The sequence below is a fragment of the Streptomyces sp. VTCC 41912 genome, assembly GCF_045799175.1.
Lineage (GTDB): Bacteria > Actinomycetota > Actinomycetes > Streptomycetales > Streptomycetaceae > Streptomyces > Streptomyces albulus_C.
The window spans coordinates 1-50804 of sequence record NZ_JBJMAB010000050.1 but is presented as its reverse complement, the minus strand read 5'-3'; the positions used below and the strand labels follow the sequence as shown (position 1 = coordinate 50804).

Below are 50804 nucleotides of genomic sequence, written 5' to 3'. Positions count from 1 at the left end.
CAACGACCACTCGACAAACTCCCCCAACGCCACCTCACACTCCGCAACCCGCTCCGCGAACACCCGCGACTCATCCAGCAGTTGCGCCCCCATACCAACCCACTGCGACCCCTGACCCGGGAACACGAACACCGTCCGCCCCGCGACATCGGCCACGCCCTCGACGAGGGAGTGTGCGGAGTGGCCGGCGGCCAGTGCCTGGGTTCCGGTGAGGAGTTGGGTGCGGTCCGGGGCTACGACCACGGCCCGGCGTTCGAGGAGGGCGCGGGCGGAGAGCAGGGTGTGTCCGACGTCCTGGGGGCGGAGTTCGGGGTCGGTCTCGACCCGGGAGGCCAGGGCCGTGGCCTGGTCGCGCAGGGCCCGTTCGGTGTGGCCTGAGACGATCCAGGGCAGCGCGGCGGCCGGCTCGCCCGGCGCGGTGTCCGGCACGGTGTCGGAGGCCGGGGCGGGCTCGGGGGCCTGTTCCAGGAGGGCGTGGGCGTTGGTGCCGCTGATGCCGAACGAGGAGACCGCGGCCCGGCGCGGCCGGCCGGTCACCGGCCACTCCCGCGCCTCGGTCAACAACCGCACCGTCCCGGCGGACCAGTCCACGTGCGACGACGGCTCATCCGCGTGCAGGGTCCGCGGAAGCCGGCCGTGCCGCAGCGCCATCACCATCTTGATCACGCCGGCGACGCCGGCGGCGGCCTGGGCGTGGCCGATGTTGGACTTCAGGGACCCCAACCACAGCGGCTGGTCGGCGGTGTGTGCCTGGCCGTAGGTGGCGAGCAGTGCCTGGGCCTCGATGGGGTCGCCGAGCCGGGTACCGGTGCCGTGCGCCTCGACGGCGTCGATGTCGGCGGCGGTCAGGCCGGTGCGGGCGAGGGCCTGTTGGATGACGCGTTCCTGGGACGGGCCGTTGGGGGCGGACAGGCCGTTGGAGGCGCCGTCCTGGTTGACCGCCGAGCCGCGCAGCACGGCGAGGACCGGGTGGCCGTTGCGCTGGGCGTCGGAGAGCCGCTCGGCGACGAGGACGCCGACGCCCTCGGCCCAGCCGGTGCCGTCGGCGGCGTCGGAGAACGCCTTGCAGCGGCCGTCCGGTGCCAGGCCGCCCTGGGCGCTGAACTCGACGAAGAGGGAGGGTTCGGTGAGCAGCGTCACGCCGCCGATCAGGGCGATGCCGGATTCGCCGGAGCGCAGTGACTGGGTCGCCAGGTGCAGGGCGACGAGTGAGGAGGAGCAGGCGGTGTCGACGGTGACGGCGGGGCCTTCGAGGCCGAGGGTGTAGGCGAGGCGGCCGGAGAGCACGCTGGCGGCGGTGCCGGTCAGTGCGTGGCCGTGGAGTTCGGTGGCGGTGCCGGCCGAGGGGGCGCCCCAGTGGTAGGACCCGACGAACACCCCGGAGCGGGTGCCGCGCAGCGCGGTGGGGGCGATGCCGGAGCGTTCCAGGGCCTCCCAGGACACTTCGAGGAGGAGGCGTTGTTGGGGGTCCATGGCGGTCGCCTCGCGCGGCGAGATGCCGAAGAACGCGGGGTCGAATTCGGCGGCGTCGTAGAGGAATCCGCCTTCGTGGGTGCTGCTGCTGCCGTCGCCATTCCCGGTGAGGGCCGCCAGGTCCCAGCCGCGGTCGGTGGGGAAACCGGAAACGGCGTCGGACTCGGCCCGGACCAGGTCCCAGAGGGATTCCGGTGAATTCACGCCGCCGGGCAGCCGGCACCCCATTCCGACGATGGCAATGGGTTCGTTGTCCTTGGATTCCAGTTCTCCAATGCGGCGGCGGGCGCGTCGGAGATCGGAGGTGACTCGCCGCAGATAGTCGACGATTTTCTCCTGCTGGTCCGGCTGGCCTTGCGGGGATTCCGACATCGGTCCGTCCTCATCATCGGGTAGCGAACGAAAGCAACAATTCCGCTATGTGGTTTCGAACTCTTCATCGATGATGTCGAGCAGTCTGTCGACCGACACCGTGTCGATGTCCTCGTCCGAGGAGGGCACCTCTGTGGGCGCGTTCTGGCGGAGTGCGGCGGCGAGGGCGTCCAACCGGTCGGCGACGGCCCGGCGTTCGGGGTCGTCCGGCGGCAGGCTGGTGAGGATCGCCTCGAACCTGGTCAGTTCCTCGCCGTGGTCGCCGTGGTCGCCGTGGTCGCCGTGGTCGCCGTGGTCGCCGTGGCCGCCGCGCTGCCGGGGGACGGCTGCGGCGAGGAGTTCCGCCAGCCGGCGGGCCGCGCGTTCGGGGGTGGGGAAGTTGAAGACCAGGGTGGCCGGGAGCCGCAGTCCGGTGTGGCCGGCGAGCCGGTCGGCGAGTTCGACGCCGGCGAGCGAGTCGAAGCCGAGTTCCTTGAAGACGCTGCGGGCGCCGACCGCGTCCGGTCCGGGGTGGCCGAGGACCGCGGCGGCCTGGGTCCGCACCAGGTCCAGGAGGTGGCGGTCCCGGTCGGCCGGCGGAAGCGACGCGAGGCCGTTGGCGGCCGAGCCGGGCTCGCCCGGGTCCGCCGCCGGCTCGGCGGCCGTTGCGGGGCGGGCCGCGACGGGCCGGGGCGGGCGGGCACCGGCGGGTCCGTCGTGGCGCGGGCGCCGCGGGGCCCGGGGCGCGGCGCGTTCGTCGTCGGTCAGGGGGCGGACGGTGAGGGCGTCGACGGTGACGACGGGTGCGCCCTGGGCGTCGGACGCGGTCAGGGACAGCGCGCCGGTCGGGGTGGGTGCGAGGTGGACGCGGAGCGCGGTGGCTCCGACGGCGTGCAGTCGGACGCCGTGCCAGGCGAGGGGCAGGGCGCCGTCCGCCGTCATGGCGGCGTGCCGGGCGGCGTCGAGCAGGGCCGGGTGCAGTCCGAAGTCGGCGGCACCGGCGGCACCGGGCGGGAGCGTCACGTCGGCGAAGACCTCCGTGCCGCGGCGCCAGGCTGCTCGCAGGCCGCGGAAGGCCGGACCGTAGTCGAAGCCGCGGTCGGCGAGGCGTTCGTAGTGGTCGGTGAGGTCGAGGGGTTCGGCGTCGGTCGGCGGCCAGTTGGGGCCCGTGAGTGCGGTGGGGTCGGCGTGCGCCACCGCGGGCGCGGGGCCGGTGGTGGTGCGCGGCGGGCCGCCGAGGACGCCGGTGGCGCACCGCTGCCAGGGGGCGGCCGGGCGGTCCGCCGGGCGGGCGTGGACGGTGACGGTGCGGTGTCCCGTGCTGTCGCCGGGGCCGACGCGGACCTGGACGTGCAGGGCGTCCCCGTCGGGCAGGGGCGGTGCGGCGGTGACGGCGAGTTCGTGCAGGACGTCGCAGCCCGCCTCGTCGCCGGCGCGGACGGCCAGTTCCACCAGCGCGGTGGTCGGCAGCACGAGCCGTCCGGCGACCGCGTGGTCGGCGAGCCAGGGGTGGGTGTGCAGCGCGAGGGTGCCGGAGCAGACGGTGCCGTCGCCGTCGGCGAGTTCGACGGCGGAGGCGAGCAGCGGGTGGCCGAGGGCGCCGGCTCCGGGCGCGGCCGGGCGCGGCGGGGTGGGCCAGTGCCGGACGTGCTGGAAGGCGTAGGTGGGCAGGTCGACGTGGCGGGCGCCGGTGCCGGCGTAGTAGGCGGACCAGTCGACGGGGACGCCGAGGGTGTGCAGGCGGCCGAGGGCGCCGGCGAACGCCGCCTCCTCCGGCCGGTTCTTGGCCAGGACCGGGACCACGTCGACGGGGCTGCCCGGCCCCAGGGTGTCGCGGGCGAGGGCGGACAGCACGCTGCCGGGGCCGAGTTCGACCAGGAGGTCGGTGCCGGCCGCGCCCAGGGTGGCGATGCCGTCGGCGAAGCGGACGGTGTCGCGGACGTGCCGCACCCAGTAGTCGGGGGTGGTGACCTCGCTGCCGGCGAGGTCACCGGTGAGGTTGGAGACGAGGGGCATCGACGGCTGGTGGAGGGCGAGGCGGTCGACGACGTCCCGGAAGGCGTCGAGCATGGGGTCCATCAGCGGCGAGTGGAAGGCGTGCGAGACGGCGAGCCGGCCGGTGCGGCGGCCCTCGCGGGCGAAGTGGGCGGTGAGGCGCAGTACGGCGTCCTCGGTGCCGGAGACGACGACCGCGGTGGGCCCGTTGACGGCGGCCAGGGCGGTGTGCCGGTCGAGCAGCGGGGCCACTTCGTCCTCGGTGGCCTCCAGCGCGGCCATCGCGCCACCGACCGGCAGCGCCTGCATCAGCGTGGCGCGGGCGGCCACCAGGCGGCAGGCGTCCGTCAGCGTCAGTACGCCGGCGACGTGTGCCGCGGCGATCTCCCCGACGGAGTGGCCGCCGACGGCGTCGGGGCGCAGGCCGAGTGCGGTGAGCAGGCGGTGCAGGGCGACCTCGATGGCGAACAGGGCGGGTTGGGTCCACCCGGTGCGGTCCAGGAGTGCCGGGTCGGTGCCCCACATCACCGTGCGCACGGGCCGCTCCAGGTGCGGGTCCAGGGCGCGTGCGACGTCGTCCAGGGCCTCGGCGAACAGCGGCAAGCGGGCGGCGAGTTCGCGTCCCATGGCGAGGCGCTGGCTGCCCTGGCCGGAGAAGAGGACGGCGGTGCGGCGCTCGCGGGCCTCGCCGCGGGCGTGTTCGACGGCGCCCCCGTCGGTCGGCAGCAGGACCGCCCGGTGGCGCAGCGCGGCGCGTCCGGTGGCGAGGGAGTGTCCGACGTCCACGGGGTCCGGGGCGGGCCGCGAGCGGAGGTGGTCGCGCAGGCGGGTGAGTTGGGCGTCGAGGGCTTCGGGGGTGGTGGCGGAGACCGGCCAGGGGACGGTGGTGGGGCGGGGGCCGGGCCGCGGGGCGGGGGCTTCGGCGGGCGGGGGCTCCTCCAGGATCAGGTGGGCGTTGGTGCCGCTGATGCCGAAGGAGGAGACGCCGGCGCGGCGCGGCTGCGCGCCCCGTGGCCAGGCGGCTGGCTCGGTGAGGAGGGTGACGGCGCCCCGGGTCCAATCGACCTGTCGGGTGGGGGTGGTGAGGTGGCGGATGGCCGGCATCAGGTCGTGGTGCAGGGCCAGGACGGTGGCGATGAATCCCCCGACGCCGGCGGCGGCCTGGGCGTGGCCGAGGTGCGACTTCAGGGAGGCCAGGCGCAGCGGCCGGTCCGCGGCGCGGTGCTGTCCGTAGGTGGCGAGCAGGGCCCGGGCCTCGATCGGGTCGCCGAGGCGGGTGCCGGTGCCGTGCGCCTCGACGAGGTCGATGTCGGCGGGGGTGAGTCGGGCGTCGGCGAGGGCGGCGCGGATGACGCGTTCCTGGGCGGGTCCGCTGGGGGCGGTCAGGCCGTCGGAGGCGCCGTCCTGGTTGACGGCCGAGCCGCGCAGCACGGCGAGGACGGGATTGCCGGCGGCCCTCGCGGTGGACAGGTGCTCCAGGACGACGATGCCGACGCCCTCCGCCCAGGCGGTGCCGTCCGCGTCGTCGGAGAAGGGCTTGCAGCGGCCGTCGGGGGCGAGGCCGCCCTGGCGGGTGTGGCCGATGAAGGCGAGCGGGGTGGACATCACGCTGACGCCGCCGGCCAGGGCGGTGCTGCACTCCCCCGCGCGCAGGGCGCGCAGCGCCGCGTGCAGGGCGACCAGTGAGGAGGAGGACGTGGTGTCGACGGTGATGGCCGGGCCTTCGAGGCCGAGGAGGTGGGCCAGCCGGCCGGAGACGACGCCGGGGGCCAGGCCGGTGAGGGCGTGTCCGGCCAGGTCGTCGGGCGAGGCGTGGGTGACGGCGGCGTAGTCCTGGCCGCTGGCGCCGACGAAGACGCCGGTGCGGCTGCCGCGCAGGGCGTGCGGGTCGATGCCGGCGCGTTCCAGGGCCTCCCAGGCGGTTTCCAGGACCAGGCGCTGCTGCGGGTCGGTGGAGATCGCCTCGCGGGGTGACATGCCGAAGAAGGCGGCGTCGAAGTCTGCGGCCCCGGTGAGGAATCCGCCGGTGCGCGTGGCGCTGCGGCCGGGGCCGTCGCCGGCCAGGGCTGCCAGGTCCCAGCCGCGGTCGTCCGGGAAGGCCGTGGTCGCGTCGCGGTCGCCGCGGAGCAGCTCCCACAGGTCGTCCGGGCCGCTCACCCCGCCCGGATAGCGGCAGGCCATTCCGACGACCACCACCGGGTCCTCGTCGGTTCCGATCGTCATGTGGTGCTCACCCCTACGAAGAAAGTTGGCCTCGGCTCACCTCTGCGTGCCGGATCGTACGGGCGCAAACGCTGTACTTTTCCCTAAGGAATGGGCGGCGGCCGGTACGGGCATTGGCCGGCCGGGGCAAAAAGTGCCGCCGCGGCGCGAAGACTAGTGAATCCCCCGGTCCGTGGCATGAGACCAAGTAGGCGACCCGTTTTCTCCGCGGCGCGTTCCGGGTGCCGATCGCTGATCGTTTCCGGCAGCGCGTGCCCCGGGCGGCGGCGTCGGCGAATGCCGTCACTCGGCGACCGGGCCGTGGGGACGCGTGGCGTGCGGGCCCGGCGGCCCGTCACTTTCCGAAGGGTGTTGTCATGGGCGCGAATCGGCGGCCGATCCTGTTCGTGAGTTACGCCGAAAGCGGTCTGCTGAATCCGCTGTTGGTGCTGGCCGGGGAATTGTCGCGGCGCGGGGTGGCGGACCTGTGGTTCGCGACGGACGAGAAGGCGCGGGACGAGGTGGCGTCCGTGGTGGACGGCAGCCCCGTGCGTTTCGCGTCGCTGGGCGACACCGTTTCGCGGATGTCGGCGGTCACGTGGGACGACGCGACCTATGCCGAGGTGACGCAGCGGTCGCGGTTCAAGGCGCACGCGGCGGTGATCCGGCATTCGTTCGCGCCGGAATCGCGGATCGCGAAGTACCGCCGCCTGGAGGAGGTCGTCGACGAGGTCCGGCCGGCGCTGATGGTCATCGAGAGCATGTGTCAGTTCGGGTACGAACTGGCGATCACCAAGGGCATTCCGTTCGTGCTCGGGGTGCCGTTCGTGCCGAGCAACGTGCTGACGTCGCATGTGCCGTTCGCCAAGTCCTACACCCCGTCGGGCTTCCCGGTGCCGCATTCGGGGCTGCCGGCGGAGATGACGTTGGCCCAGCGGATCGAGAACCAGGCGTTCCGGGTGCGGACGCTCGGGATGTTCCTGACGCCGCAGGTCCGCAAGGTCGTCGAGGAGGACGACCGGATCCGCACCGAGCTGGGCATCGCGCCGCAGGCGCGGCAGATGATGGCGCGGATCGACCACGCGGAGCAGGTGTTGTGCTACTCCGTACCGGAGTTGGACTACCCGTTCCCGATGCATCCGAAGATGCGGCTGGTGGGCACGATGGTGCCGCCGCTGCCCCAGGCACCGGACGACGGCGGTCTCGGCGACTGGCTGTCGGCGCAGAAGTCCGTGGTGTACATGGGTTTCGGCACGATCACCCGGCTCACCCGCGTGCAGGTGGCGGCGTTGGTCGAGGTCGCCCGGCGGTTGGGCGGCGCCGGCCACCAGGTGTTGTGGAAACTCCCGCGCGAGCAGCAGGAGTTGCTGCCACCGGCCGAGCAGCTGCCGGACAACCTGCGGATCGAGGGGTGGGTTCCGTCGCAGCTGGACGTGTTGGCCCATCCGAACGTGAAGGTGTTCTTCACGCACGCCGGCGGCAACGGCTACCACGAGGGCCTGTACTTCGGGAAGCCGCTGGTGGTGCGGCCGTTGTGGGTGGACTGCGACGACCAGGCGGTACGGGGCCAGGACTTCGGGGTGAGCCTGACGCTGGACCGGCCGGAGACGGTCGACCCCGAAGACGTCCTGGACAAGATCACCCGCGTGCTCGACCAGCCCTCCTTCACCGAGCGCGCCGAGCACTTCGCCGGGCTGCTCCGGGCCGCCGGCGGCCGGGCCGCGGCGGCGGACCTGCTGCTCGCCCTCCCCGTCCTGGCAACCGACTGACCGAGGAGCACTTCACTCATGCCCTTTACCCATCCGGTGTCCATGCCGTGGCTCCAAGGCCGCGAGCTCGACTACGTGACGGAGGCCGTCAGCGGCGGCTGGATCTCCTCACAAGGCCCCTTCGTGAAGCAGTTCGAGGCGGCGTTCGCCGCGTACAACGACGTGCCGTACGGCGTCGCCTGTTCCTCGGGCACCACGGCGCTGACGCTGGCGCTGCGGGCGCTCGGGGTCGGTCCCGGGGACGAGGTGATCGTCCCGGAGTTCACGATGATCGCGTCGGCGTGGGCGGTCACCTACACCGGGGCGACGCCGGTGTTCGTGGACTGCGGCGACGATCTGAACATCGATGTGTCCCGCATCGAGGAGAAGATCACCCCGCGCACCAAGGTGCTCATGCCGGTGCACATCTACGGCCGGCAGTGCGCCATGGACGCCGTGCTGGACCTGGCGCACGAGTACAACCTGCGGGTGGTGGAGGACTCCGCCGAGGCGCACGGCGTGCGGCCGCGGGGCGACATCGCGTGCTTCTCGCTCTTCGCCAACAAGATCATCTCGGCTGGTGAGGGCGGGGTGTGCCTGACCCGCGACCCGCACCTGGCCGAGCAGATGGCGCACCTGCGCGCCATGGCGTTCACCAAGGACCACAGCTTCCTGCACAAGAAGCTGGCCTACAACTACCGCATGACCAACATGCAGGCCGCGGTGGCCCTCGCCCAGACCGAGCAGTTGGACGTGATCCTGGGCCTGCGCCGGGACATCGAGAAGCGCTACGACGAGGCGCTGCGCGACGTTCCCGGGATCACGCTGATGCCGCCGCGCGACGTGCTGTGGATGTACGACGTACGGGCCGAGCGGTCCGAGGAGCTGCGCGCGCACCTGGCCGACGAGGGCGTCGAGACCCGGGTGTTCTTCAAGCCGATGAGCCGTCAGCCCGGCTACTACTCCCCCGACTGGCCGGAGTTGAACGCGGCCCGGCTCAGTGCGGACGGCTTCTACCTGCCGACGCACACCGGGCTGACCGCGCAGGACCAGGAGTTCATCACCGGCCGGATCCGCGCGTTCTACGGAGCGGCATGAGCACCGGAGCGGAGGCGCCGACGCCCGCGCCGCAGTGCCCGGTGGCCTTTCCGCTGCGGCAGCCGGGGCGGCCGTTCCCGCCGCCGGAGTACGCCCAGTACCGCGCCGAGCCTGGCCCCGTCCGGACCGAACTCCCTAGCGGGACGGTCTGGTTGGTGACCCGGCACGAGGACGTCCGGGCGGTGTTGACCGATCCGCGGATCAGCGCCGACCCGTCGCGGCCCGGCTTCCCCAGGGCTTCCCGGACCGGCGGCGCGCCGTCGCAGTACGAGGTGCCGGGGTGGTTCGTGGCGATGGACCCGCCCGAGCACGGGCGGTTCCGCAAGACGCTGATCCCCGAGTTCACCGTCCGCAAGGTGCGGGAGCTGCGGCCGGCGATCCAGCAGATCGTCGACGAGCGGATCGACGCGATGCTGGCCGCGGGCACCTCCGCGGACCTCGTCGAGTCCTTCGCGCTGCCGGTGCCGTCCCTGGTGATCTCCAGTCTGCTGGGGGTGCCCAGGGCCGACCGCGACTTCTTCGAGGACCGGACCCGGGTCCTGGTCCGGCTCAGCTCGACCGACGAGGAGCGCGACAAGGCGACCCGGGCACTGCTGCGGTACCTGGGCCGGTTGATCCAGATCAAGCAGCGGCGTCCGGGCGACGACCTGATCAGTCGACTGATCGCCGCGGGCACGCTGTCCCGGCAGGAACTGTCCGGGGTGTCGATGCTGCTGCTGATCGCGGGGCACGAGACGACGGCGAACAACATCGGCCTGGGCGTGGTGCAGCTGCTCGCCAACCCGCAGTGGATCGGCGACGACCGGATCGTCGAGGAGTTGCTGCGCTACTACTCGGTGGCGGATCTGGTGGCGTTCCGGGTGGCCGTCGAGGACGTGGAGGTCGGCGGCCGGCTGATCCGCGCCGGCGAGGGCATCGTCCCGCTGCTCGCCGCGGCCAACCACGACGACACGGTGTTCGCCGCGCCCCGGGAGTTCGCCCCGGAACGTTCGGCGCGCTCGCACGTGGCGTTCGGCTACGGCGTCCACCAGTGCCTGGGGCAGAACCTGGTACGCGTCGAGATGGAGATCGCCTACCGCACGCTGTTCGCGCGGATGCCCTCCCTCGCGCTCGCGGTGCCCGTCGAGGAGCTGTCGCTGAAGTACGACGGGGTGCTGTTCGGCCTGCACGAGCTGCCCGTCACCTGGAAGTGAGCGCGGCCGGGACGCCCGGCCGCCAGGACCCGATCCCCGGAGGAACCTCGTGCGCATCACCGTGGACACCGGCCGTTGCGTCGGTGCCGGCCAGTGCGTCCTGACCGCACCGGACCTGTTCGACCAGGACGACGACGGTCTGGTGACCGTCCTCGACCCGACGGCGGGCGCTTCGGCCGGCGCCGCCCGCGAGGCGGCGGCGCTGTGCCCGTCCGGGGCGATCAGCGTCGCGGCGGACTGAGCCCGCTCCCCCTGCGCGCGGGCCCCCGACCGAGCGGGTCGGGGGCCCGCACTCCTGCCTGCGCGGGAGCGGGCGGGCAGACCGTCACCAGGTGACGGACAGCTGCCTCAGCCCGGCGGACAACTGGCCCGACGAGTAGCCCAGTTCCTCGATCGGGCGGGCCGGTCGCAGGCCGGGGAGCCGGGTGAAGAGCAGGGTGTAGGCGGTGCGCAGTTGGACCCGGGCCAGCGGTGCGCCGATGCAGTGCCACATGCCGTGGCCGAACGTCAGGTGCGGGTTGGGCGCCCGCCGGATGTCGAACAGCTCGGGCTCGTCGAAGACCGTGCGGTCGAAGTTCACCAGCGTGAAGTCCAGCAGCACCAGGTCGCCGGTCCTGATGGTCACGTCGCCGACCGGCACGTCGGCGGTGGCGTACCGCGGGAGCACCGAACCGCCGGCCTTCGCGGACCGCAGGATCTCCTCGACGCCGCTGCGCATCAGCTGCTCGTCGGCGAGCGCCGCGGCGAGCTGGTCCGGGTACTGGGTGAACAGCACCGTGCCGAGGTCGATGTGGCTGGCGACGCTGTCCAGGCCGGCGAAGAGCAGTCCGGCGACGATCGGCCCGATGCGGTCGTCGGACGGCACCTTCCGGGACAGCCGGGAGATGACGTCGTCCTCGGGTGCGGTGCGCTTGCGGCGGGCCAGTCCGGACAGCAGGCCGAACAGCTCGTCCTGGGCTTCCTGGGCCCGGGGCGGGTCGTCGATCTCGCCGAGCCTGGCGAGCGCGGCGATCAACTGGCCCTGCTCCGCGGCGGGGACGCCGATGAGGGTGCACAGCACCGACAGGGAGAACGGCATGGAGAAGTGGTCGTGCAGGTCGGCGGGCGGGCCCTGGGCGGTGAGGTGCGCGAGCGCCTGTTCGGCGAGGGCCTCGACCTTCGGCGCCAGGTCCAGGACCCGGCGGGCGGAGAACTGCGGGGTGAGCAGCGCACGCATCTCGGCGTGCACGGCGCGCGCCCCGTCGACGTCGTCGGTGACGAGGAGGTCCAGGAGCGGGTTGCGCACGTAGCGCGGTGCGTTGGCCGGGTCGGTGTGGGCGCGCTCCAACCGCTCGTCGTGCAGCAGCTGTTTGAGTTCGGAGTGCCGGGTGACGAGCCAGCCCTCGTCGCCGGCCGGGGTGCGGACCTTGCAGACGGGGGCCCGGGATTGCAGGTCGCGCAGCAGGGGGCTCAGACGCAGGACGGTGCGCGCCTCCGCCGCGAGGGAGGGCGGCGCGGTGGGTGTGCTCATGGAGGGCTCCTCTGGGGGTGGTGCCGTGGGGGGGCGGGCGTCCGGCCGGCTGCGCGGGGCCGGGGGCGCGGGGCGGGGGTGTCACCGGCCCCGCGCCGTCTCGGCGGGATGTGCGCAGGCTGGGCCGACCACTCGTCTCGGTCGTCTCTCTCACACCACGGATTGCTCCAGTTCCGCCAGCCAGTCCTCGACGGCCCGCGCGGTCAGCGCGGAGTGCTCCTTGGCGAGGGACAGGTGGTCGGCGTCGATGTCGCGGACCGCGTCGGCGGGGACGGACGAGGTGTCCAGCCGGAAGCCGGCGAGGTCCCGGGCGGCGCGGACGAGCAGGGTGGGGGCGGTGGGGGCGGGCGCTTCGATGTCGGTCATGGCCATGAACCAGTGCGCCATCGCCGACATCCGGGCGCTGTTCAGCGTCACCGAGGGCGAGTCGATGTCGGCCAGGTAGAACCGCGTGGTGCGGTCCAGGTCGTTGCCCTCGCCGGGTTCGTAGCGGATGGATGCGGTGTCGAGGAGGACGATCCCTTCGGGCCGTACGCCCCAGACGTCCTCCAGGACGCCGGCGGCGAGGTAGGCCAGCGATCCGCCGGTGGAGTGGCCGACCATGACGAACGGTTCGCCGTCGCTGGCCAGCAGGACGCTCTCGGCGACGATGCGGGCCGCGGCCTCGCTGGTGGCGGGGAGCAACTCGCCGGGGGCGAAGCCCATCAGGGGCAGCGCGGAGACGTGCCGCGTGCCGCGGAAGTGGGCGGCGATGCGGGCGTACTGGTGGACGCCGCCGGTGGCGCCCGGAGCGCTGACGAAGACGAGCCGGGGCCGGCCCGGGCCGTCGGCGAGTGTCACCGGTTCGGAGAGCGCGTCCAGTTCGGCGGGGGTGTCGAACATCGGTCGGGTGTTGGCGACGGCCTTCAGCATCCGCATCGCCTCGACCAGCTTGCCGCCGCGCACCGCGTGGTGGAAGAGGCCCTCCAGGGTGTCGTCGGAACGCGGTGCCGGCCGGGTGTCCGCGGCGGCCGGGCCGGTGGTGCCCGGCGCGGGGGCGGCGCCCAGCTCCTGCTGGAGCCAACGCGCCAGTTTCACCGGCGTCTCGGTGTCGAAGACGACCGAGGAGGGCAGCCGCAGGCCGAGGACCTCGCCGAGCTGGTTGCGCAGGCTGACCGCGACCAGGGAGTCGAAACCCAGCTCCAGGAAGCCGCGTTCGGCGTCGACGGCGGTGGGGTCGGGGTGGCCGAGCAGTCCCGCGGTGTGGCCGACGACCAGGTCGGTGAGGAGCTGTTGGCGGCCGGTCTCGTCGAGGTGGCGGAGGCGTTCGCGCACCGTGACCGGGGAGCGGTCGGCGGCGGCCGCGGTGCGGCGGGACCGCGGCACCAGATCGCGCCAGAGCGCCGGCAGGGCCTGCTGCTCCCGCAGGCCGGCGACGTTGATGCGGCTGGGCACCACGGTCGGCTCGGGGCGGGCGACGGCGGCGTCGAACAGGGCCAGACCGTCCTCGACGGTCAGCGGTGGCAGGCCGCCGCGCGCCATGCGTGCCAGGTCGGCGTCGCTGACCGAGGCCGTCATGCCGCTGCCCCGGCCCCACGGCCCCCAGGCGAGGGAGAGCGCGGACAGTTGCCGGTCGGCGCGGTGCCGGGCGAGGGCGTCGAGGTAGGCGTTGGCGGCGGCGTAGTTGCCCTGGCCGGGGCTGCCGAGGACGCCGGAGACCGACGAGTAGAGCACGAAGCCGGCCAGGTCGAGGTCGCGGGTGGCGTCGTGCAGGTGCCAGGCGGCGTCGGCCTTGGGCCGTAGCACGGCGGCCAGTTGGTCGGGGGTGAGCGAACCGATCAGGGCGTCGTCCAGGATGCCGGCGGTGTGGACGACGGCGGTCAGCGGATGCGCGCCGGGCACCGAGGCGAGGAGCGCGTCGAGAGCGGGGCGGTCGGCGACGTCGCAGGCGGCGATCCGCACGTCGGCGCCCCGTTCGGTGAGCTCCGCCAGCAGCGCGCGGGCGCCGGGTGCGTCGGGTCCGCGACGGCCGGCGAGCAGCAGGTGGCGGGCGCCGTGGACGGTGACCAGGTGGCGGGCGAGGGCGGCGCCGAGGCCGCCGGTGCCGCCGGTGAGCAGGACGGTGCCGTCCGGGTCCCAGGCGGGGGCGGGTGTGGTGCCGGCGGCCGGTTCCGGCAGTCGGGCCAGGCGGGCGGCGCGGACCGCGTGGTCGCGGACGACGAGTTGCTGCTCGTCGAGGGTGAGGACGTGCGGCAGCATCCCGACGGACCGGAACGCGTCGTCGAGGTCGAGCAGCAGCAGGCTGCCGGGGTTCTCGGTCTGGGCGGAGCGCACCAGGCCCCAGGCGGCGGCGCCGGCCGGGTCGGTGACGGTCTCGCCGGCCGTCGCGACGGCGCCGCGGGTGACGAAGACCAGTCGGGCGGCGGCGAGCCGCGGTTCGGCCAGCCACTCCTGGAGCACTTCCAGCACCCGGGCGGTGACGGCGTGTACGCCGGCCGGGCCGGCGTCCGGGCCGCCGACGATGGGGACGAGGAAGACGTCGGGGGCCAGGCCGCCGTCGCCGACGGCGCCGCCGAGCGAGGCGGCGTAGGCGCTGACGGTCTCGTCGGCGCGGTGCAGGGCGTAGCCGAGGTCCAGTTCGTCGTTGCCGACGACGGCCCAACGGGTGCCGGTGGCGCGGGCGCCCGGGTCGACCGGCACCCAGTCCAGGTGGAACAGGCCGCCCTGGCGGGTGTCGCCGGCGGGTGCGGGCTGTGGGCGGTCCTGCGGGGCGCCGAGGGTGATGCGGTCGGCGGTCAGCACCGTACCGCCCGCGGCGTCGAAGGCGGCGAGGGCCACGGTGTCGGGCCCGGTCGCGGTGAGGCGCAGGCGCAGCGCGGTGGCTCCGGTGGCGTGCAGGGTGAGCCCGTCGAAGCCGGTCGGTGCGCGCGGGCCGCCGTCCTGCGGCGACGCGGCGTCGAGTGCCCCGGCGGCGCGGACCGCGGCGGCCAAGAGCGCGGGGTGGATGCCGTAGGCCCGGTCGGCGGCGGTGCCGGCGGTCAGTGCCACCTCGGCGAAGACCTCGCCGTCGCGCCGCCAGAGCCCGGTCAGGTCCGCGGAGCCGCGGTCGGCGGCGGGGTCGAGGGCGGTGACGGGCACCGGGCGGGCGTCGCGCGGTGGCCACTCGGTGCTGTCAGGGCCGGCCTGATCGGTGGTGCCGTCGGGGGTGAGCAGGCCGGTCGCGCAGGTGGTCCATGGTGCGTCCTCGGCGGCCGCGGGTCGGGCGTGGACCGCGACCGGCCGGTGCCCCTCGGCGTCGGCGGCACCGACCCGGACCTGGAGGGCGACGGCGTCGTCCGCGCCGAGGACGAGCGGCGTCGGCAGGTCGAGCCGCGCCAGGTGCGGGGTGCCGGTCAGATCGCCGGCGCGGACGGCGAGTTCGACGAGGGCGGCGCCGGGGACGGTGATCCGGCCGTCGGTGCGGTGGTCGCCGAGCCAGGGGTGGGTGGCGGGCGCGAGCCGGCCGGTCAGGACGGTCTCGTCGGCGTCGGCGAGGGCGACGGCCGCGCCCAGCAGGGGGTGGGCGGCGGCGGTCAGGCCCAGTGCGGCCGGGTCACCGGTGCGGGCCCGGAGGGTCGGCCAGTAGCGGTCGCGCTGGAAGGCGTACGTGGGCAGGGCGACGGGTTCGGCGTCGGGCGTGCGGGTGCCGGCGAACACCGCGTCCCAGTCGACGTCCGTGCCGTGCGCCCACAGGGTGCCCAGGGCGGCCAGCACGGTGGTTTCCTCCGGGCGTTCCTTGCGCAGCGCGGGCACCACGACGGGGCCCGGCTCGGGGAGGTTCTCCCGGACCAGGGCGGACAGCACGCCGTCCGGGCCGAGTTCGAGGAAGGTCCGTACGCCGCGGTCGGCGAGGGCGCGCACGCCGTCGCCGAAGCGGACGGCCTGCCGGACGTGGCGGACCCAGTAGTGCGGGTCGGCGAGTTCCTCGGCGGTGGCGGGCAGGCCGGTGAGGTTGGAGACGACGGGGAGGGCGGGTCGGGCGAAGGTGAGCGGGGCGACGGCCTCCTGGAAGGCGTCGAGCATGGGGTCCATCAGCGGCGAGTGGAAGGCGTGGCTGACGGGGAGGCGGGTGGTGCGGCGCCCCAGGTCGTCGAAGTGCCGGCGGACGGCGGCGGCTGCGTCCTCGGCGCCGGAGACGACGACGGACCGGGGCGCGTTGACCGCGGCGATCGCCAGGTCGTCGGTGAGCAGGGGACGCACCTCGTCCTCGGTGGCCTCCAGCGCCACCATGGCGCCGCCCGGTGCCAGTGCGGACATGGCGGTGGCCCGGGCCGCCACGAGGGTGCAGGCGTCGGCGAGGGAGAGCACGCCGGCGACGTGCGCCGCGGTGATCTCGCCGATCGAGTGTCCGGTGACGTGGTCGGGGCGGACGCCCCAGGAGGCCAGCAGGCGGTACAGCGCGACCTCGACGGCGAACAGCGCCGGTTGGGCGTGCCGGGTGTCGTCCAGGCGGGTGCGGTCCGTGCCCCAGACGACGTCGCGCAGCGAGCTGCCGAGTCGGGCGTCGAGCAGTGCCACGGTCTCGTCGAAGGCGGCGGCGAACACCGGGTGGCGGGCGTGCAGTTCGCGTCCCATGCCCAGGCGCTGGGAGCCCTGGCCGGAGAACAGCACGGCCAGTCCGCCACGGCCGGCGGTGGGGACGGCCCCGCGCGCCACCTCGGTGACGGTGTCGCCGTCGTGGACGAGCAGGGCCCGGTGCGCGAACGCGGTGCGGGTGGTGGCGAGCGCGTGGCCGATGTCGGCGGCGCTGCGGCCGGGTGCGGTGGTCAGGGCGCGCACTGTGGCCAGTTGGGCGTCGAGGGCACCGACGGTGCGAGCCGCGACCGGCCAGGGCACGGCGCGCGGGCCGGCGGCGGCCCCGGCGGACTGCTCGGCGGCCGGACCGGGCGCCGCGTCGGCAACCGCCTCGTCGGCCGACTCGTCTGCCGTCGGGGCCTGTTCGAGGATGACGTGGGCGTTGGTGCCGCTGATGCCGAACGACGAGACGCCGGCCCGGCGCACCCGCTCGTCCTCGGGCCAGGCGACGGGCTCGGTGAGCAGCCGCACGGCTCCGGTGTCCCAGTCGACGTGCGAGGACGGCGCGTCAACGTGCAGGGTCTGCGGGAGGACGCCGTGCCGCAGGGCCAGCACCATCTTGATGACGCCGGCGACGCCGGCGGCCGCCTGGGTGTGGCCCAGGTTGGACTTCACGGAGCCGAGCCACAGCGGGCGGTCGGCGGGCCGGTCCTGCCCGTAGGTGGCGAGCAGGGCGCCGGCTTCGATGGGGTCGCCGAGCCGGGTCCCGGTGCCGTGCGCCTCGACCGCGTCCACGTCGGCGGGGGCCAGGCCGGCGCCGGCCAGTGCCTGGCGGATCACCCGCTGCTGGGCTGGGCCGTTGGGGGCGGACAGGCCGTTGGAGGCGCCGTCCTGGTTGACCGCCGAGCCGCGCAGCACGGCGAGCACCGGGTGGCCGTTGCGCCGGGCGTCGGAGAGCCGTTCGACGAGGAGCAGCCCGACGCCCTCGGACCAGCCGGTGCCGTCGGCCGCCTCGGCGAACGCCTTGCAGTGGCCGTCGGGCGCCAGGCCCCCCTGGAGGCTGAAGCCGGCGAAGCTCGACGGGGTGGCCATCACCGTCACGCCGCCGGCCAGCGCGAGGGCGCATTCGCCGGCGCGCACCGCCTGGGCGGCGAGGTGGAGGGTCACCAGGGACGACGAGCAGGCGGTGTCGAGGGTGACGGCCGGGCCTTCGAGGCCGAGCGCGAAGGACAGGCGGCCGGAGAGGACGCTGGCGGCCAGGCCGTTGCCCGCGTAGCCGCCCAGGTCGTCCTCGGCGGCGAGGAGCAGGTGTGCGTAGTCCTGGCCGTTGGTGCCGACGAACACGCCGGTGCGGGTGGAGCGCAGCCCGGCCGGGTCGATGCCGGCGCGTTCGACGGCCTCCCAGGCGGTCTCCAGCAGGAGCCGCTGCTGCGGGTCCATGGCGAGCGCCTCGCGCGGGGAGACGTCGAAGAAGCCCGGGTCGAAGGCGGCCGCGTCGGGCAGGAACCCGCCGCGCTGGGTGGCGCTGCGGCCGGGCCCGTCGCCGGCCAGGGCGGCCAGGTCCCAGCCGCGGTCGGCGGGGAACGGTCCGATGCCGTCCCGGCCGGCGAGGAGCAGCTCCCACAGGTCCTCGGGGGAGCGCACACCGCCGGGGAACCGGCAGGCCATGCCGACGATCGCCACGGGCTCGTGGCGTCCCGACGTCGCCTCCTGGAGGCGTTGGCGGGTCTGGTGGAGGTCCTTCGTGACCCACTTCAGATAGTCGACGAGCTTCTTTTCGTCCGGCATCGTCCGTGAAACCTTCCTCAGATGTGGTGCGCGCGTGCGACGGGGGTCGAGCGGGTCAGGAGTCCGCCTGCCGGCCGAGTTCGTGGTCGATGAAGGCGAGGACCTCGTCGGCGCTCGCCGCTTCGATGCGGTCGTCGACGGTCGGCCCGCCGTCGTCCTGCCGGGTGCCGTCCCATTGGGCCAGCAGGTGCCGCAGCCGGCCGACGACGCCCCGGCGGGTGGCGTCGTCCACGGCGTCCGGCGTCAACTCGGCGGTGATCCGGTCGAGTTCGGCCAGCGGGGACCGCTCCGGGTCGGCGGTGGCGGTGGCGGCGCCGGGCAGCGTCGAGTGGAGGTGCCGGGCGACCGCGAGCGGCGTGGGGTGGTCGAAGACGAGCGCGGCCGGCAGCCGGGTCCCGGTGGCCGCGGCCAGCCGGGTCCGCAGTTCGACCGCCATCAGCGAGTCGAAGCCCATCCGGTGGAAGTCCCGTTCGGCCGGAACGGCGTCCGGCCCGGCGTGCCCGAGCACCGCGGCCGTCTCGGTGCGGACCAGGTCGAGCAGTGCCCGCTCCCGCTGGGCGGGGTCCAGGGCGGCCAGCCGTCGGGCCGGTCCCCCGCCGTGCCCGGCCGCGGCCGCCGTGCGGCGCCGGCCGCGCACCAGGGCCCGCAGCAGCGCGGGGACCTGGCCGTCGCCCGGTGCGGCGGGGCCCTGGGCGAGGCGGGTCGCCACGGTGAGCCCGGCGCCCCGGGCGCCGGCGGCGTCGAAGAGGGCGAGGCCCTGGGCGGGGGTGAGCGGCGGCATTCCGGAGCGTTCCAGGCGGGCCAGGTCGGCGGCGCCGAGGGTGCTGGTCATGCCGGCGTCCGGTCCCCACGGCCCCCACGCCAGCGAGAGGCCGGGCAGGCCCCGGGCGGCGCGGTGGGCGGCGAGCGCGTCGAGGAAGGCGTTGGCGGCGGCGTAGTTGCCCTGGCCGGGGCCGCCGGTGATGCCCGCGACCGAGGAGTACAGGACGAAGCCGGCCAGGTCGAGGCCGCGGGTGGCTTGGTGCAGGTGCCAGGCGGCGTCGGCCTTCGCGCGCAGCACGCGGTCCAGCCGTTGGGGTGTCAGCGCGCCCACGGTGGCGTCGTCCAGCACGCCGGCGGTGTGCACGACGGCGGTCAGCGGGTGCTCCGGCGGCAGCTGGGCGAGGAGCGCGTCCAGGGCCGTGCGGTCGGATGCGTCGCAGGCGGCGACGGTGACCTCGGCGCCGAGCCCGGCCAGTTCGTCGCGCAGTGCGGTCGCGCCGGGTGCGTCCGGGCCGCGGCGACCGGCGAGCAGGAGGTGCTTGACGCCGTGTCCGGTGACCAGGTGGCGGGCCAGGACACCGGCCAGTCCGCCGGTGCCGCCGGTGAGCAGGACGGTGCCGTCGCGGTCCCAGGCCCGCACCGGGTGCGGGGCGGGGGCGTCCGGCCCGTCGACGGCCCGGGTCAGTCGGGCGACGGTCAGTGCACCGCCGCGCACCGCGACCTGCGTCTCGCCGGCGTCGAGGAGGGCCGTCAGGGCGTCCGGTGCGGCGGCGCGGAGGGCTCCCGCGGGGTCGGCGGGGTCGAGGTCGAGAAGCAGGAAGCTGCCCGGGTGTTCGGACTGCGCCGAGCGGACGAGTCCCCAGACCGGGGCCGCCGCCAGGTCGGCCACGTCCTCCGCCCCGGCTGCCACGGCGCCGCGGGTGACGATGACCAGGCGCGCGTCCGCGGTGCGGGCGTCGGCGGTCCAGCGCTGGAGCAGTTCCAGCACCGCCGTGGTGGTGGTGCGCACCGCGGCGGGCAGGTCGCCGTCCCCGGGCGGCGTGCCGAGCAGCGGCGCGAGGACGAGCGGGGGCGGCGGCGCACCGCCGTCCAACAGTGCGGCCAGGGACGCGAAGCGCCCGGGCCCGTCGCCGACGGTCCACAACTCCGCTGCCACCTCGGCGAGTTCGTCACCGAGCACGGCGTACGGGAGGTGCTCGCCGCCGGTGTGCGCAGCCTGGGGCACCGGCACCCAGCCCACGTCGAGCAGGGTCGCGCCGCCCTCGGCCGTCCCGGCCTCCGACTGCTCGACGGTGGGCGTGCCCAGGGTGAGCCCGGTGACGGAGAGGACCGGTGCGCCCTGCGGGTCGGTGGCCTCCAAGGTCCAGGTGTCCGCGCCGTTGGGGGTGAGGCGGACCCGCAGGGCGGTGGCGGACGCGGCGTGCAGGGCGAGGCCCCGCCAGCCGAGGGCGTCCCGGGTGGGGTCGCCGTCCAGCATGCCGCCGGCGCGGACCGCGGTGTCCAGGAGCGCCGGGTGCAGCGCGAACGTCCGCTCCGCCGGGCCGGGTTCGGGCAGCTCGATCTCGACGCAGAGTGCGTCGCCCCGCTGCCAGGCCGCCGTGAGCGCGGCCGGGCCGGTGGTGGCGGGCGGGGCGTCGAGCGGCACGGCGTGCTCCGGTGGCCAGACGGTGTCCGGCGTCGGGGGCTGCGGGGTGTCGGGGGTGAGGACCGCGGTGGCGTGCAGCGTCCAGGGGGTGTCGGGGGCGTCGTCGGGTCGGGCGTGCACGGACAGTGCGCGCCGGCCGGTGTCGTCGGGGGCGGCCACCCGGACCTGGATGTGCTGGGCCGCCGCGCCGGTGAGGACGAGCGGTGCGGCGACGGTCAGTTCCGCCACCGTCGGGCAGTCGGCCCGGTCTCCGGCGTGGACGGCGAGTTCGGCGAGGACCGCGGCCGGCAGGACGGTGCGGCCGTCCTCCTCGTAGGCCGCGAGCCACGGCTGGTCGGTGGTCGACACCCGGCCGGCGAGCAGGACCTCCGCGGATCCGGCGACCGTGGTCGCGGCCCCGAGCAGCGGGTGCCGCCCGGCTTCCAGGCCGAGCCCGCCGGCGTCGCCGGGCGCCCGTGCGGCGGGCGAGGGCCAGTACCGCTCGCGTTGGAAGGCGTAGGTGGGCAGGGTGATCCGCCGCCCGCCGGTGCCGGCCAGGACCGCGGTCCAGTCGAGGTCCACGCCGGCCACGTGGAGTCGGGCGGCGGCGGTGAGGGCGGTGTGCTCCTCGGGGCGGCCCTTGCGCAGGACGGGCACCACTGCGGCGTCCGTGTCGGGCAGGCAGGCCGCGGCCAGGGCGGACAGCACGCCGTCGGGGCCGATCTCCAGGAACGCGGTGGCGCCGCGCCCGGCCAGGGTCCGGACGCCGTCGGCGAACCGCACGGTCGCCCGGACGTGCCCGACCCAGTAGTCGGCCGCGCACAGCACCTCCGCCGCGGCCACCTCGCCCGTCACGTTGGACACCACGGGCAGGCGCGGCGGGTGGTACTCCAGGCCCTCGGCGACGGTCCGGAAGGCGTCCAGCATCGGATCCATCAGCGGCGAGTGGAAGGCATGGCTGACCGTCAGCCGACGGGTCCGCCGCCCCCGCTCCACCAACTGGTCCACGACCCGCGCCACGGCCGCCTCCGCCCCGGAGACCACCACCGACAGCGGCCCGTTGACCGCGGCGATCGCGGTGCCCTCGACGAGCAGCGACGCCACCTCCGCCTCGGCCGCCGCCACCGCGACCATCACGCCGCCCGCGGGCAACGCCTCCATCAAGCGGGCCCGCGCCACCACCAACCGGCACGCGTCCGGCAACGAGAACACCCCGGCCGCATGGGCCGCCGCGATCTCGCCGATCGAATGCCCGGCCACGTACTCCGGCCCGATCCCCCACGAGGCCACCAGCCTGAACAGCGCCACCTCCACCGCGAACAGCGCCGGCTGCGTGAAGCGCGTGCGGTCCAACAGCTCCGACGCCTCGCCCCACATCACCTCCCGCAGGGACACGTCCGCACCGTCAGCGGCGCCCAGCTCCGCGTCCAGCAGCGCCACGACCTCGTCGAAGGCCGCCGCGAACACCGGGAAGGCGGCGTGCAGTTCCCGCCCCATCCCCGGCCGCTGAGCGCCCTGCCCCGAGAAGAGGAACGCGGTGCCGCGTTCCCGGGCCTCGGCGCGGGCGACCTCGGCGACGCCGTCGGGCGCGGCCAGCAGGACCGCCCGGTGGTCGAAGGTGGCGCGGCTGGTGACGAGCGAGTGGGCGACGTCGGCGGGCGGCAGGCCCGGGTGCCCGGCGGCGAACGCCCGCAGCCGCGCGAGCTGCGCGTCGAGCGCGGTGGCCGAGCGGGCCGAGACGACCCACGGGAGGACGGCGGGCGTCCGGGTGGGGTGGTCGGCGGGGGCCGCGGGGGCGGGCTCGGCCGGCGGCTGCTCCAGGATGACGTGGGCGTTGGTGCCGCTGATGCCGAACGAGGAGACCCCGGCCCGGCGCGGACGATCGGCGTGCGGCCAGGCGGTGCGCTCGGTGAGCAGCCGCACCGCGCCCGCCGACCAGTCGACCCGGGTGGAGGGCTCGGTGACGTGCAGGGTGCGCGGCAGCGTGCCGTGTCGGAGGGCCAGCACCATCTTCATCAGGCCGGCGGCGCCGGCGGCGGCCTGGGTGTGGCCGAGGTTGGACTTCACCGACCCCAGGAGCAGCGGGCGGTCCGGGTCGCGGTCCTGACCGTAGGTGGCCAGGAGCGCCTGGGCCTCGATGGGATCGCCCAGGGTGGTGCCGGTGCCGTGCGCCTCGACGGCGTCCACGTCGGCCGGGGACAGGCCGGCGCCGGCCAGGGCCTGGCGGATCACCCGCTGCTGGGACGGACCGTTGGGCGCCGTCAGGCCGTTCGACGCGCCGTCCTGATTGACGGCCGAGCCGCGCACCACCGCCAGGATCTCGTGACCGTTGCGGACCGCGTCCGAGCGGCGTTCGACGACGAGGACGCCGACGCCCTCGGACCAGCCGGTGCCGTCGGCCGTGTCGGAGAACGCCTTGCAGTGGCCGTCGGGTGCCAGACCGCCCTGGCGGGTGAAGCCGGCGAAGCTGGTGGCGGTCGTCATGACGGTGACGCCGCCGGCCAGGGCCAGGGTGCACTCGCCGGCGCGCAGCGACTGGACGGCCCAGTGCAGGGCGACCAGCGACGAGGAACAGGCGGTGTCGACGGTGACCGCGGGGCCCTCGAAGCCGAAGGCGTAGGCGAGCCGGCCGGAGAGGACGCTGGCCGCCAGTCCGGTGCCGGCGTGTCCCTCGACGTCCTCCTGGGCGCGCAGCACGAGCCCGGCGTAGTCCTGGCCGTTGGTGCCGACGAAGACGCCGGTGCGGGTGCCCCGCAGCCGGGCCGGGTCGGTGCCGGTGCGTTCGACGGCTTCCCAGGCGGTTTCCAGCAGGAGCCGCTGTTGGGGGTCCATCGCGAGGGCCTCGCGCGGGGAGATGTCGAAGAAGCCGGCGTCGAAGTCCGCGGCGTCGTGGAGGAATCCGCCCACCCGGGTGGCGCTGTGGCCGTGGCCGTCGCCGGCGAGCAGGTCGAGGTCCCAGCCGCGGTCGGTGGGGAACGCGTCGATGCCGTCGCGGCCCTCGGTGAGGAGCTGCCAGAGGTCCTCGGGCGAGGTGACGCCGCCGGGGAAGCGGCACGCCATGCCGACGACGACGATCGGGTCGTCGTCCGGCGCCATGACGGGTGCGGGCGGTGCCGTGGCGGCGGCTTCGGGCCGGGCGCCGGTGAGTTCGGTCAGCAGGTGGTCGGTGAGCGCCCGCGGTGTGGGGTGGTCGAAGACGAGGCTGGGCGGCAGGGCCAGACCGGTGGTCGCCGCCAGGGTGCGGCTCAGCTCCACCGCGGTCAGCGAGTCGAAGCCGAGGTCGCGGAAGGGCTTGTCGGCCCGGATGGCGTCGGTGCCGGTGTGCCCGAGGACCGCGGCGGCCGTGGTGCGGACGACGCGCAGGAGGGTGGCCGGGCGGTCGGCGGCGGCCGTGCCGGCCAGTTGGTCGCGCAGGTCGGCGGCGGCGCCGGCGTGTCGGCGGTGCGCCTCCTGGACCGCGCGGGCCGCGGTGCGGGCCGCCGGCAGTCGGCTCAGGAGCGGGCTGGGGCGCAGGGCCAGCAGGGATTCCAGCAGGCGGGGTTGTTGGAGGTCGGCGAGGACGAGGGTGGGCTGCGGTTCGGTCACGGCACGGGCCAGGGCAGGGACGGCGACGTCCGGTTCGAGCAGGCCGACCGGGTCGGCGCCGGGGCGGGCGTGCCGGGCGGCCATGCCGTCGCCGGCCCAGGCGCCCCAGGCGAGCGAGGTGGCGGGCAGGCCCTGGGCGCGGCGGCGTTCGGCGAGTGCGTCGAGGACCGCGTTGGCGGCGGCGTAGCCGGCCTGGCCGGGGTTGCCGACCGCACCGGCGACGGACGAGAACAGGGCGAAGACCGCCAGGTCGGCGTCGCGGGTCAGCTCGTCGAGGAGGATGGCGGAGGCGACCTTGGCGCGGAAGACCGGGGCGAGCCGGTCCGGGGTGAGGCCGGTCAGCGCGCCGTCGTCGAGCACGCCGGCGGTGTGCACGACGGCGGTCAGCGGGCAGTCCCGCGGGACGTCGGCGAGGACCCGGGTCAGTTGTTGCCGGTCGGCGGCGTCGCAGGCCACGAGGGTGATGCGGGCGCCGAGGGCGGTGAGTTCGGCGGTCAGCTCGGCGGCGCCGGGCGCGTCGGGGCCGCGGCGGCCGAGCAGCAGCAGGTGGTCGGCGCCGCGGGCGGCGAGCCAGCGGGCCACGTGCCGGCCGAGCGCCCCGGTGCCGCCGGTGATCAGGACGGTGCCGGTCGGCTGCCAGGCGGTGTCGGGGGCGTCCTCGGGGGCGGGTGCCGGGGTGAGGCGGCGGCCGTGGGCGCCGGTGGCGCGCAGCGCGATCTGGTCCTCGTCGCCGGCACCGGCGAAGACGGCGGGCAGGCGCTGTGCGGTGCGCTCGTCGAGTTCCGCGGGCAGGTCGAGCAACCCGCCCCAGTGCCGCGGGAGTTCGAGGGCCGCGACCCGGCCGAGGCCCCAGACGGCGGCCTGGGCGGGGGCGGTCGGCCGGTCGTCCGGGAGGGCGGCGACGGCACCGCGGGTGACGACCCACAGCGGGGCCGGGCAGGCGGTGTCGGCGACGGCCTGCACCAGGGCGGCGGTGGCGGTCGTGCCGGCCGGCAGCGCGTCGTCGCCGGCGGTCTCGTCGAGCGCGAGGAGGGAGACCACCGCGGTCGGGGCGGTGTCGTGCGCCGCCGCGGTGAGGAGGGCGCCGAGCGCGGCCCGGTCGGTGCCGTCGGTCGGCACGTCCACCCGGTGGGTGTCCGGGCCGAGGGCGGCGACGACCGCGGTGCTCCACGGGTCGTCGGCGAGGGCGGCGGGCACCAGCACCAGGGCGCTGCCGGGGTGCCGGGTGGTGTCGAGGGACAGCGGCTCCCAACTCTCCCGGTAGCGCAGGGCGTTGGCGGCGGCGTCGGCGCGGTGCCGGGTGCGCCAGGCGGACAGCGCGGGCAGGACGGCGCCGAGTTGAGCGTCGTCGACGGCCAGGCGGGCGGCCAGCTCGTGCACGTCCGCGCGTTCCACCGCGGCCCAGAACTGCGCGTCCGCGGCGTCGGCGGTGCCGTGCTCGGCGGCCAGCTCCGGCCAGAACCGCTCGCGCTGGAACGGGTAGGTCGGCAGGTCGGTGCCGTGCGCCCCGGTGCCGGCCAGCGCGGCGCCCCAGTCGACGTCGACGCCGGCCACGTGCAGCCGGGCCAGGCCGGTGAGCAGGGCGGTCGGCTCGTCCCGGTCCTTGCGCAGGGCGGGCACCACCACGGCGTCCGCGGCAGGCGACGCGGCCGCGGCCAACGCGGACAGCACCCCGTCCGGGCCGACCTCCAAGAACGCGGTCACCCCCCGTTCGACGAGGGTCCGCACGCCGTCGTGGAACCGCACGCCTGCCCGGACGTGCCGCACCCAGTACTCGGCCTGGGACAACTCCCCCGCCGCGGCCACCGCACCGGTCACGGTGGACACCACCGGAATCCGCGGCTCCGCGAAGGCGAGCCGCTCCACCACCGACCGGAAGGCATCCGACATCGGGTCCATCAGCGGCGAGTGGAACGCATGGCTGACCGACAGGCGACGGGCCCGGTGACCGCGCTCCACCAGTCGGTCGACCACCCCCGCAACGGCCGCCTGGGCCCCGGAGAGCACCACCGACTCCGGCCCGTTGACCGCGGCGATCGCCACGCCCTCGGCCAACAGCGGCAGCACGTCCTGCTCGGCGGCCGCCACCGCCACCATCGCGCCGCCCGCCGGCAACGCGTCCATCAGCCGGGCCCGCGCCACCACCAGACGACAGGCATCCGCCAACGACAACACGCCGGCCGCCTGCGCGGCCGCGATCTCCCCCACCGAATGCCCCGCGACGTACTCCGGCCTGATCCCCCAGGACGACACCAGCCCGAACAGCGCCACCTCCACCGCGAACAACGCCGGCTGGGTGAAGAGCGTCCGGTCCAACAACCCGGCGTCATCCCCCCACATCACCGCGCGCAGTGACCCGCCCGTGCCCGGACCGGCGGCCAACTCCGCGTCCAACAACGCGACGACCTCGTCGAAGGCCGCCGCGAACGCCGGGAACGCGGCGTGCAGTTCCCGCCCCATCCCCAGCCGCTGGGCCCCCTGGCCCGAGAACAACAACGCGGTGCGGTGCGGGGTCGCGGTGCCCCGGGCGACCTCGGTCAGTTCGGCGCCGTCGCTCGTCGCTCCGTCGCCGGGGGCGAGCAGGACGGCGCGGTGCTCGAAGAGGGTGCGGCCGCCGGCCAGACTGTGCGCGGCGTCCAGGGGCGCGAGGGTGGTGGCGGCGGCGCGCAGCCGGTCCACCTGGGCGGCGAGGGCGGCGGGGGTCCGCGCGGAGACGGGCCAGGCCACCACGGGCGGCGCGGCACGGTCCTCCGGAGCGGGCTCGGCCGGTGGCTGTTCCAGGACGACGTGGGCGTTGGTGCCGCTGATGCCGAACGAGGAGACCCCGGCCCGGCGGGGCCGGTCGGTCCGCGGCCACGGGGTCGCTTCGGTGAGCAGCCGCACCGTGCCGTCCGACCAGTCCACGTGCGAGGACGGTTCGGTGACGTGCAGGGTCCGCGGCAGGGTGCCGTGCCGCATGGCCATGACCATCTTGACCAGGCCGGCCGCGCCGGCGGCGGACTGGGTGTGGCCGATGTTGGACTTCACCGACCCGAGGAGCAGGGGCAGTTCGGGGTCGCGTCCGGTGCCGTAGGCGGCGATCAGTGCCTGGGCCTCGATGGGGTCGCCGAGCGGGGTGCCGGTGCCGTGCGCCTCGACGGCGTCCACGTCGGACGGGGACAGGCCGGCGTTGGCGAGGGCCTGGCGGATCACCCGCTGTTGGGCCGGGCCGTTGGGCGCGGTCAGGCCGTTGGAGGCACCGTCCTGGTTGACGGCCGAGCCGCGGACCACGGCGAGGACGCGGTGGCCGGCGCGCCGGGCGTCGGAGAGGCGTTCCAGGACGAGCACCGCGGCGCCTTCGGACCAGCCGGTGCCGTCGGCGGAGTCGGAGAACGCCTTGCAGCGGCCGTCCTGGGCGAGGCCGCCCATCCGGGAGAAGCCGGTGAAGTTGGCCGCCGTGGTCATCACGGTGACGCCGCCGGCCAGCGCCATGGTGCACTCGCCGGCGCGCAGCGCCTGGGCGGCCAGGTGCAGGGACACCAGGGAGGAGGAGCAGGCGGTGTCCACGGAGAGCGCCGGTCCCTCCAGGCCGAGGGCGTAGGCGAGGCGGCCGGAGACGACGCTGACGGCGAGGCCGGTGGTGGCGTGGCCGGCGATGTCGTCGCGGGAGCGCATGACGAGGCCGGCGTAGTCCTGGCCGCTGACGCCCATGAAGACGCCGGTGTGGCTGCCGCGCAGGGTCTGCGGGTCGATGCCGGCGCGTTCGGCGGCCTCCCAGGCGACCTCCAGGAGGATGCGTTGTTGCGGGTCCATGGCGAGGGCCTCGCGCGGCGAGATGCCGAAGAACGCGGCGTCGAAGTCGGCGACGTCGCGGAGGAAGCCGCCCTGGCCGGCCAGTGCGCCCAGGGCCCCGCCGAGCGGCGGGTGGCGGTCCCACTCGCGGTCGGCGGGGAAGCCGGTGATCGCGTCGGTGCCGGTGGCCACCAGGTCCCACAGGTCTTCCGGCGAGCCGACGCCACCGGGGAAGCGGCAGCTCATGCCGACGATGACGATCGGGTCGCGGTCCGTCGCGACGGCGGGTGCGGTGGCGGTGACGGGCGTCGGGGCGTCCGCGCCGAGGAGTGCGTCGTGGAGGTGGTCGACGAGCCGTTCGGGGGTCGGGTAGTCGAAGATCAGCGTGGCGGGCAGGGTGAGGCCGGTGGCCTTGCCGAGGCGGTTGCGCAGTTCGATGGCGGTCAGCGAGTCGAAGCCGAGTTGCCGGAACTCCCGGCGGGCGTCGACCGCGTCGGCGGAGCCATGGCCGAGGACGGTGGCGGCTTCGGCGCGCACCAGCTCCACGAGGAAGGGGCTGCGTGCGTCCTCCGGGAGGGTGGCCAGGCGTTCGGCCAGGCCGGCACGGAGCACGCCGGCGGAGCCGGCCCGGGCGCGGCGGCCGGCGGTGCGGACCAGGCCGCGCAGCACCGCGGGGACGGCGGCCGCGGCGGGCGGTGTGCCGCCGGTCGGGCCGAGGGGGACGATCAGCGGTTCGTCGGCGGCGGTGGCGGCGTCGTACAGGGCGAGGCCGCGGGCCGCGGAGAGCAGCGGCTGGCCGCCGGCGTCGCTGACCCGTTGCAGGTCCTGGTCGCTCAGGCGGCCGGTCATGCCGGCGTCCTGCTCCCAGGCGCCCCAGGCGAGCGAGGTGGCGGGCAGGCCGTGCGCGCGGCGGTGGGCGGCGAGCGCGTCGAGGAAGGCGTTGCCGGCGGCGTAGTTGGCCTGGCCCGGGCCGCCCATGACGCCGGCGGTGGAGGAGTACAGCACGAACGCGGTCAGGTCGTGGTCGCGGGTGAGGTCGTGCAGGTGCCAGGCGGCGTCGACCTTGGGCCGGAGGACGGAGCTGAGGCGGTCGGGCGTGAGGGAGGTGAGGATGCCGTCGTCGAGGACGCCGGCGGTGTGCACGACGGCGGTGAGCGGGTGCGCGTCGGGGACGGTGGCCAGCAGCGCGGCGAGGGCGGGGCGGTCGGCGACGTCGCAGGCGGCGAGGGTGACGTCGGCGCCGAGCGCGGTGAGTTCGGCGTGGAGTGCGGCGGCGCCGGGTGCGTCGGGCCCGCGGCGGCCGGCGAGCAGCAGGTGGCGGGCGCCGTGCTCGGTGACGAGGTGGCGGGCGAGCAGGCCGGCCAGGCCGCCGGTGCCGCCGGTGATCAGGACGGTGCCGTCGGGGTCGGGCGGGCGGGGCACGGTGAGCACGATCTTGCCGATGTGCTGGGCCAGGCTCATGTGGCGGAACGCCGCGCCGGCGCGCCGCACGTCCCAACTGCGCACCGGCAGCGGGGTGAGGGCTCGGCGGTCGAAGAGGTCGACGAGGTCGCGCAGCATCTCCTGGATGCGGGCGGGGTCGACCGTGCCGAGGTCGAAGGACTGGTAGGAGAGGCCGTCCGGGATCGTGTCGGCCTCGCGGATGTCGGTCTTGCCCATCTCCAGGAACCGGCCGCCGGGGCCGAGCAGCCCCATCGAGGCGTCGACGAACTCACCGGACAGCGCGTTCAGCACGATGTCGAGGCCGCCGTCCCCGGCGACCCCGGCGAAGGCGGTCGCGAAGTCGAGGGTCCGGGACGACGCGAGGTGGTCCTCGGCCACGCCGAGCTCCCGCAACACCGCCCACTTGCCCTCACTCGCCGTCGCGAACACCTCGGCCCCGAAATGGCGGGCGATCTGCACCGCGGCCATACCGACGCCACCGGCACCGGCATGCACCAGCACCTTCTCCCCCGCCCGCAACCCGCCCAACTCCGTCAGCGCGTAATACGCGGTCAGGAACACCAACGGCACGGAGGCGGCGGTCTCCCAGGACCAGCCGGCGGGGACGGGGGTGAGCAGGCGTGCGTCGGTGATGCCGAGCGGCCCGAAGCCGCCGAAGAGCATGCCCGTGACGCGGTCGCCGGGCGCGAGGGTCGTGACGTCCGGCCCGACCTCGACGACCACGCCGGCCGCCTCCGAACCGAACAGCCCGGCGTCACCCGGGTACATGCCGAGCGCGTTGAGCACGTCCCGGAAGTTCAGGCCCGCGGCCCGGATGCCGACGCGGACCTCGTGGCCGGTGAGGGGGCGCCGGGCCTCCGGGTGGGCTTGCAGCGCGAGGCCGTCGAGGCTGCCCTTGGCGCGGCTGCCCAGGCGCCATGGCGTGCCGGGCGGCGGGACGAGGCCGCGGCCGGACTCCAGGCGGGCCAGCCGGCCGACGCGGACCGTGCCGGCGCGCACCACGGCCTGGGGTTCGTCGGTGTCGAAGAGGGCCGGCAGGAGCGGGAGTCGGGCGGCGGACTCGGGGGCGTCGTCGAGGTCGACGAGCAGCAGGCGGCCGGGGTTCTCGGACTGGGCGGCGCGCACCAGGCCCCAGAGCGGGGCGGCGGCCAGGTCGTCCGGGCCGGTCTCGCCGTCCGCGACGGCACCGCGGGTGACGAGCAGCAGCCGGGACCTGGCGAACCGGTCCTCGGCGAGCCATTCCTGGAGCAGGGCCAGGACCGTGCGGGCCAGGTCGTGGGCGGCTCCCGGTCCGCGGTCGGTGGCGCCGCGCAACGCCACCGCGACGACATCGGGCACCGGCCGGTCGGCGCCGGTGGTGAGCGCGGTGAGGGTGGTGACGGGCGCGCGGAGGTCCGCGACGGTGTCGGGGCCGGCGGCGGTGAGGGCCGCGGTCAGGCCGAACGGGTCGGCGCCGAGGACGGCCCAGGTGGCGGGGGCGGCGGGGGCGTGGACGGTGCGGGGCGTCCAGTCCATGCGGAAGAGCGAGTTGACGTCACAGCGGTTCTCGGTGCCGGTGTCGGGGCCGGCGGCGCGCAGGGTGAGGGATTCGACGGAGACGACCGGGCGGCCCTGGGGGTCGACGGCGGTGATCTCCACGGCGTCGGTGCCGCAGGCGGTGATCCGCACGCGCAGGCAGGCCGCGCCGGAGGCGTGCAGGGAGGCGCCGTTCCAGGCGAACGGCAGCAGGCTGCGGTCGTCGCCGTCGGCGGAGGCGAAGAGGGTGCCGTGCAGGACGGCGTCGAAGAGGGCGGGGTGCAGGCCGAACGCGTCGGCGTCGGTGACGACGTCCGGCAGTGCCACCTCGGCGTAGATCTCGGTGTCCCGGCGCCATACGGCGCGCAGGCCGCGGAAGACGGGCCCGTAGGCGAGTCCGTTGGCGCGGTAGCGGTCGTAGAGGCCGTCGATGTCGACGGCCTGTGCGTCGCGGGGCGGCCAGGTGGTGGTGTCGAAGGGCAGGACGTGGGCGCCCTCGGTGATCCGGCCGGTGGCGTGCTGGGTCCAGGCGGCGTCCTGGTCGTCCCCGGGCCGGGTGAAGAACCGCAGGTCGCGGCCGCCGTCGTCCGGGTCGGCGGGGCCGACCGCGATCTGCATCTGGACGGAGCCGGTGGCGGGCAGGACCAGCGGGGCGGCGAGCATGAGTTCCTCGACGCGGTCGCAACCGACCTGGTCGGCGGCGCGGACGGCCAGTTCGAGGAAGCCGGTGCCGGGGAAGAGGACCATGCCGCCGACGGCGTGGTCGGCGAGCCAGGGGTGGGTGGCGAGCGACAGGGTGCCGGTCAGGAGGAGTTCGTCGGATCCGGCGACGGACATGGCGGCGCCGAGCAGCGGGTGGTCGGCGGCGGTCAGTCCGAGGCCGGTGGCGTCGGCCGGCCGGTAGGTGGTCTTGGGCCAGTAGCGCTCGTACTGGAAGGCGTAGGTGGGCAGGTCGGTGCGGCGGGCGCCGGTGCCGGCGTAGAACGCCGTCCAGTCCACCGGGGCGCCGGCGGTGTGGAGCCGGGCCAGGGCGGTGACCGCGGACCGCTCCTCGTCGCGGTCCTTGCGCAGCAGGGGCACGGTGACGGCGTCCGGGGCGGACTGCTGGGCGAGTGCGGCGAGCGTGCCGTCCGGGCCGAGTTCGAGGAAGAGGCCGACGCCGGCGGCGGTGAGGGCGCGGACGCCGTCGGCGAACCGGACGGCCTCGCGGACGTGCCGGACCCAGTAGTCGGCCGATGCGAGTCGGCCGGCGTCGGCGAGCGTGCCGGTGAGGTGGGAGACCACCGGGATCTTCGGCTCGTGGTAGGTCAGGCCCTCGGCGACGGTGCGGAACGCGGCCAGCATCGGGTCCATCAGCGGCGAGTGGAAGGCGTGGCTGACGCGGAGCCGGGTGGTGCGGCGGCCCGCTTCGGCCAGGCGGGCGGCGACGGCGAGGGTGGCGGCCTCGTCGCCGGAGAGGACCAGCGCGGTCGGGCCGTTGACCGCGGCGAGCGCGACGCCGCCGGTGAGCAGCGGCGTCACCTCGTCCTCGGTGGCCTCGACGGCCACCATGGCGCCCCCGGGCGGCAGTTGCTGCATGAGCGCGGCGCGGGCGGCGACCAGACGGCAGGCGTCCTGAAGGGACAGCACCCCGGCGACGTGCGCGGCGGCGATCTCGCCGATCGAGTGGCCGGCGACGAAGTCCGGGGTGACGCCCCAGGATTCGACGAGGCGGTACAGCGCGACCTCGACGGCGAACAGCGCCGGCTGGGCGGAGCCGGTCTCGTTCAGGGCGGCGGCGTCGGTGCCCCAGATGATGCCGCGCAGGTCGCCGCCGAGTTCGGCGTCGAGGAGGTCCACGGTGGCGTCGAGGGCCTGGGCGAACACCGGGAAGCGCGCGGCCAACTCACATCCCATGCCGAGGCGTTGGGCTCCCTGGCCGGAGAAGAGGACGGCCCGGCGGGTGCGTCCGGCGACGTGTCCCTCATGGCTGTCGGCGGCCGTTTCGTGCGCCAGCCAGGCGGTGAGGGCGGCGCGGCCGGCCGCGCCGTCCGGGCCGGTGACGACGGCGAGCCGGTGCTCCAGGGCGGCGCGGGTGGTGGCGAGGGAGAACGCGGTGTCCAGCGCGGTGGGCGCGCGGTCGGCGTCGAGGTGGTCGAGGAGTGCGGTGACCTGGTCGCGCAGGGCGGGGCCGGTGCGGGCGGAGAGCAGCCAGGGCAGGGACCGTGCGGTGCGGGCGGGGGCGTCGGGGGCGGCCGGGGTGGCGGCGTCGGGGGCCTGTTCGAGGACGACGTGGGCGTTGGTGCCGCTGACGCCGAAGGAGGAGACGCCGGTGCGGCGGGGACGGCCGGTGGCGGGCCAGGGGCGGGCGTCGGTGAGGAGTTCGACGTTGCCGGCGCTCCAGTCGACGTGTGTGGAGGGCCGGTCGACGTGCAGGGTCTCCGGGAGGACGCCGTGCCGCATCGCCATGATCATTTTGATCACGCCGGCGATGCCGGACGCGGCCTGGGTGTGGCCCAGGTTCGACTTGATCGAGCCGAGCAGCAGGGGGTGCGTGCGGTCCTGGCCGTAGGTGGCCAGGATGCTCTGCGCCTCGATGGGGTCGCCGAGCGGGGTGCCGGTGCCGTGCGCCTCGACGGCGTCGACGTCGGCCGGGGCGAGGCCGGCGTTGCCGAGGGCCTGGCGGATGACCCGTTGCTGCGAGGGGCCGTTGGGCGCGGTGAAGCCGTTGGAGGCGCCGTCCTGGTTGACGGCGGAGCCGCGGACCACGGCGAGCACCGGGTGGCCGTTGCGCTGCGCGTCGGAGAGGCGTTCCAGCAGCAGCACGCCGGCGCCCTCGGACCAGCCGGTGCCGTCGGCGGCGTCGGCGAACGCCTTGCAGCGGCCGTCCCTGGCCAGTCCGCCCTGGCGGCTGAACTCGACGAGCGAGCCCGGGGTGGCCATCACGTTGACGCCGCCGGCCAGGGCCATGGTGCACTCGCCGCCGCGCAGCGCCTGCACGGCGAGGTGCAGGGCGACCAGCGACGACGAGCAGGCGGTGTCGACGGTCAGGGCGGGGCCTTCGAGGCCGAGGGTGTAGGAGAGGCGTCCGGAGGCGGCGCTGGCGGCGATGCCGGTGCCGACGTCGCCGGTGGCGTCGTCCAGGGAGCGGACGAGCAGGTAGGCGTAGTCCTGTCCGTTGGTGCCGATGAACGCGCCGGTGCGGGTGGCGCGCAGGGTGGTGGCGTCGACGCCGGCCCGCTCGACGGCTTCCCAGGCGGTGGTCAGCAGCAGCCGCTGCTGGGGGTCCATGGTGACCGCCTCGCGCGGGGAGATCCCGAAGAACCCGGGGTCGAAGTCGGCGATGCAGTCCAGGAACCCGCCGCGCTGGCTGACCTCGGTGTCGCGGGCGTCGGTGCCGCTGTTGCGCAGCGCCGCCAGGTCCCAGCCGCGGTCCTCGGGGAAGCCGGAGATCACGTCGGTGCCGGCGGCGACCGTCTCCCAGAGCGCTTCGGGGGAGTTGACGGCGCCGGGGAAGCGGCAGGCCATGCCGACCACGGCGATCGGTTCCGTGGCCGCCGCGACCAGCATCCGGTTCTGCCGCCGGAGCCGGTCGGTCTCCTTGACCGCGGCACGCAGGGCGGTGACTACGTTGTTGTCTGGGGTGTCGGGCGCGTTCATCGTCTGCTCCACCAATCGCGCTACAGGTCGGACTGGCCGTTGAGCGCGGCCCGCACGAGGTCTGCCACTGTCATCGAGTCGACGGATTCGCCGTCGTCGTCCGCGGGCCGGCCGTCGCGCCCGGCGAGCTGGAGCAGGGGTTCCAGGACCCCGATCTCCCGCAGTTGGTCCAGGGGCACGGTGGCCAGCAGGGCCCGGATCTCCGTCTCGTCGTCGGATGCGGCCGGCTCGTCCGGGAAGAGCCCGGCGAGGAGGTGCTCCCCCAGGGCCTGGGGGGTCGGGTGGTCGAAGACCAGCGTCGCCGGCAGGTTCAGGCCGGTCGCCGCGCCCAGTTGGTTGCGCAGTTCGACGGCGCCGAGGGAGTCGACGCCGAGGTCGCGGAAGGACCGTTCGGCGGCGACGGCGTCGACGTCGGGGTAGCCGAGCACCTGCGCGGTGCGGGTGCGCACCAGGTCGACGACGGTGTCCGGGCGGCGGGCGGGCGGCAGCGCGGCGAGCCGGGCGGCGAGTCCGCCGGCGTCCGCGGTCGCCGTCTCCGCCTGCGCGGCGACCGCCTCGCGGTAGCCGGGGAACTCCCGCAGCAGCGCGCTGGGTCGGCTCCCGGCGAAGGCCCCGGCGAACCGGTCGAGGGCCACGTCGGCGACGACCGCGGTGGGCTCCTTCCCGGTGACCAGGCGCAGCAGGGCCTCGACGGCGAGGTCCGGGTCCATCGCGCCGACGCCGGCCCGCCGCGCGGCCCCTTCCGCGCCGTCGGCGCCGGCCATGCCGCCGCCTCCCCAGGCGCCCCACGAGACCGAGGTGGCGGGCAGGCCGAGCGTGCGGCGCTGTTCGGCGAGGGCGTCCAGGACGGCGTTGGCCGCGGCGTAGTTGGCCTGGCCGGGGTTGCCGACCGCGCTGGAGGCGGAGGAGAACAGGACGAACGCGGCCAGGTCGCGGTCGCGGGTCAGCTCGTCCAGCAGCAGTGCCGAGGTGACCTTGGCGCGGAACACCTCCTGGAACCGTTCGGGGGTGAGCCGGTCCAGGACGCCGTCGTCGAGGACGCCGGCGGCGTGCACCACCCCGGTCAGCGGCCGGTCGTCGGGGACGGCGGCCAGGACGGCGGCGAGTTGGTGGCGGTCGGCGACGTCGCAGGCGGTGACGGTGACGTCGGTGCCCAACCCGTCGAGTTCGGCGCGCAGTTCGGCGGCGCCGGGGGCGTCGGGGCCGCGTCGGCTGAGCAGCACGAGGTGCTGGACGCCGTCCTTGGCCAGGCGGCGGGCGACGTGCGCGCCGAGGGCGCCGGTGCCGCCGGTGACCAGGACGGTGCCGGTCGGGTGCCAGGGCTCGGCGGACCTGCGGTCGGGCGCGGGGACCAGGCGGCGGGCGAGCACCGCGGTGCCGCGCACGGCCACCTGGTCCTCGCCGTCGAGGCCGGCCAGGACGGCGGCGAGGCCGGCCGCGGACCGCTGGTCGGGGTCCTCGGGCAGGTCCACCAGGCCGCCCCAGCGCTGCGGGTGCTCCAGGGCGGCGACCCGGCCCAGGCCCCAGACGGCGGCCTGTAGCGGTCGCCGCGGCCGGTCGGTGCGGCCGGCGGAGACGGCGCCGCGGGTGACGCACCACAGCGGTGCGTCGATGCCGGCGTCGCCGAGGGCCTGGAGGAGCGTGGTGGTCAGGGCGGTGCCTTCGGGTACCGCGCCGGCGCAGGTGTCGCGCAGGGCCAGCAGGGAGACCACGCCGCCGAAGCGGGTGCCGTCGGCGGCCCGGGCGCGCAGGGCGCCGGCCAGTGCGGTCCGGTCGGCGGTGGCGACCTCGACGTGCACGAGGTGGGTGCCGAGGCCGTCGAGGGTGGTGGTCACCCAGGGGTCGTCGGTCAGTCCCTCGGGGACCACGGCCAGCCAGGTGCCGCTGAGCGCCTTGCGGTGCGCCAGGGCGGCGCCGGTGAGCCGCTGCCACACGATCCGGTGCCGCCAGGCGGCCAGTCGGGACTCGTCGGCCTGGCGGCTGCGCCAGTCCATGAGGGCCGGCAGCACCTTGGAGAGCGCGTCGCCCTCGACGTCGAGTACGGATTCCAACGCGGTGAAGTCCTCCTGTGCGACGGCGTCCCAGAAGGCCGCGTCGGTCTCGGTGGACCCGCCGGCCGCCGCCGCGGGCGCGGCCGTCCCGGGGAGGGCCTCCGGCCAGAAGCGGCCGCGTTGGAAGGGGTACGTCGGCAGGTCCAGCCATCGGGCGGCGCGGTCGGCGAAGACGGCGTCCCAGCGCGGGCCGGCGCCGTGGACGTGCAGCTGTGCCAGGGCGTCGATCAGCGTCTCGTCCTCGCCGCGGGTGCGGCGCAGGGTCGCCACGACCACCGCGTCCGGTGCGGACCGGCCGGCCATCGCGGACAGGACGGCGTCCGGGCCTACTTCCAGGAAGAGCCGGACGCCGCGGTCGGCCAGGGTCCGCACGCCGTCGGCGAACCGTACGGTGGCGCGGACGTGGCGCACCCAGTAGTCGGCGGTGCACAGTTCCGCGGCGTCGGCCACGTCGCCGGTGAGGTTGGACACCACCGGGATGCGCGGCGGCTGGTACTCCAGGCCCTCGGCGACGGTCCGGAAGCGGTCCAGCATCGGCTCCATGAGCGGGGAGTGGAAGGCGTGGCTGACCCGCAGCCGGGTGGTGCGGCGGCCCCGTGCGGCCAGGTCGTCGGCGAGGGCGGTCACCGCGTCGTCGGTGCCGGAGAGGACGACGGAGGTGGGGCCGTTGACCGCGGCGAGGCAGACGCCGTCGGTGAGCAGCCCGGTGACCTCGTCCTCGGCGGCCTCGACGGCGATCATGGCGCCGCCGGTCGGCAGTTCCTGCATCAGGGCGGCGCGGGCGGCGACCAGGCGGCAGGCGTCGTCCAGCGAGAGGACGCCGGCGACGTGGGCGGCGGCGAGTTCGCCGACGGAGTGGCCGGCGACGAAGTCGGGCCGCACGCCCCAGGATTCGAGCAGGCGGTACAGCGCGACCTCGACGGCGAACAGTGCGGGCTGGGCGTGGCCGGTGGCGTGCAGTGCCGCCTCGTCCGTGCCCCAGACGACGTCCCGCAGGGGCACGCCGAGCAGGCCGTCCAGTCGGGCCAGGACCGCGTCGAAGGCGGCGGCGAACGCCGGATGCCGGTCGTGGAGTTCACGGCCCATGCCGAGCCGTTGGGAGCCCTGACCGGAGAAGAGCACGGCGCGCTTGCCGGTGCGCTGGAGGTGGTGCACGGCGGTGTGTGCGGTGCCGGGGTGCCGGGTGGTGGCCGTGCTGCCCTCGGCGACGGCCGTGAGGGCGGTGCGCAGGGCGTCGTGGTCGGTGGCGGTGACGGCGGCGCGGTGTTCGAAGGCGGCCCGGGTCGTCGCCAGCGAGTAGGCCAGGTCGGTGGGGCGGGCGTCGGGGTGCGCGGCGAGGTGGGCCAGGAGGCGGCGGGCCTGGTCGCGCAGGGCGTTCTGGGAGCGGGCGGAGAGCAGGAACGGCAGCGGCGTGCCGTCGTGCGCGGGAGGGGCGGGGGCCGCGTCGAGCGGGGACTGTTCCAGGATGGCGTGGGCGTTGGTGCCGCTGGCGCCGAAGGAGGAGACCGCGGCGCGGCGCGGGCGGTCGGTGTCGGGCCAGGGCGTGTGGGCGGTGAGCAGGTGGGCGGTGCCGGCGGTCCAGTCGACGTGCGACGAGGGGTTCTCGGCATAGAGGGAGCGCGGCAGTTGGCCGTGCTGCATGGCGAGGACCATCTTGATGACCCCGCCGACGCCGGAGGCGGCCTGGGTGTGGCCGATGTTGGCCTTCAGCGAGCCGAGCAGTACGGGTGTGGCGCGGTCCTGTCCGTAGGTGGCGAGGAGGGCCTGCGCCTCGATGGGGTCGCCGAGTGTGGTGCCGGTGCCGTGCGCCTCGACGGCGTCGACGTCGGCGGAGCGCAGGCCGGCGTTGGCGAGGGCCTGGCGGATGACGCGCTGCTGGGCGGGGCCGCTGGGGGCGGTCAGGCCGTTGGAGGCGCCGTCCTGGTTGATGGCGGAGCCGCGGAGGACGGCGAGGACGCGGTGGCCGTTGCGGCGGGCGTCGGAGAGCCGTTCGACGACGAGCATGCCCACGCCCTCGGACCAGCCGGTGCCGTTGGCGTCGTCGGAGAAGGCGCGGCAGCGGCCGTCGGGCGACAGGGCGCCCTGGGCGCTGAACTCGACGAAGCCCACCGGGGTGGCCATCACGGTGACGCCGCCGGCCAGCGCGATCGTGCATTCGCCGGCGCGCAGGGCCTGGGCGGCCAGGTGCAGGGCGACCAGTGACGAGGAGCAGGCGGTGTCGACGGACACCGTGGGGCCCTGGATGCCGAAGGTGTAGGCGAGGCGGCCGGAGAGCAGGCTGGCGGACTGGGCGGTCTGCCACTGCCCGGCCTCCTCCGGCGGCCGGTAGTCGCCCGAGCCGCCGCCGACGAAGACGCCGGTGGTGCCGCTGCCGCGCAGGGTCGTCGGGTCGATGCCGGCGCGTTCCAGGGCTTCCCAGGACGTTTCGAGCAGGATCCGCTGCTGCGGGTCCATCACCAGGGCCTCGCGCGGCGAGATGCCGAACAGGCCGGGGTCGAAGTCGGTGGCGTCGTGGAGGAATCCGCCCTGGAGGGTGGCGCTGCGGCCGGGCCCGTCGCCGGCGAGGGCGGTCAGGTCCCAGCCGCGGTCGGTGGGGAAGTCGCCGACCGCGTCGACGCCGTCGCTCATCAGCTGCCACAGGTCCTCGGGCGAGGTGACGCCGCCGGGGTAGCGGCAGGCCATGCCGACGATGACGATCGGGTCGTCGCCGGTGACGGCCGGGGCGGCCACCGGCGCGGCGGGGTCGACGGCGTCGGTGGCGCCGGTGACGAGTCGGGTGCGCAGGTGGGCGGCGAGCGCGGTCGGGTGGGGGTGGTCGAAGACGAGGGTGGCGGGCAGGGTCAGGCCGGTGGCCGTGGCGAGTTGGTTGCGCAGGTCCACCGCGGTCAGCGAGTCGAAGCCCAGGTCCCGGAAGGGCAGGTCGGGTTCGAGGAGGTCGTGGTCGGCATGGCCGAGGACGGTGGCGGCCTTGTCGGTGACGAGGTCCAGCAGGATGCGGCCGTGGTCGGCGGCGGGCTGGGCGGCGAGCCAGCGGCCGTAGTCGCCGGCCGCGGTCTGCCGGTCGGCGTGCTCCCGGGCGGCCTCGGCGAGTGCGGTGCGGGCCTCGGGCAACGCGTCGAACAGGGCGGTGGGACGGGCCTCGTGGTGGCGGGGCGCGAAGGTCTCCCAGCGGACGTCGACGACGGCCTCGGCGGCGGTGCCGTCGGCGACGGCCCGGCCGAGGGCGGCCAGGGCGGTGTCCGCGTCCTGCACCGGCAGGCCGTTCACGCGCAGGTGGGCGGCGAGGGACGGGTCGGCCAGCTCGGACCAGGCGCCCCAGGCGACGGCCAGGGCCGGGGTGCCGCGGTGGCGGCAGGCGCGGGCGAGGGCGTCGAGGTAGGCGCCGGACGCGGCTTCGGCGGCCCGGCCGCGCACCCCCCAGACTCCGGCGAGCGAGCCGAAGAGGACGAAGGCGTCCAGGGGCCGTCCGGTGAGGGCCGCGCCGAGGGCGGTGACGGGGGCGAGCGTGGCGGCGAGGTCGGCCGCGGCGTCGGGGGCGGCGTCGGTCTCCGGTGCGTGGACGACCGCGGTGAGCGGGGTGTCGGTGGTGAGCCCGTCGAGGAGGGCGGCGTAGCCGTCGGGGTCGGTGGGGTCGTGGGCCAGGACGGTGAGGTGGGCGCCGAGCGCGGCCAGTTCGGCCGTCAGGGCCTCGGTGGCGGTGGTGTGCGCGGTGGGGTCGGAGGTGGTGAGGACGAGGTGGCGGGCGCCTTCGCGGGCCAGCCAGCGGGCGGCCAGGCCGCCCATGGTGCCGGTGCCGCCGACGACCAGGACGGTGCCGGTGGGCCGCCAGGCGGCGGCCTCGGGGGCGTCGGGGGCGGCGGGTGTGCGGACCAGCCGGCGGCCGTGGACGCCGGTGGCGCGGACCGCGACCTCGCGTTCGGCGCCCGGTGCGGCGAGGTGCGCGGCGAGGTGCGCGGCGGCCCGGTCGTCGGCATCGGAGGGCAGGTCGGCCAGGCCCCCGAAACGGTCCGGGTGTTCCAGTGCGGCGACCCGGCCCAGGCCCCACAGGGCGGCCTGGCCGACGGCGGTCGGGGCCTCCCCCGCGACCTGGACGGCGCCGCGGGTGACGCACCACAGGGGCGCGTCGACGCCGGCCTCGTCCAAGGTGGCGAGGAGGGTGGCGGGCCGTGCCGCCTCGTCCGGCAGGGCGTCACGGGCGGCGGCGAGCAGGGAGACGACGGTGCGCCAGCCGTCGCTGCCCGGCCGCGTCAACTGCTCTTCGAGGGCGTCCGGTTCGACCGCGACCGTGTCGGTGCCGAGGGCGTCGACGACGGCACGCACCCAGGCGGTGTCGGTGTGTCCGGTCGGGACGAGGACCAGGGCGCGGCCGGTGGGCGCCGCCGGCTCCGGCGTCGGGAGCGCGGACCAGGTGTCGTGGTAGCGCCACTGGGCGGCGGCGGAGGCGGCGCCGTGCCGCCGGCGCCAGGCGGACAGGGCCGGCACCATCGCGGTGACGGTGCCGTCGTCCAGGTCGAGGGAGGCGGCCAGGCCCGCCAGGTCGGCGCGTTCGACGGCGGTCCAGAAGGCGGCGTCGGCCGGGTCCTGCGGGGGGTCCGCGGGCGCGCCGGGTTCGGGCCAGAACCGCTCCCGTTGGAAGGCGTAGGTGGGCAGTGCGGTGCGGTGGCCGCCGGTGGCCTCGAAGTAGGCGGCCCAGGACGGGCCGGCGCCGTGGACGTGCAGGGTGGCCAGGCCCTCCAGGAGGGCGAGGTCCCCGGCGCGGTCGCGGCGCTGGAGCGGCACGACCACGGCCGGTGCGGTGGCCCCGAGGGCGTCGAGGGTCTGCTCGGCCAGGGCGGACAGCACGCCGTCGGGGCCGATCTCCACGTAGGTGGTGGTGCCGGCGTCGTGCAGGGCGCGCAGGCCGTCGGCGAACCGGACGGTCTCGCGGACGTGCCGCACCCAGTGCTCCGGGGTGCACGGTCCGGCGTCGGCCGGGGCGCCGCGGAGGCAGGAGACGAACGGGATGCGCGGTGCGCAGTAGGTGAGGGACTCCGCGACCCGGGCGAACTCCGCCAGCATCGGGTCCATCAGCGGCGAGTGGAAGGCGTGGCTGACCGTGAGGCGCCGGGTGCGGCGGCCGTCGGCGGCGAGCCGGTCGGCGAGGGCGCGGACGGCGTCGTCGGCGCCCGCGACGACCACGGACCGGGGTCCGTTGACCGCGGCGAGCGCGACGCCGCCGGTGAGCAGCGGCGTCACCTCGTCCTCGGTGGCCTCGACGGCCACCATGGCGCCCCCGGGCGGCAGTTGCTGCATGAGCGCGGCGCGGGCGGCGACCAGACGGCAGGCGTCCTGAAGGGACAGCACCCCGGCGACGTGCGCGGCGGCGATCTCGCCGATCGAGTGGCCGGCGACGTGGTCGGGGGTCAGCTGCCAGGACTCGGCGAGCCGGTAGAGGGCGACCTCGACGGCGAACAGCGCGGGCTGGGTGTGGCCGGTCTCGTCCAGCAGCGCGGCCTCGGCGGAGCCCGGTGCGGCGAACAGCACCTCGCGCAGCGGAACGTCCAGCACGGTGTCGAACTGGGCGAGGACCGCGTCCAGCGCCTCGGCGTAGGCCGGGAAGTGCCGGTACAGGTCGTGGCCCATCCGGGCGTGCTGGGCGCCCTGTCCGGAGAACAGGAACGCGGTGCGGCCGGGGGTGCGGGGCGCGGTGGCGCGGGCGGCCTCGCGCACGCCGTCGGGGCCGGCGAGCAGCACCGCGCGGTGGGCGAAGAGCGTGCGGTCGGTGGCGAGCGAGCGGCCGAGGTCCGGCGGGAGCGCGTCGGGGTGGGCGGCGAAGTGGGCGGTGAACCGGTCGAGTTGGGCCTGGAGCGCCGCGCGGCTGCGGCCGGAGAGGATCCACGGGACGACGGCGGGGGCCGGCTGCGGCACGGGGGCGGTGGTCGGGGCGTCGGTGGCGGGGGCCTGTTCGACGACGACGTGGGCGTTGGTGCCGCTGACGCCGAAGGCGGAGACGCCGGCGCGCCGGGGCCGACCCGTCGCCGGCCAGGGCCGGGCGTCGTCGAGCAGCGCGACGGTGCCGCCGCTCCAGTCGACGTGGCGGGACGGGGTGCCCACGTGCAGGGACTTCGGCAGGGTGCCGTGGCCCATCGCCAGCAGCATCTTGATGACGCCGGCGGCGCCGGCGGCGGCCTGGGTGTGTCCGAGGTTGGACTTGACGGTGCCGAGCAGCAGCGGGCGTTCGGCGTCCCGGTTCCGGCCGTAGGCGGCGATCAGGGCCCGGGCCTCGATCGGGTCGCCGAGGGTGGTGCCGGTGCCGTGCGCCTCGACCGCGTCGACGTCGGCGGGGACCAGGCAGGCGTCGGCCAGTGCCTGGGCGATGACGCGCTGTTGGGACAGGCCGTTGGGGGCGGTCAGGCCGTTGGAGGCGCCGTCCTGGTTGACGGCGGTGCCGCGGATCAGGCCGAGGACCGGGTGGCCGTTGCGGCGGGCGTCGGAGAGGCGTTCCAGGACGAGGATGCCGACGCCCTCGGACCAGGCGGTGCCGTCGGCGGCGTCGGAGAACGCCTTGCAGCGGCCGTCGGGCGCCAGTCCGCCCTGGGTGGAGAACTCCACGAAGGAGTCGGGGCTCGCCATCACCGAGACGCCGCCGGCGACGACGAGGTCGCACTCGCCGGTGCGCAGCGCCCGGCCGGCCCAGTGCAGGGCGACGAGCGAGGAGGAGCAGGCGGTGTCGACGGTGACGGCCGGGCCTTCGAGGCCGAGCGCGTAGGAGAGCCGGCCGGACATCACGCTGGCGGTGTTGCCGGTGGCGACGTAGCCGGCCACGTCCGAGGCGGAGCGGCGCAGCAGGGTCGGGTAGTCCTGGCCGTTGGTGCCGACGAAGACGCCGGTGCTGGAGCCGCGCAGCGCGGTCGGGTCGATGCCGGCCCGTTCCAGCGCCTCCCAGGTGGTTTCCAGCAGCAGCCGCTGCTGGGGGTCCATGGCCAGCGCCTCGCGGGGCGAGATGCCGAAGAACCGGGCGTCGAAGTCGGCGACGCCGGAGAGGAATCCGCCGTCCAGAGTGTCGGAGGCGCCGGCGGCGAGGTCCCAGCCGCGGTCGTCGGGGAAGCGGCTGATGCCGTCCCGGCCGTCGTCGAGGAGGTGCCAGAACTCTTCGGGGGTGGTGACGCCGCCGGGGAAGCGGCAGCCGATGCCGATGACGGCGACCGGGTCGTCGTCGGTGGCGGCGGTGGGGACGGCGGTGGTGGTGTCCGCGGGCAGGGTGCCGAGGAGTTCGGCGAGCAGGAAGTCCGCCATCTCGCGCGGTGTGGGCAGGTCGTAGACCAGGGTGGCGGGCAGGCTCAGGCCGGTGGCGGCGTTGAGGGCGTTGCGCAGTTCCAGGATGGTCAGCGAGTCGAAGCCCAGGTCGCGGAAGGCCCGGTCGTCGTCGACGGTGTGCGGGTCGGCGTGTCCGAGGACGGCGGCGACCTGGGCGCGCAGCAGGTCCAGGAGGGCTGCCGGGCGTTCGGGGGCGGGCAGTTCGGCCAGCCGCTGCCGCAGGTCGTCGGCGGCGCCGGTGGGGGCCGCCGGGAGGGCGCGGGCGGTCTCGGGGAGGTCGGCGACGAACGGCAGCGGGCGCAGCGCGGCGAACGCGCGCAGGTACCGCTCCCAGTCGAGGTCGACGACGGTGACGGTGGTGTCGTCGTGGGCGACGGCGCGCAGCAGGGCGTGCACGGCGCGTTCGGGGGCGAGCGGTTCGAAGCCGCCGCGCCGCACCCGGTCGGTCAGTTCGGCGTCGTCGGCGACCATGCCGGAGCCGGCCCACGGGCCCCAGGCCACGGACAGCGCGGTCCGGCCGCGGGCGCGGCGGTGGGCGGCGAGCGCGTCCAAGTGGGCGTTGGCCGCGGCGTAGTTGCCCTGGCCGGCGGCGCCGAGCACGCCGGCGGTCGAGGAGAACAGCACGAACGCGGCGAGGTCCAGGTCGGCGGTGAGTTCGTCCAGGTGGTGGGCGGCGACGGTCTTGGCGCGCAGCACGGCCGCGAAGTGCTCCGGGGCGAGCGCGTCCAGGACGTGGTCCTCGACGACGCCGGCGGTGTGGAACACCGCGTACAGCGGGGCGTCGTCGGGCACCTCGGCGAGGAGCGCGGCCAGGGCGTCGCGGTCGGCGGCGTCGCAGGCGGCGAGGGTGACCCGGGCGCCGAGTTCCTCCAGTTCGGCGCGGAGCGCTTCGGCGCCGGGCGCGTCGGGTCCGCGGCGGCTGGTGAGCAGCAGGTGGGCGGCGCCGTCCCGGGCCAGGCGGCGGGCGAGGTGGCCGCCGATGCCGCCGGTGCCGCCGGTGATCAGGACGGTGCCGGCCGCCGGATCGAACGGGGTGCGGGTCGCGTCCGGGCCGGCGGGGGCGTGCGCGAGGCGGCGCAGGAAGACGCCGGACGGCCGGACGGCCACCGCGTCCTCGCCGTCGTTCGCCGCGAGCACCGCGCGCAGCCGGCGTGCGGCCGTTTGGTCCATGGTGGCGGGCAGGTCGACGGTGCCGCCGAACCGGGCGGGCAGTTCCAGGGCGACGGTGCGCCCGAGGCCCCAGACGGCGGCCTGGTCGGGGGCGGTGAGCCGCTCGGTGCGGCCGACGGCGACGGCGCCGCGGGTGACGTTCCACAGCGGGGCGTCGATCCCGGCGTCGCCGAGGGCCTGGACGGCGGTGGTGGTGAGGGTGAGGGCGGCGGGCGCGCCGGGGTGGCCGGCGTCGCCGGGGGCGAGCGGCAGGAGGGACAGCACGCCGCTGAAGGGGTCCTCGTCGCCGGCCGCCGCGGTGATCCGGGCGGCCAGCTCGGTCCGGTCGGCGGTGGCGACGGCGAGCCGGACGGTGGCGGTGCCGAGGGCGTCCGCGACGTCGGTGGCCCAGGCGGCGGTGGCCTCGTCCCGGTGGTCGTGCGGGACGAGGACGAGCCAGCGGCCGGCGGGGGCGGCGGGTGCGGTGGCGGCGCCGCGCGGCTTCCAGGTGACGCGGTAGCGCCAGGAGTCCAGTTCGGTCTGCTCGCCGCGGCGGCGGCGCCAGGCGGTGAGTGCAGGGACCATGGCGGTGACGGTCGCGTCGTCCAGGTCCAGGGAGGCCGTGAGGGCGGCGACGTCGTCGCGCTCCACGGCGGCCCAGAACTCGGCGTCGAGGGCGGAGCCGGTCGGGCCGGCCGGGCCGGCCGGTGTCGCTGCGGTGGTGTCGGGCCAGTAGCGCTCGCGTTGGAACGCGTAGGTCGGCAGGGCCAGGCGGCGCGCGCCGTGTTCGGCGAAGTGGGCGGTCCAGTCGACGGCCGTGCCGTGGGCGTGGGCCGCGGCGACGGCGGTGAGCAGGGTCCGCTGCTCGGGCCGGTCGGCGCGCAGGGTCGGCAGCAGTGCCGTGCGGGACGGGTCGGTGAGGCTCTCCCGGGCCATGGCGGTCAGGACGCCGTCCGGGCCGAGTTCCAGGAAGGTGCGGACATCGCCCTGGGTGGCCAGCCAGTCGATGCCGTCGGCGAAGCGGACGGCGGCGCGGACGTGCCGGACCCAGTAGTCGGGCGTGCCGATCTGGTCGGCGGTGGCCGGGCCGCCGCTGACGTTCGACACCAGTGGGATGGTCGGCGGGTGGTAGGTGAGGCCGCGGGCGACGGCGGCGAAGTCGTCGAGCATGGCGTCCATCAGCGGCGAGTGGAAGGCGTGGCTCACCCGCAGCCGCTTGGTGCGCCGCCCGTCGGCGGCGAAGGCGGCGGCGAGCGCGAGGACGTCCTCCTCGTGCCCGGCGACGACCACCGACCGGGGCCCGTTGACGGCGGCCACCGACACCCGGTCGGTGAGGTCCGCGAGGTGCGGGAGGACCTCGTCCTCGGCCGCTTCCAGGGCGACCATGGCGCCGCCCTCGGGCAGTGCCTGCATGAGTCGGCCGCGGGCGGCGACCAGGGTGCAGGCGTCGTCCAGCGACAGCACGCCGGCGACGTGCGCGGCGGCGAGTTCGCCGACGGAGTGGCCGGCCAGGTAGTCGGGGGTGACGCCCCAGGACTCCAGCAGGCGGAACAGGGCGACCTCGACGGCGAACAGGGCGGGTTGGGCGTAGCCGGTCCGGTCCAGCAGCGCGGCCTCGGCGGAGCCCGGTGCGGCGAACAGCACCTCGCGCAGCGGCCGCCCCAGGGCGTCGTCGAGCCGGGCCAGGACGGCGTCGAGCGCGTCGGCGAACACCGGGTGGCGGGCGTGGAGTTCGCGGCCGGTGCCGGCCCGCTGGCTGCCCTGGCCGGTGAAGAGGAAGGCGGTCCGGCCGCGCCCGGCGGTGCCCTGGACGAGGCCGGGGTCGGGCCGTCCGTCGCGCAGTGCGTGCAGGGCGCGGACCAGTTCGGCGCGGTCGGTGGCGAGGACCGCGGCCCGGTGCTCCAGCGCGGCGCGCGAGGTGGCGAGGGCGTGCGCGAGGTCGGTGAGGTGGGCGTCGGGGCGCTGTTCGACGAAGGCGAGCAGGCGGGCGGCCTGGGCACGCAGTGCGGCCTCGCCGCGGCCGGAGACGAGCACCGGCACCAGGCCGTCGTGCGGCGGGTCGGCGGGCGCGGCCCCGTCGTCCGCGGGGGCCTGTTCGAGGATGGTGTGGACGTTGGTGCCGCTGATGCCGAAGGAGGAGACGGCGGCGCGGCGCGGTCGGCCGGTCTCGGGCCACGGCGTGCGGGCGGTGAGCAGTCCGATGGCGCCGGAGGACCAGTCGACGTGGGTGGAGGGCCGGTCGATGTGCAGGGACTTGGGCGCCACCCCTTCCTGGAGGGCGCGGACGAGCTTGATGACGCTGGCGACGCCGGACGCCATCTGGGTGTGGCCGATGTTGGACTTCACCGAGCCGAGCAGCAGCGGCCGTTCGGGGTCGCGGTCGGGGCCGTAGGTGGCCAGTAGGGCCTGGGCCTCGATGGGGTCGCCGAGGGCGGTGCCGGTGCCGTGGCCCTCCAGGACGTCGATGTCGCCGGGTTCGACGCCGGAGTTGGCGAGGGCCTGGCGGATGACGCGCTGTTGGGACGGGCCGTTGGGCGCGGTCAGGCCGTTGGAGGCGCCGTCCTGGTTGACGGCGGAGCCGCGGATGACTGCGAGTACCTGGTGCCCGTTGGCGCGGGCGACGGAGAGCCGCTCCAGCAGGACCAGGCCGACGCCCTCGGCGAGGGTCATGCCGTCGGCACCGTCCGCGTACGCCTTGCAGCGGCCGTCCTCGGCGAGGGCGCGCTGCCGGCTGAAGCCGACGAACGACATCGGCGTGGACATGATGCTGACGCCGCCGGCCAGGGCCAGGGAACTCTCCCCGTTGCGCAGGGACTGGCAGGCCAGGTGCAGGGCGACCAGGGAGGAGGAGCAGGCGGTGTCGAGCGTGACGGCGGGGCCCTCGAATCCGAAGAGGTAGGAGACCCGGCCGGACAGCACGCTGGAGAGCGTGCCGGTGATCATGTGGCCTTCGGAGCCCTCGCCGCTGGGCACTCCGGAGGCGTAGTCCTGGTAGCTGGCGCCGACGAAGGTGCCGGTGCGGCTGCCGCGCTGGGCGACCGGGTCGATGCCGGCGTGCTCGAACGCCTCCCAGGCGGTTTCCAGCAGGAGCCGCTGTTGGGGGTCCATGGCGAGCGCCTCGCGCGGCGAGATCCCGAAGAAGCCGGGGTCGAACTCGGCGACGTCGCGCAGGAAGCCGCCCTGCACGGAGTAGGTGCGGCCGGCCCGGTCGGGGTCGGGGTCGTAGAGGCCGTCGGCGTCCCAGCCGCGGTCGGCGGGGAAGCCGGAGATCGCGTCGACCTCGTCCAGGGCGATCCGCCACAGGTCCTCGGCGGAGCTGACGCCGCCGGGGTAGCGGCAGCTCATGCCGATGACGGCGATCGGGTCGTCGTCGGCGGGCGGGCCCGTCGGGACGGCGACGGCGCCGGCGGACCGGGCGCCGGCGAGTTCGCCGTGCAGGAAGGCGGCCAGCGCGGCCGGGTTGGGGTGGTCGAAGACCATCGTCGACGGCAGCGTCAGTCCGGTGACGGACGCCAGCCGGTTGCGCAGGGCCACCGCGGTCAGCGAGTCGAAGCCGATGTCGCGGAAGGCCCGCTGGTCGGTGAGGTCCTCGGCGGAGGACAGTCCGAGGACGGCCGCGGCCTCGGTGCGGACGGTCTCCAGGAGCGTGCGCTGCCGCTCGGCGTCGGACAGGGCGTGCAGGGCGGCGGCGAACTCGCCCCGGGCACCGGCCTCGGCGTCCCGCTCGGCGGTCGCGGTGAGCCGCTGGACGTCCGGGACCTCGTCGAAGAGCGGGGTGGGGCGGCCCGAGGTGTAGACGGGGTGGTACGTCTCCCAGTCGACGTCGGCGACGGCGAGGACCCGCTCGTCGTCGTCCAGCGCCCGCCGCAGGCCGTTCAGGGCGAGCTGCGGGTCCATGAACTCCAAGCCGCTGCGGCGGATCTGCCCGGGGTCGACCCGGCCCAGTTTGAGGTCGTCGGCCCAGATGCCCCAGGACAGCGCCAGGGCCGGCAGTCCGCGGGCCCGCCGGTGCTCGGCGAGCGCCGCGAGGTAGGCGTTGCCGGCGACGTAGGCGGCGTGTGCGCCGCTGCCCCACATGCCGGCGGTGGAGGAGTACAGGACGAAGTCGTCGAGCTCTTCGTCGTCGAGGAGTTCGGCGAGGACCTGGGCGCCGGTGACCTTGGCGTGCAGCACCCGGTCGAAGTCGGCCAGCGTGGTGGCGTCCAGGGTGTGCAGCTCGATGGTGGCGGCGGTGTGGACGACGGTGCGCACGGTGCGGCCGTCGGCCTTGAGGTCGGCGAGCAGTGCGGCGACCGCGTCCCGGTCGGTGATGTCGCAGGCGGCCAGGGTCGCTTCGGTGCCCGACTCCGCCAGTTCCGCGGCGAGTTCGGTGGCGCCGGGGGCTTCCGCGCCGCGCCGGCTGACCAACACGACGTGTGCGGCGCCGCGTGCGGCCAGCCACCGGGCGAGGTGCGGGGCGAGGGTGCCGGAGCCGCCGGTGACCAGGGTCGTGCCGCGCGGCGTCCAGGTCCGGGCGGACGGTCCGGGGGCGGTCTCGGCGCGGACGATGCGCCGGGTGAAGACGCCGGAGGGGCGGACCGCGAGTTGGTCTTCGGCGCCGAGGGCGCCGGACAGCGCGGCGGCGAGTCGGCGGGCGGCCCGGTCGTCGAGGGCGGCGGGCAGGTCGATGGTGCCGCCCCAGCGCTGCGGGTGCTCCAGCGCCGCGGTCCAGCCGACGCCGACGACCTGTGCCTGGACCGGTGCGGTCAGCGCGTCGGCGCGGCCGGTGGAGACCGCGCCACGGGTCAACGCCCATACGGGGGCGTCGATTCCGGTGTCGCCGAGGGCCTGGATCAGGGTCACCGTCAGGGCGGTGCCGAGGACCAGGGAGGTGCCCTGGACGGCGCCGGTCCGCTCGGCCGCGGCGAGGACGGAGACGATGCCGGTCCAGCCGTCGGTCTCCGCCACCACGCCGGCCAGCCGCTCCCCGAGGACGGCCCGGTCCGTGCAGTCCTCGTCCAGGACCAGGCGGCGCACCTGCGCGCCGTGCGCCTCCAACGCCCCGGCGACGTCGGCGTCGTCGATGCCGTCGGCGGTCACCAGCAGCCAGCTGCCGGTCAGGGTCGGGGTCCGCAGCGTGCCGGTGAGCGGCTGCCAGGCGACGCGGTAGCGCCAGGCGTCCACGGTGGAACGGTCGCGGCGCGCCCGGCGCCAGGAGGACAGGGCCGGCAGGACGGCGGCGACGGACCCCTCGTCGGTGCCGAGGGTGGTGGTCAGTGCGGAGACGTCACCGTCCTCGACGGCGGTCCAGAAGGCCGCGTCGTCCGGGTCCGGGGCGCCGTCTGCCGGGACGGGCGGTACCGCCCAGAGGTGTTCGCGTTGGAAGGCGTAGGTGGGCAGGTCGACGCGGGACGCCCCGGTCCCTGCGAACAGCGCTGCCCAGTCGACGTCCACCCCGCGCACGAAGACCTCGGCGGCCGACAGCAGGAAGCGGTCCGCGCCGCCCTGGTCCCGGCGCAGCGTGCCGGCGGCCACGGCCGGCACCCCGGCCTCGTCGATCGCTTCCTGCACCGCCATCGACAGCACCGGGTGCGAGCTGACCTCGACGAACGCCCGGTGCTCCGCCGCCAGCAACTCCTGCACCGCGTCGGCGAACCGGACCCGTCCGCGCAGGTTGCTGAACCAGTAGCCGGCGTCCAGCTCCGTGGTGTCCAGCCAGTCCCCGGTCACCGTCGAGAAGAACGGCACCTCCGACGGCTCGGGTGCCAGGTCCGCCAGCACCGCCAGGAGTTCCTCATGCAGGTCCTCGACCTGGTGGGAGTGGGAGGCGTAGTCCACCGCGATCCGGCGGGCCCGGACGTCGTCGGCGGTGAGCCGGGCGTGCAGGGCGTCGAGCGCCTCGGGCTCGCCCGCGACCACGACGGACCGCGGGCCGTTGACGGCGGCCACCGACACCCGCCCGTCGAACTCGCCCAGCCGCGACTCCACCTCCTCGACCGCCAACGCGACGGACATCATCCCACCCCGCCCCGCCAACGCCCGCCCAATCGCCTGACTGCGCAACGCCACCACCCGCGCACCATCACGCAACGACAACCC

Annotated in this window: 9 protein-coding genes and 1 pseudogene; 4 read left to right on the top strand and 6 right to left on the bottom strand. The window is 75.9% G+C overall.

Translation table 11 applies throughout. The annotated features are described in order from the left end of the window. Positions 1-1845, bottom strand: a 1845-nt coding sequence (locus ACJ6WD_RS37325) for a type I polyketide synthase (protein WP_407617472.1), incomplete at its 3' end; no start/stop codon positions are given. Between the two features lie 45 nt (positions 1846-1890). Further along, positions 1891-6027: pseudogene (locus ACJ6WD_RS37320) on the bottom strand (type I polyketide synthase); the annotation flags it as partial. 371 nt (positions 6028-6398) lie between these two features. On the opposite strand from ACJ6WD_RS37320, the gene ACJ6WD_RS37315 reads away from it, so the two are divergent. The 4 genes from ACJ6WD_RS37315 to ACJ6WD_RS37300 are packed head-to-tail and all read left to right on the top strand — an operon-like array spanning position 6399 to position 10301. Continuing rightward, the gene (locus tag ACJ6WD_RS37315; protein ID WP_331249366.1) at positions 6399-7790 is read left to right on the top strand and encodes a glycosyltransferase; all 1392 of its coding nucleotides are present in this window, start codon (positions 6399-6401) and stop codon (positions 7788-7790) included. 18 nt (positions 7791-7808) lie between these two features. Continuing rightward, positions 7809-8867: a DegT/DnrJ/EryC1/StrS family aminotransferase gene (locus ACJ6WD_RS37310; RefSeq protein WP_331249367.1), complete on the top strand. Its 1059-nt coding sequence runs from the start codon at positions 7809-7811 to the stop codon at positions 8865-8867. Continuing rightward, positions 8864-10060, top strand: coding sequence for a cytochrome P450 (locus ACJ6WD_RS37305; RefSeq protein WP_407617471.1), 1197 nt, complete (start codon positions 8864-8866; stop codon positions 10058-10060). The genes ACJ6WD_RS37310 and ACJ6WD_RS37305 overlap by 4 nt, the downstream gene beginning before the upstream one ends. A gap of 49 nt (positions 10061-10109) precedes the next feature. Continuing rightward, entirely contained in the window at positions 10110-10301 is a 192-nt protein-coding gene (locus ACJ6WD_RS37300; RefSeq protein WP_016573569.1) for a ferredoxin, read from the top strand. A gap of 84 nt (positions 10302-10385) precedes the next feature. On the opposite strand, the gene ACJ6WD_RS37295 is transcribed toward ACJ6WD_RS37300, so the two are convergent. From ACJ6WD_RS37295 to ACJ6WD_RS37280, 4 genes are all read right to left on the bottom strand, one after another. Then, positions 10386-11570, bottom strand: coding sequence for a cytochrome P450 (locus tag ACJ6WD_RS37295; RefSeq protein WP_376441120.1), 1185 nt, complete (start codon positions 11568-11570; stop codon positions 10386-10388). Positions 11571-11720: 150 nt separating this feature from the next. Beyond that, complete coding sequence (locus ACJ6WD_RS37290) at positions 11721-17891, bottom strand: type I polyketide synthase (RefSeq protein ID WP_407617470.1); 6171 nt, start codon at positions 17889-17891, stop codon at positions 11721-11723. A 55-nt stretch (positions 17892-17946) separates the two neighbouring features. Then, entirely contained in the window at positions 17947-34230 is a 16284-nt protein-coding gene (locus ACJ6WD_RS37285) for a type I polyketide synthase (RefSeq protein ID WP_407617469.1), read from the bottom strand. 20 nt (positions 34231-34250) lie between these two features. After that, positions 34251-50804, bottom strand: a 16554-nt coding sequence (locus ACJ6WD_RS37280) for a type I polyketide synthase (protein WP_407617468.1), incomplete at its 5' end; no start/stop codon positions are given.

What these genes read in the sequence shown, in the direction of transcription:
- ACJ6WD_RS37290 (WP_407617470.1), bottom strand. Translation starts at nt 17,891, where the DNA reads ATGCCGGACGAAAAGAAGCTCGTCGACTATCTGAAGTGGGTCACGAAG.
- ACJ6WD_RS37285 (WP_407617469.1), bottom strand. Translation starts at nt 34,230, where the DNA reads ATGAACGCGCCCGACACCCCAGACAACAACGTAGTCACCGCCCTGCGT.
- ACJ6WD_RS37315 (WP_331249366.1), top strand. Translation starts at nt 6,399, where the DNA reads ATGGGCGCGAATCGGCGGCCGATCCTGTTCGTGAGTTACGCCGAAAGC.
- ACJ6WD_RS37305 (WP_407617471.1), top strand. Translation starts at nt 8,864, where the DNA reads ATGAGCACCGGAGCGGAGGCGCCGACGCCCGCGCCGCAGTGCCCGGTG.
- ACJ6WD_RS37295 (WP_376441120.1), bottom strand. Translation starts at nt 11,570, where the DNA reads ATGAGCACACCCACCGCGCCGCCCTCCCTCGCGGCGGAGGCGCGCACC.
- ACJ6WD_RS37310 (WP_331249367.1), top strand. Translation starts at nt 7,809, where the DNA reads ATGCCCTTTACCCATCCGGTGTCCATGCCGTGGCTCCAAGGCCGCGAG.